The following is a 56659-nucleotide window of genomic DNA, read 5'->3' on the forward strand; positions in this document are numbered from 1 at the left end:
CGAACCCTTGGATGCTCATATTAAAGAATTGACAGGATTGACAGACCAACGTCTGGCGCAAGCACCTGATTTTTCGCAGGTTGCCAGAAAAATCTTTGACTTGGTGGAGGATGGGATTTTTGTAGCCCATAATGTTCAGTTTGATGCTAATCTTTTGGCGGAAAATTTATTTTTTGAAGGTTATGAGCTAAGAAATCCTCGTGTTGATACGGTTGAATTGGCACAAGTCTTTTTCCCTGAACTGGAAAAATATAGTTTACCGATTTTGTGTCAGGAATTAGGAATTCCTCTAAAACACGCCCACACAGCCCTTTCAGATGCCCAAGCTACTGCGGAATTACTCCTTTTTCTACGAGAAAAGATGGCTCAGCTTCCGAAAGGTCTTTTGGAACGCCTGTTGGAAATGGCTGACGCCCTCCTATATGAGTCCTACCTGGTTATTGAAGAAATTTATCGAAGTCAATCCATCCTGAGTTCTCCAGACTTGGTCCAAGTTCAAGGACTATATTTCAAGAAAACTACAGCTCCCCTGGAGTCACGAAAACTATCTCAAGATTTTTCTAAAAACATTTCTCTATTGAACCTTGAAGTGAGGGAGGAGCAAGAAAATTTTGCTAAAGAGGTTGGCTTGCTATTGAAAGATGAGCCTGTCTCACTAATTCAAGCGCCGACTGGGATTGGGAAAACTTATGGCTATCTCTTACCCGCTTTATCTCAAATGAAAGAGCGTCAAATTGTCCTTAGTGTTCCGACAAAGATTCTTCAAAATCAAATCATGGAAGAAGAAGGTAAACGTCTCAAGGAAGTGTTCCATATAGATATTTATAGTTTAAAGGGACCACACAATTATCTGAAGCTGGATGCCTTTTATCGTTCCTTGCAGGAAAATGATGAAAATCGCTTATTTAGACGTTTTAAAATGCAACTCTTGGTCTGGTTGACTGAGACAGAGACAGGAGATTTGGATGAAATTGGGCAACTCTACCGTTACCAACATTTTCTGACAGATCTTCGTCATGACGGGAATTTATCATCCAAGAGCTTATTTGTGACGGAAGATTTTTGGAAACATAGTCAAGAAAGGGCACAAACCTGCAAGCTTTTAGTGACCAATCATGCCTATCTTGTAACCAGACTTGAAGATAATCCTGAATTTGTCAGTGACCGTTTATTGATTATTGATGAAGTTCAAAAGATCTTGTTAGCTCTAGAAAATCTGCTTCAAGAGACCTACGATATCCAGTCTATTATCGATTTACTTGATAAGGCTTTACTGGAGGAGCAAAATAAGGTCCAACAACGAATACTAGAAAGCATTCGCTTTGAGTGCCTTTACTTGATCGAACAATTTCAGTCTGGAAAATCTAAGAAAAATATCTTAGATTCTCTTGCCAATCTCCACCAGTATTTTTCAGAATTAGAAGTAGAAGGCTTTGAGGAGTTAGTTCGCTATTTTACAGCTGACCGAGATTACTGGCTTGAAGCAACTGAAACGAGTCAAAAGAAAATTCAGATTTCTTCTACGAAATCAGGCCGTATTCTTCTATCTTCCTTAGTGCCTGATTCATGTCAAGTCTTGGGAGTGTCGGCCACTCTTGAGATTAGTCAAAGAGTTTCTTTGGCAGACCTGTTAGGCTATCCCGAAGCTAAATTTGTTAAGATTGAAGCTTGTAAAACACAGGATCAAGAAGTGGTCTTGGTCAAAGATTTTCCCCTGGTGACAGAAACCTCCTTAGAAGTCTATGCCCAAGAGGTAGCTGATTTGCTGATGGATGTTCAAGCTTTCCAACAACCGATTTTGGCTCTCTTTACTGCCAAAGACATGCTTCTAGCAGTATCGGATTTACTCCCTGTAAGTCATTTAGCCCAGTATAAAAATGGTGATGTTCATCAACTGAAGAAACGCTTTGAAAAAGGAGAACAACAAATCTTGCTTGGTGCAGCAAGTTTCTGGGAGGGAGTTGACTTTTCGAGTCATCCTTTTGTGATTCAAGTTGTACCGAGACTTCCTTTCCAAAATCCCCAAGAACCCTTGACGAAAAAGATCAATCAGGAACTAATTCAAGAAGGGAAAAATGCCTTTTATGATTATCAATTGCCCATGGCTATTATTCGTTTAAAACAGGCTTTGGGAAGAAGTATGAGACGTGAACACCAACGTTCCTTAACCCTCATTCTGGATAGGAGAATTGTCGGAAAACGATATGGCAAGCAAATAGTGACTTCTCTAGCAAAAGAAGCGACTGTTAAAACCGTCTCTCGATCCGAAGTTGATGAGGCTATTGATAAATTTTTAAATGAACTTTGATAAATAGTATTGTATGAAAGTATAAGGTTAGTATATATGAAACGTTCTCTCGACTCTAGAGTCGATTATAGTTTGCTATTGCCAGTATTTTTTCTACTGGTTATTGGCGTGGTGGCTATCTATATAGCTGTTAGTCATGATTATCCAAACAATATTCTGCCCATTTTAGGGCAGCAGGTCGCCTGGATTGCCTTGGGGCTTGTGATTGGTTTTGTGGTCATGCTCTTTAATACAGAATTTCTTTGGAAAGTGACCCCTTTTCTATATATGTTAGGTTTGGGACTCATGGTCTTGCCGATTGTCTTTTATAATCCAAGCCTAGTTGCATCAACGGGTGCCAAAAACTGGGTATCAATAAATGGAATTACCCTATTCCAACCGTCAGAATTTATGAAGATATCCTATATCCTCATGTTGGCCCGTGTCATTGTCCAGTTTACCAAAAAGCATAAGGAATGGAGACGCACGGTTCCGCTGGACTTTTTGTTAATTTTTTGGATGATTGTCTTTACCATTCCAGTCCTAGTTCTTTTGGCACTTCAAAGTGACTTGGGGACGGCTTTGGTTTTTGTAGCCATTTTCTCAGGAATCGTCTTACTATCAGGAGTTTCTTGGAAAATTATTATTCCAGTATTTGTGACTGCTGTAACAGGAGTTGCTGGTTTCTTAGCCATTTTTATCAGTAAGGGCGGTCGTGCTTTTCTCCATCAATTGGGGATGCCGACCTACCAAATCAATCGTATCTTGGCTTGGCTCAATCCATTTGACTTTGCCCAAACAACCACTTACCAGCAGGCTCAAGGACAAATCGCCATTGGGAGCGGTGGATTATTTGGTCAAGGTTTTAATGCTTCTAATCTGCTTATTCCAGTTCGAGAGTCGGATATGATTTTCACGGTCATTGCAGAAGATTTTGGCTTTATTGGCTCTGTCCTTGTTATTGCCCTTTATCTCATGCTGATTTACCGTATGTTGAAGATTACTCTTAAATCAAATAACCAGTTCTACACCTATATTTCTACAGGTTTGATTATGATGTTGCTCTTCCACATTTTTGAAAATATCGGCGCTGTGACGGGCTTGCTTCCTTTGACTGGGATTCCCTTGCCTTTTATTTCGCAAGGAGGATCGGCTATTATCAGTAACTTGATTGGTGTTGGCTTGCTTTTATCGATGAGTTACCAGACAAACCTAGCTGAAGAAAAGAGTGGAAAAGTCCGATTCAAGCGGAAAAAGGTTGTATTAAAACAAATCAAATAAGGAGAAAATCATGGTTAAAGTAGCCGTTATGTTAGCTCAGGGCTTTGAAGAAATTGAAGCTTTGACAGTTGTGGATGTTTTGCGTCGTGCTAATATTACTTGTGATATGGTAGGATTTGAAGAGCAAGTGACGGGTTCGCACGCAATCCAAGTAAGAGCAGATCGTGTCTTTGAGGGTGATTTATCAGACTATGACATGATTGTCCTTCCTGGAGGGATGCCTGGTTCTGCACATTTGCGCGATAATCAGGCCTTGATTCAAGAGTTGCAAAGCTTCGAACGAGAAGGGAAGAAACTGGCAGCTATTTGTGCGGCGCCAATAGCCCTCAATCAAGCAGGAGTATTGAAAAACAAGAAGTTTACTTGCTATGATGGTGTTCAAGAGCAAATCCTTGATGGTCAATATGTCAAGGAAACAGTAGTGGTAGATGGTCATTTGATAACCAGTCGAGGTCCATCAACAGCCCTTGCCTTTGCCTATGAGTTGGTGGATCAACTAGGAGGAGATGCAGAGACTTTACGAACAGGAATGCTCTATCGAGATGTCTTTGGTAAAAATCAATAAAACGGGAGTTACCCTCTCGTTTTTTTATGTGGAAAACTCAGGGAAATCATCGCTTTTTTCATAAAAAAATGCTATAATGAAGGGTATGAAATATCACGATTATATCTGGGATTTAGGTGGAACTTTACTGGATAATTACGAAACTTCAACAGCTGCATTTGTTGAAACATTGGCATTGTATGGCATCACACAAGACCATGATAGTGTCTATCAGGCTTTAAAGGTTTCTACTAATTTTGCGATTGAGACATTCGCTCCCAACTTAGAGAATTTTTTAGAAAAGTATAAGGAAAATGAAGCCAGAGAGCTAGAACATCCGATTTTATTTGATGGAGTTTCTGATTTATTGAAAGATATCTCAAATCAAGGTGGCCGTCATTTTTTGGTCTCTCACCGAAATAATCAAGTCTTGGAAATTTTAGAAAAAACCTCTATAGCAGCTTATTTTACAGAAGTGGTGACTTCTAGCTCAGGCTTTAAGAGAAAACCAGATCCTGAGTCCATGATTTATTTAAGAGAAAAATATCAGATTAGCTCTGGTCTTGTCATTGGTGATCGACCGATTGATATCGAAGCTGGGCAAGCTGCAGGACTAGCTACCCACTTGTTTACTAGTATCGTGAATTTAAGACAAGTATTAGACATGTAAGAAAAAGGAAAAAGATGACAGAAGAAATCAAAAATCTGCAGGCACAAGATTATGATGCCAGTCAAATTCAAGTTTTAGAGGGCTTAGAGGCTGTTCGTATGCGTCCAGGGATGTATATCGGGTCAACCTCAAAAGAAGGTCTTCACCATCTAGTCTGGGAAATCGTTGATAACTCAATCGATGAGGCCTTGGCAGGATTTGCCAGCCATATTCAAGTTTTTATTGAGCCAGATGATTCGATTACTGTTGTCGATGATGGGCGTGGGATCCCAGTCGATATTCAGGAAAAAACAGGCCGACCTGCTGTTGAGACAGTCTTTACGGTTCTTCATGCTGGAGGAAAGTTTGGCGGTGGCGGATATAAGGTCTCAGGTGGTCTTCACGGAGTAGGGTCATCAGTAGTTAATGCCCTTTCCACTCAATTAGATGTTCATGTCCACAAAAACGGTAAGATTCACTACCAAGAATACCGTCGTGGTCATGTTGTCGCAGACCTTGAGGTGGTTGGGGACACAGATAGAACTGGAACAACGGTTCACTTCACACCGGACCCAGAAATCTTCACTGAAACAACAACCTTTGATTTCGATAAATTAAATAAACGGATTCAAGAGTTGGCCTTTCTAAATCGCGGTCTTCAAATTTCAATTACAGATAAGCGCGAGGGGTTAGAACAAACTAAGCATTACCACTATGAAGGTGGGATTGCTAGCTACGTTGAATATATCAACGAGAACAAGGATGTAATCTTTGATACACCAATCTACACAGATGGTGAAATGGATGATATCACAGTCGAAGTAGCCATGCAGTACACAACGGGTTACCATGAAAATGTCATGAGTTTCGCCAATAATATTCATACACATGAAGGTGGAACGCATGAACAAGGTTTCCGTACAGCCTTGACACGTGTCATCAACGATTATGCTCGTAAGAATAAGTTACTGAAAGACAATGAAGATAATCTAACAGGGGAAGATGTCCGCGAAGGATTAACTGCAGTTATCTCAGTTAAACACCCAAATCCACAGTTTGAAGGACAGACCAAGACAAAATTGGGAAATAGCGAAGTGGTCAAGATTACCAATCGTCTCTTCAGCGATGCCTTTTCTGATTTCCTCATGGAAAATCCACAGATTGCCAAGAGAATTGTGGAAAAAGGAATTTTGGCCGCCAAAGCTCGTGTTGCTGCCAAGCGTGCGCGTGAAGTCACTCGTAAAAAATCTGGTTTGGAAATTTCCAACCTTCCAGGAAAACTAGCAGACTGTTCTTCTAACAATCCTGCGGAAACAGAACTCTTCATCGTCGAAGGAGACTCAGCTGGTGGATCAGCAAAATCTGGTCGTAACCGTGAATTTCAGGCAATCCTTCCGATTCGAGGTAAGATTTTGAACGTTGAAAAGGCAAGTATGGATAAGATTCTAGCTAACGAAGAAATTCGCAGTCTTTTCACAGCCATGGGAACAGGATTTGGTGCGGAATTTGATGTTTCAAAAGCCCGTTACCAAAAACTCGTTTTGATGACCGATGCCGATGTCGATGGAGCCCACATTCGTACCCTTCTTTTAACCTTGATTTATCGTTATATGAAACCAATCCTAGAAGCTGGTTATGTTTATATCGCCCAACCTCCAATCTATGGTGTCAAGGTTGGAAGCGAAATTAAAGAATATATCCAGCCAGGAGCAGACCAAGAAATTAAACTCCAAGAAGCCTTAGCCCGCCACAGTGAAGGTCGTGCCAAACCAACTATTCAGAGGTATAAAGGTCTTGGTGAAATGGACGATCATCAGTTATGGGAAACAACAATGGATCCCGAGCATCGCTTGATGGCCAGAGTTTCTGTGGATGATGCTGCAGAAGCAGATAAAATCTTTGATATGTTGATGGGGGATAGAGTAGAGCCTCGTCGTGAGTTTATCGAAGAAAATGCTGTCTATAGTACACTTGATGTCTAAAAAATCGGGAGAAGTAGTTCCCTTGGTCTAAAAAATATGATATAATCATTACGATTGTTTCAAGTAAAAAAGGAGTTTAATATGTCTGCTAGCCTAGTAATTTATTTGATAATTGCAGTTGCAGTTTTATTGGTCATTGCTTATGCTATCGCAATCTATGTAAGGAAACGCAATGAAAGTAAACTAGCAATTTTAGAAGAGAAAAAAGAAGAACTGTACAATCTTCCAGTTAATGATGAAGTTGAAGCTGTAAAAAATATGCACTTGATTGGACAAAGTCAGGTGACTTTCCGTGAATGGAATCAAAAATGGGTTGATTTATCTCTTAATTCTTTTGCCGATATCGAAAATAATCTTTTCGAGGCAGAAGGCTACAATAACTCATTCCGTTTTTTCAAAGCGAGTCATCAAATTGATCAAATCGAGAGCCAAATTACTTTGATTGAAGAAGATATTGCGGCAATTCGCAATGCTTTGGCAGATTTGGAGAAACAAGAGTCTAAAAATAGTGGACGTGTTCTTCATACTTTGGACTTGTTTGAAGAGTTGCAACACCGAGTTGCTGATCATTCTGAAGAATATGGACAAGGTTTGTCTGAAATCGAAAAGCAATTGGAAAATATCCAATCAGAGTTTTCTCAGTTTGTAACATTAAACTCGTCTGGTGACCCAGTAGAAGCTGCTGTGATTTTGGATAATGCTGAAAATCATATCTTGGCTTTAACGCATATTGTTGATCGTATACCAGCAATTGTAGCAACATTATCTAAAGACCTACCTGATCAACTGGAAGATTTAGAAGATGGCTACCGCAAGCTTTTAGATGCTAATTATCATTTTGCTGAAACGGATATTGAAGCGCGTTTCCAACTGCTTTATGAAGCTCTCAAGAAAAATCATGAGAATATTGCGAAACTAGAATTGGATAATGCAGAGTATGAAAATACTCAAATCCAAGAAGAGATTAATGCACTTTACGATATCTTTACAAGAGAAATTGCGGCACAGAAAGTGGTAGAAGGTTTAGTAGCAACCCTTCCTACTTATCTGCAACACATGAAGGAAAATAATGCTTTATTGATAGAAGATATTGAGCGTTTGAGTAAGAACTATTTACTTTCTGAGTCAGATGCAAGTCATGTTCGTCGTTTACAGGGTGAATTAGAAAACTTTGAGACTGCTATTGTTGAGGCAACTTCAAATCAAGATGAACCAACTCAAGCATATTCAATTCTTGAAGAAAATCTTGAATCTTTACAGGAAAATCTTAAAGAGATTGAAGATGAACAGATTTCAGTTAGTGAGCGTCTTGCACGAATTGAGAAAGATGATATCAATGCACGTCAAAAAGCAAATGTATATGTTAATCGTCTCCATACAATCAAGAGATATATGGAAAAACGGAACCTACCTGGTATTCCACAAAGTTTCTTGAAGTTATTCTTTACAGCAAGTAATAATACGGAAGATCTCATGGCTGAATTAGAACAAAACTTAGTCAATATAGAATCAGTTAATCGTATTCTTGAAATTGCAACGAAGGATATGGAGGAGCTTGAGGCGGAAACTTATAATATTGTACAGTATGCAACCTTGACAGAGCAACTCTTGCAATATTCTAACCGCTATCGCTCATTTGATGAACGTATCCAAGAAGCCTTCAATGAAGCTTTAGATATTTTTGAAAAAGAATTTGATTATCACGCTTCATTTGACAAGATTTCTCAAGCATTGGAAGTGGCAGAGCCTGGTGTAACCAACCGCTTTGTTACCTCATATGAGAAAACACGTGAAACGATTCGTTTTTAATAAAAGAAAAAGATTTGATTGTGTGAGAAGCAGAATCAAATCTTTTTTATTATTTGTCTATAAAATCTTGTATGATAAGATCTCAAGATAAAAAATTGGAGACGATTTAAAAAGCAAGTCAGAACCTATGTTTGGTCTATAAGGTTCAATAGCTTTCTAATCTCTCCAAAATTTTATTTGATTGGAATTGAAATCCCAATTAATTTTTCTGAGTAGAGGGTTTTGATATTGGCCTCATCAATAGAGTCCTTATCAATTTTACGTTTCAAGAAAAATTCTTGGATGGCTTCGATTTCAGTTTCTCGAATAGCACGGTGTTTATTTGAGATGAGGATTTCATAGTGAAGCGGAGCTTGGGTAAAAATAACATCTGTATTTCCAGCAGAATAGACCTCAACAAGAGTTGCATCTGTACTCTCTAGCTGGCTTTTTACAAGTTGCGAGTGTGAGTTTGTCGTATTGATAAGCTTCATAACATTTCCTCCGATTTTCTAATACTATTATAGCACTTTTTGAATAAAGTAGCTTGATTTAGTCAATCTTATGCTGTTTTTTCCAAGATTGAATGGCCCATTTGTGACTACCACGTTTGAGATTTTCAATAGCCTCGTCAATAGGGAACCAGGCAATATGATTAAAGTCTTCTAGTGGTTTTTGAACTTCCTTGAAAGATGTCGCTTCATAGAGGTAGGCAGGATTGTAGTAGTAGGTATCACGGTGACGAGAGTAGAAATATTCGTCAGCTTGTCCGTAATAGGTACCAATTTCAGCTGTGAAACCAAGCTCTTCAATCAATTCACGCTTTAGGGCTTCCTGATGATTTTCACCTGATTCAATTTCGCCACCTGGTAAGAACCAAGCACCATTAGGTGCTTGAACAAGAACAATTTGTTTTTGTTCAGCGTCAGGGATAACTGCATACACTCCATAGCGTGCAACATAGTCTGTATTCGCTTTTTTTTCTCCAAAAGTTGGGTTTGCCATTGAATTTTCCTCATTATCTAGTATCGTTATTATTATCATAATGGACAAAGGGCAAGCTGTCAAGAAATTACAGTTATTTTAGTCAAAAAGAAGCAGAAAAATTTCATTTTCTACTCCTTTTCTATAGTATTTATTTTTCTGTCTCAGAAGTTTTAACTTCTGCTTTTTTGGCAGATTTGATTTGAATCTTGCCCTTGCTGGTCATAACTGCCTTTAGGTCTTTTTCACTTGGATTTTCAAGGTAGTAGTCAGTGATTGCGTCCTCAATATAGTCTTGAATAGTACGACGAAGTGGGCGTGCTCCCATTTTTGGATCATAACCGAGGTCAACTAATTTTTCTTTGACCTTTTCAGTTACATCTAAATGAATATTGTTGCTAGAAAGACGTTTGTTAACATCTGCAAGCATGAGCTCGACAATCTGAAGGAGGTTATCTTTGCTGAGAGCCTTAAATTCGATAATGCCATCAAAACGGTTCATAAACTCTGGGCTAAAGAAGTTACCGAGTTCACCAAGAACAGAGTTGGTACGTCCTTCTCTAGCAGCCCCAAATCCAACGCTGGCTTCAGCCTTACCTGTACCTGCATTTGAAGTCATGATAATAATGGCATCCTTGAAGCTGACGGTACGTCCTTGACCATCTGTTAAACGTCCATCATCTAAGACTTGAAGGAACATATGCATGACATCTGGATGAGCTTTTTCCACTTCATCCAAGAGGATAAGAGAATATGGATTGCGACGGATTTTTTCAGTTAATTGCCCAGCCTCATCGTAGCCAACATAACCTGGAGGGGCGCCGACCAACTTAGCTACACTGTGTTTTTCCATATATTCACTCATATCAAAGCGAATCATACTGTCAGCAGAACCAAAGAGTTCGATAGCTAGTTGTTTGGAAAGTTCTGTCTTACCGACACCAGTTGGTCCGACAAAGAGGAAGCTTCCAATTGGACGGTTAGGGGTACCGAGACCGACACGATTACGGCGAATAGCCTTGGCAATCTTATCGACTGCATCATCTTGTCCAATAACATGAGACTTGAGATCTTCGGCTAGATGGATGAGTTGAGATTGTTCTTTCTCTTTTAAATCACCAACAGGGATATTTGTTTTCTGCTCGATAATGTGCTCAATGGTTTTCTCACTGATGATAGGAGTATCTTGGTCTGTGACCTTTTTCTTTTGCATTTCCTTATACTTGGCAATCTGGTCGCGGAAATAGGCGGCCTTCTCAAAATCTTCCTCCCGTGTAGCTTGAGATTTGAGATTTTCAGCCTCAATCAAGCGTTGATCAATCACTTTAGGATCGACAAAATTCAAGGTCAAGTTCATCTTAGAACCAGCTTCATCTAGGAGGTCAATGGCCTTGTCAGGTAAGAAGCGATCTTGGATGTAACGATTGGAAAGAGTTGCAGCTGCTTCAATTGCAGCATCAGTATATTGAACGTGGTGGTAGTCTTCGTATTTCTTTTGAATTCCTTTGAGGATAGTGATTGTTTCTTCCACTGTTGGTTCATCAACTTTGACAGGCTGCATACGACGCTCTAGGGCAGCATCCTTTTCAATGATACGGTATTCATTGAGAGTAGTAGCGCCGACCAGTTGCAGTTCCCCACGAGCAAGGGCTGGCTTGAGGATATTTCCTGCATCCATATTGCCATCGCCCGCAGAACCAGCACCGACAATTTCATGGATTTCATCGATAAAGAGGATAATATCCTCACGTTTGCGAATTTCTTCCATGAGTTTTTGCATGCGTTCTTCAAATTGTCCACGGATACCCGTTCCTTGAACTAGGCTAACTACATCCAGACGGATGACTTGTTTACCTTGGAGTTTATGTGGAACGTCGCCATCAACGATTTTCTGAGCTAGACCTTCGACAACGGCAGTTTTTCCGACACCTGGTTCACCGATAAGAACAGGATTATTCTTGGTTCTGCGATTGAGAATTTCGATGACACGGATAATCTCATCGTCGCGCCCAATAACGGGGTCAATGTCTCCACGACGGGCAATCTCAGTTACGTTGATACCAAATTCTTCCAGCAGGCCTTTTTCTTGGCTTGGTGGTGGAGTTTGAGCAGATCCACGATTTTGGGAACCATAACCGCCGTTTCCACCGTAACCTCCACCTGATTGGGTTGGGGGAGTCGGAGGAGTATTGTTAGAAGGTCTAAAATTGTTTAGGTCATTGAAGAAATCACCAAAGGGATCAAAGTCACGATTGTTCAGATCCGTCATACCTTTAAAGAGGCTATTGTTAGGATCTGTCTTGATAATCTTATAGCAGTTTTGACAGAGGTCAATTTGTTTTTGTTTTCCATTGAGATTGGTGTAAAGATGAATTGTTGAGTCGTTAATTTTACAGTTTTGACAAAGCATACATCTACCTCATTTCTTTCTTTATCCTGACCTGTTCAAAGGTCAAAAATAGTCAAATTTCTATACTCTCATTATAACAGGATTGGGGTGTAAAGCAAGTAAAAAGATTGAAGCTTTGAGAAGTTGTTACAATGAAAATTTTTGAGATTTTAGGGAATAAAAAAATCCTATTTGTGAGACAAAAAGGATTTTGGTTAGACATGCAGGGTGTAATCCCAGCTTGTTTTGTATTAGTAAAGGAGTTCGTAAATCTCCATTGCAATCAAGTCAATGCTGTCAAAAGTATAAGTTTCGCGAGCTTCTACATCACGAAGGGTAAAGATTGATCCGTTTTCTTCGTCGTGGCTGTATGCAACTTCTGCAACAACAACTCCTTCGCGTTCAAAATTACGTTTTAAATTTCCGCCGTCTTTTGCCATTGCTTCAAGGCGGTTGATAATTCTAACCAAATGTGATTCCATTTTGATTCTCCTTCATTTCTTATCGTTACTATTTTACCATAAAGGAGGCCAACTTGACTAGAAAAAACTAAGATTTCTCGCTAATTCTACCAGCTGAAAGTTTTTTTGAATAAATCGGATAAAAAGTTTGAATTTTAATTCAATACATGTTATAATCATACAGTATTCTATTTTAGAAAGCAGTGTGACTATGAATTTTTCTTTTTTACCTAAGTATTTGCCTTATTTTAACTATGGGGCTATTGTGACGGTTCTCATTTCTATCTGTGTTGTCTTTTTGGGAACTATTTTGGGTGTTGTCTTGGCTTTTGGGCAACGGTCAAAGTTTAAACCGCTTGTTTGGCTCGCCAACTTGTACGTTTGGATTTTCCGCGGGACACCGATGATGGTTCAGATTATGATTGCTTTTGCTCTTATGCACATCAATGCTCCGACTATTCAGGTTGGGATTTTGGGTGTTGATCTTTCTCGCTTGATTCCAGGGATTTTGATTATCTCTATGAACAGTGGCGCTTATGTTTCTGAGACTGTTCGTGCTGGGATTAATGCGGTTCCAAAAGGTCAGCTAGAAGCGGCTTATTCGTTAGGGATTCGTCCTAAAAATGCGATGCGCTATGTGATTTTGCCACAAGCAATCAAAAATATTTTGCCAGCATTGGGGAACGAATTTATCACCATTATAAAGGACAGCTCCCTCTTATCAGCTATCGGTGTTATGGAGTTGTGGAACGGGGCTACAACAGTTTCTACAACAACCTATCTACCTTTAACACCACTTTTATTTGCAGCCTTTTACTACTTGATTATGACTTCTATTTTGACAGTAGCCTTGAAAGCTTTTGAAAAACGTATGGGACAAGGAGATAAGAAATAATGACAGAAACTTTGATAAAAATTGAAAATTTACATAAATCATTTGGAAAAAATGAAGTATTGAAGGGCATCAACCTCGAGATTAAAAGAGGAGAAGTTGTCGTTATCATCGGTCCTTCGGGGAGCGGGAAATCTACCTTGCTTCGCTCTATGAATTTGTTGGAAGAAGCGACTAAAGGGAAGGTTATCTTTGAGGGAGTCGATATTACGGACAAGAAGAATGACCTGTTTGCCATGCGTGAGAAGATGGGCATGGTTTTCCAACAATTCAATCTCTTTCCTAATATGACTGTGATGGAAAATATCACCTTGTCACCTATCAAGACTAAAGGTGAGAGCAAGGCTGTTGCTGAGAAGAGAGCCCAAGAACTTTTGGAAAAAGTTGGTTTACCAGATAAGGCAACTGCTTATCCACAGAGTTTGTCAGGTGGCCAGCAACAACGGATTGCCATCGCGCGTGGTTTGGCTATGGAACCAGATGTTTTGCTTTTTGACGAGCCAACTTCAGCCCTGGATCCTGAAATGGTAGGTGAGGTGTTGGCTGTTATGCAAGACTTAGCCAAGTCAGGAATGACCATGGTTATCGTAACACATGAAATGGGATTTGCCCGTGAGGTGGCAGATCGTGTTATCTTTATGGCAGACGGTGTGGTTGTTGAAGATGGAACACCTGAACAGATTTTTGAACAAACCCAAGAACAACGGACTAAAGATTTCTTGAGTAAGGTTTTATAATCTATTTTAAAATTTCAAGACAAGATTAATGGAAAGCTCGACCCGAGCTTTTTCTTATAGTTTGAAACTATAGGATTGCCTAGGAAAGAAGTGTTAGAGGGTACTAGTAGTTTTTGGTATAATGTAAGATATTTGAAAGAAAAGAGAAGTGATATGACACAGATTATTGATGGGAAAGCTTTAGCGGCCAAATTGCAGGGGCAGTTGGCTGAAAAGACTGCAAAATTAAAGGAAGAAACAGGTCTAGTGCCTGGTTTGGTAGTGATTTTGGTTGGGGACAATCCAGCCAGCCAAGTCTACGTTCGCAACAAGGAACGTTCTGCCCTTGCGGCTGGTTTCCGTAGCGAAGTAGTGCGAGTTCCAGAGACCATTACTCAAGAGGAATTGTTAGACCTGATTGCTAAATACAATCAGGATCCAGCTTGGCATGGGATTTTGGTTCAGTTGCCATTACCAAAACACATTGATGAAGAGGCGGTTCTATTGGCTATTGACCCAGAAAAGGATGTGGATGGTTTTCATCCTCTAAATATGGGACGCCTTTGGTCTGGTCATCCAGTCATGATTCCTTCGACACCTGCAGGAATTATGGAGATGTTTCATGAATATGGGATTGACTTGGAAGGTAAAAATGCGGTCGTAATCGGTCGTTCAAATATCGTTGGAAAACCCATGGCCCAGCTTCTTTTGGCCAAGAATGCAACAGTGACCTTGACTCACTCACGCACCCATAATCTCGCTAAGGTGGCTGCTAAAGCGGATATTCTTGTGGTCGCAATTGGTCGTGCTAAATTTGTGACTCCTGACTTTGTCAAACCAGGTGCGGTAGTCATTGACGTTGGGATGAATCGTGATGAAAATAGTAAGCTCTGTGGGGATGTAGATTATGAGGCAGTTGCCCCACTTGCTAGCCATATTACGCCAGTTCCTGGAGGTGTAGGTCCTATGACCATTACCATGCTGATGGAGCAAACTTATCAAGCAGCACTTCGAACATTGGATAGAAAATAAGAGAAAAATTTTCTGAGGAAAGTGTATTTTCTATAGCTATATCTAAAATGGCAGAAATGAATATTAAATTTTAGAAATAAGTTTATAAAAGGAGGTATGCGCCTCCTTTTTGTTGTATAATAAATGCGAGAGGAAAAACGATGAGAGTGATTGAGCAAGCATTATTAGAAAAAGTCATTATTGAACGTTCTCGTACCAGTCATAAAGGAGACTATGGTCGTCTGCTGTTGCTTGGTGGGACTTATCCTTATGGTGGTGCTATCATCATGGCTGCTCTGGCAGCTGTTAAAAGTGGAGCTGGTTTGGTGACCGTTGGAACAGATAGAGAAAATATCCCAGCTTTGCACAGTCATTTACCTGAGGCTATGGCCTTTTCTCTTCAAGACCAGCAATTATTAAAAGAGCAATTGGAGAAGGCAGAAGTGGTCTTAGTGGGGCCTGGTTTACGAGACGATACTTTTGGAGAAAATCTTGTAAAACAGGTATTTGTTAGCTTAAAAAAGAATCAGATTTTGATTGTAGACGGAGGGGCCTTAACCATCCTTGCTAGAACAAGGTTGTCGTTTCCATCTAACCAGCTTATCTTAACTCCCCACCAAAAAGAATGGGAAAAGCTGTCTGGTATTGCTATTGAAAAGCAAAAGGAAGATACAACATCTAGTGCCCTGACTTCCTTTCCACAAGGAACAATTTTGGTAGAGAAAGGTCCAGCTACTCGTATTTGGCAAGTTGGCCAGTCTGATTATTACCAGTTACAGGTTGGCGGTCCCTATCAGGCGACTGGTGGTATGGGTGATACACTGGCTGGAATGATTGCAGGATTTGCAGGCCAATTTCGACAGGCCAGTCTCTACGAACGTGTGGCAGTAGCAACCCATCTTCATTCAGCCATAGCCCAAGAATTAGCTCAAGAACATTATGTGGTCTTGCCAACGGAAATTAGTAATTGTCTTCCCAAGATAATGAAAAAATATCTCAAAAAAGACTGGGATAAAATTCAATTTTAGGAGAAAACGAAGTAAATATTACCACAATAAAACGCATAATATCAAGTTTTTTTAATACCTGATACTATGCGTTTTTGACTTTAAAGCCTTTTTGGGCTGTTTCTATTTTGGAGCAATCTTTTGCTCAGTATGTTTTATAATTTCTCGTTGATAAATCGGATAAACTGATTCCACCAAACTTTTAAGAAGAAGGCTTTTTCAACTTTCTTTTCTGCTACCATTTCGAAACTAGGACGTTCTGTGGTAATGTAACCTTGATCAATCAAATCCTTGTCTTCGTAAGTCAAATGGCCAACCACTGTTCCAGCTTCAAGTGGTGCGAGGATTGCTTTAGAATCAGGTGTGAATTGAATAGATTGGGAAGATTGACCCCCAACACGTTCAATTAGATAGATATCCTCTGGGGCCACTGCAGTGACCGTATCTTCTTTTCCATCTTGTACAGGGACTTTGCTATCTTGATAGGTATCGCCTTGCTGAACGATTTTGCGAAGTGTAAATGTAGAAGAAATATAATCCATTAGGGAAGATGTAGCTGTAAAACGAGAGTAAGGATTATTATCTTGATGATCTGCATTCAAAATAACAGTGATAACCCTCATGCCTTTTTCGACAGTAGTACCAACAAAAGACTCTCCAGCCTTATCTGTTGTTCCTGTTTTCAGTCCATCAAAACCACCACGGTAAGCAGGCATACCTTCTAACATGTAGTTGGTAGAAGTGATTGTCATTCCAGCAAAAGTAGAAGAAGGTTTTTTCGTTATTTCCAAGACTTGTGGGTATTTTTTGATGAGGTTACGAGCAACGATAGCGACATCATAAGCACTGAGCTTATTTTCATCATCTTTATTAGACCCAGGGTAAATGTTATCTCCGAGAGTTTCGTTGTTCAGACCAGTTGTATTGACAACAGTGGCATCTTTGATTCCCCATTCCAAGAGTTTTGCTCGCATCATATCAACGAAGTTTTTTTCAGAGCCAGCAATTTTCTCAGCTAGGGCAATAGCGGCGCTGTTGGCACTAGATACCAGAGTTGCTTCAAGTAACTCTTCGACAGTATAATTACGGGCCTCCATAGGAACATTACTGGCTTCAGAATTTGTCGTCAATTGATAAGGATAATCAGAAATATCTACTGGGGTGGATAGTGTGATACTTCCATTTTCGAGTGCTTCATAGACCAGGTAAACGGTAAGTAGTTTTGTTATAGAAGCAATTTCGACAGGTTGAGTTGCATCTTTCTCATAGAGAATTTTACCAGTATTGGCCTCAACAGCAATCGCATGTTTAGCAGCAATATTAAAATCTTGGGCAGCAACAGTAGATGCTGATCCAATTACGGATAGACTTAAGAGAGTTAAAATGATTTTTTTCATAGTAAGTTTATTCTAACATAAAGAAAAAAATATTCCCAGTTTCATGATAGAAGAAAGAAGCTTTTTTGAAAGTATGGTAAAATAGATGAATGGAGGTAGCTCATGTTTCGTAAGAATAAATTATTTTTTTGGACTAGTGAGATTTTATTATTAACAATTATTTTTTATTTATGGAGAGAGATGGGGGCTATTATCACGCCTTTTGTAAGCGTCGCAAACACCATCATGATTCCTTTTCTTCTAGGTGGTTTTTTATATTATTTGACCAATCCTATTGTAAATTTTTTACAAAAGTATTTCAAAATTAATCGTATCATTGGTATTCTACTAACCTTGTGTGCTTTGGTTTGGGGGCTTGTCATTGGGGTAGTCTATCTCTTACCGATTTTGGTTAATCAGTTGACCAGCTTGATTGCGACTAGTCAGACTATCTATAGTCGTTTACAAGATTTGATTGTGGATTTATCTACTTATCCAGCCTTTCAAAATTTGGATATTCAAGCGACTATTCAACAATTAAATCTATCCTATGTAGATATTTTACAAAATATCCTAAATAGCGTTACCAATAGTGTTGGAAGTGTTCTATCAGCTCTCTTTAGTACCGTTTTGATTATTATTATGACTCCTGTGTTTTTGGTTTATTTTTTGTTAGATGGTAACAAATTTTTGCCGATGCTTGAGCGCACTGTTTTAAAGAGAGATAAGTTGCATATTGCAGGTCTTTTAAAGAATTTGAATGCGACAATTGCTCGCTATATTAGTGGAGTCGCAATTGATGCGATTATTATTGGCTGTTTGGCCTTTATCGGATATAGCGTAATCGGTTTGAAATACGCTTTGGTCTTTGCCATCTTTTCAGGATTAGCAAATCTTATTCCTTATGTGGGACCAAGTATTGGCTTGATTCCGATGATTATTGCAAATGTCTTTACCGATCCTCATAGAATGCTAATTGCAGTTGTTTACATGCTAATCATTCAACAAGTGGATGGAAATATCCTCTACCCTCGAATCGTTGGTGGCGTGATGAAAGTCCATCCAATAACAATTTTAGTATTACTTTTGTTATCAAGCAATATCTATGGGGTCATTGGCATGATTGTCGCAGTACCAACCTATTCTATCTTAAAAGAAATTTCTAAGTTCTTATCACGTTTGTATGAAAATCATAAAACAATGAAAGAACGAGAAAGAGAATTAGCTAAGTAAAAGTCAGGAAATTCCTGATTTTTCTTTTTCTTTAGGTAAATTATAGGAGTAGAAGTGCCATTTAGATTAGCCTATTAAGAATAATTCACAAAAACTTTGTAAAACACTTGCAATTTAGCTGAAATTTGATAAAATAGTAAGGAAAGTTAGACTGTATTGCCTACTGTCTATCTATAAAATATATTTTATTGGAGGCTTTTACTCAAATGGCAAAAGAAAAATACGATCGTAGTAAACCACACGTTAACATTGGTACTATCGGACACGTTGACCACGGTAAAACTACCCTAACTGCAGCTATCACAACTGTTTTGGCACGTCGCTTGCCTTCATCAGTTAACCAACCTAAAGACTATGCGTCTATCGATGCTGCTCCAGAAGAACGCGAACGCGGTATCACTATCAACACTGCGCACGTTGAGTACGAAACTGAAAAACGTCACTACGCTCACATCGACGCTCCAGGACACGCGGACTACGTTAAAAACATGATCACTGGTGCCGCTCAAATGGACGGTGCTATCCTTGTAGTAGCTTCAACTGACGGACCAATGCCACAAACTCGTGAGCACATCCTTCTTTCACGTCAGGTTGGTGTTAAACACCTTATCGTCTTCATGAACAAAGTTGACTTGGTTGACGACGAAGAATTGCTTGAATTGGTTGAAATGGAAATCCGTGACCTATTGTCAGAATACGACTTCCCAGGTGACGATCTTCCAGTTATCCAAGGTTCAGCTCTTAAAGCCCTTGAAGGTGACACTAAATACGAAGACATCGTTATGGAATTGATGAACACAGTTGATGAGTACATCCCAGAACCAGAACGTGACACTGACAAACCATTGCTTCTTCCAGTCGAAGACGTATTCTCAATCACTGGACGTGGTACAGTTGCTTCAGGACGTATCGACCGTGGTATCGTTAAAGTCAACGACGAAATCGAAATCGTTGGTATCAAAGAAGAAACTCAAAAAGCAGTTGTTACTGGTGTTGAAATGTTCCGTAAACAACTTGACGAAGGTCTTGCTGGAGATAACGTAGGTGTCCTTCTTCGTGGTGTTCAACGTGATGAAATCGAACGTGGACAAGTTATCGCTAAACCAGGTTCAATCAACCCACACACTAAATTTAAAGGTGAAGTCTACATCCTTACTAAAGAAGAAGGTGGACGTCACACTCCATTCTTCAACAACTACCGTCCACAATTCTACTTCCGTACTACTGACGTTACAGGTTCAATCGAACTTCCAGCAGGTACTGAAATGGTAATGCCTGGTGATAACGTGACAATCGACGTTGAGTTGATCCACCCAATCGCCGTAGAACAAGGTACTACATTCTCTATCCGTGAGGGTGGACGTACTGTTGGTTCAGGTATGGTTACAGAAATCGAAGCTTAATTCGATTTAGTTCCCAGAAGAACAATTATTTAAGTCAGACACTAAAAGAACCTTGCTTTGCAAGGTTCTTTTTTTTTATATTGAACTAAAATTGAAGAATTGTTTACATAAAAAAGCTCTATACACTAGATGTGCATAGAGCAATTGGGCTTTATTTGATATAGAGTTCTTGATTTTTTAGTATAATTTCACGGACACTTGCGAATTTCTTGAGTTTTTTAAGCTTTTCTGGATGAGTGACGAGAGTGATAACATAACCTTCCTTGCCCATACGGCCAGTACGGCCAGCACGGTGTGTGTAGGTTTCGCTATCTCTCGGGACATCAAAGTTTACGACGCATTCTAGGCTATCGATATCAATTCCACGAGCCAAAAGGTCAGTTGCAAGGAGTAGGGTTAGTTGCTTATCTTTAAACTTTTCTAAGATGACTTTTCTAAATTTGACATTAACATCACTAGCGAGGGAAACAGCCAAGATATCACGATACTGCAATTTTTCTTCTGCACTTCCAAGGTCTGATAGGCTGTTAAAGAAGACCAGACCACGGAAATCCTCAACATGAGCCAGTTTTCGTAACATATCCACTCGGTGACGTTGGTCTACCTGTATGTAGAAATGCTGGATATTGTCCAGTTTTTGATCAGAGAGATTAATAGTGCGTGTATTCGGCACAATCTTTTCTTGGTCAAACTTGGCCGTCGCACTCATGTAGATGAGTTGGTGGTCACGCGGTGCGTAGTGAGTAATTTTCTCGACAAAGTGTATCTGAGAATCATCGAGCAATTGGTCAAATTCATCCAGGATGATGGTTTCCACATTCATCATCTTGATTTTTTTCAGTTTAATGAGTTCAAAGATACGGCCAGGAGTTCCAATCAGAATTTCTGGTCCTTTTTTGAGTCGTTCAATTTGACGTTTTTGACTTGAACCTGATAGAAAGAGTTGGGCTGTCAAGCCGATAGCTTCAGCCCACGTTTTACATACATCAAAAATCTGTCCAGCAAGCTCAGTATTTGGTGCTAGAATCAAGAGTTGCTGCGCTTTTTTCTTTTGTAGTCTGAGAAGACTTGGTAGGAGGTAAGCTAGGGTCTTACCGGTTCCTGTTGGGCTCACTCCTAGAAGATTTTCTCCAGCAAGAAGGGGCTCAAATAGTTGAGTTTGAATGGGGGTGAATTCTTGGAAACCGAGTTGGTCACTTAGTTCTTGCCATTCAGTAGGTAGTTTGGTTTTCATTTTTCTGCCTCAAATCTAATGCCAGCAGTCTGGCGCATGGTGTATAGTAGCTCATGAACTGAACTTGCATCTTCCAGCCAAGTTTGGTAGAGATTCAGATCTGGTTGCTGGATCATGTGTGCAAATGCAGCGACTTCCTCAGTCATCGTATGAGGAACCTGTTGGATAGGGAGTTGGACTTGATTGCCTTGGTGATCGGTAAAAATAGCCGAGCGAACATGCTCAATCGTGTTGAGGGTCAAGGTACCATCTGTCGTATAAATCTCGCAAGGAAGATTGGAAGTGATGTTTTTCCCAGCCTTAATATGAACTTGATAGTCAGGGTAGAAGAGAATTCCGTCTCCATTTAAGTCAATACTATTGTCCAGCTGTTGAGCCTGATAGGTTGCATCTTGAGTTTTTCCAAAGAGACGAACGGCAGCGTAGAGGGGATAAATCCCTAAATCCATAAGCGCTCCACCAGCAAAACGGTCTGAGAAGACATTTGGTGTCTCCCCAGTCAATAAGTTAGACATTTTGGAAGAATACTTGGCATAGTTGAAATCTGCTCCCAAAATTTGTTTGTCTGCTAAAAAGTTTTTGATGATAGTAAAAGCTTTTTCATGGTAATTGCGAGCTGCTTCGAATATAAAACAGTGATTTTTCTCAGCTGTATGTCTCAAATCTAGCCATTCTTGTGGCTGAGTGACAGCTGGCTTTTCAAGAATGACGTGTTTACCAGCAGATAATGCAGCTTTTGCCTGAGCAAAATGCAAGGAGTTTGGACTGGCAATATAGACCACATCAAAGGAGCTCTTGAAGAAGTCCTCTACTTGATCAAAGAGTTGGATATTCTGATAGCGAGAAGCAAAGGTTGCTGCAGTTTCTAACTTTCTAGAATAGACTGCGATCAGTTGGTATTTTCCACTGGTATGGGCTGTTTCTATGAAGTGGTGGCTGATAGCACCTGTTCCGATGACACCTAATTTAAGCATAGATACTCCTTTTCCGATTTTAAATCCTTCTTTCATTATAACATAGATAGACGGGACTATCCAACAGAGGAGAAAAATTGGTAACTTCTAAAACTAACTTCCAGTTTCCCACAACCTAGCTTTTAGTATGATAAAAACGCGTGACATCAGTGGAAATCCGTCTTAGACTAACTTCCACTGGTTTTCTTTTTCTTGATATATAAGGGTTCAAAAGAGAAAAGACTCAGAAAAAAGTGCACGACAAATAGCCCTAAAACAGAGTCGTCTTAGAGTAACTTCCAGTTTTGGGAGAGAGGTGGAAGTTACTTTGAGAAGTTACGCAGGGGAAAAATTTCAAATAAGCTACTAGGACTTTCCCAAAGAAAGTGGTACAATAATGAGATGAGTAAATGAAATGGGAGGAAAAATGAGGCTATTACCTATAAGAAAAATATCACGTCAGTCTAAGAGACTAGCGCTTTTTTTGACTTTTTGTGCAGGATATGTAGATGCCTATACGTTTATTGTGCGAGGGAATACTCTTGTAGCTGGACAAACTGGGAATGTCGTCTTTCTATCAGTGGGGCTCATTCAACACAATGTTTCAGATGCTAGTGCCAAAGTAATGACCTTGCTAGCTTTTATGATGGGGGTCTTTTTATTAACTGTTTATAAGGAAAAATTGAGAATTGTGAAAAAGCCCATTCTGTCACTGATTCCTTTGGCAATCTTATCAATCATTATTGGTTTTGTGTCACAAACTGTAGATAATATCTATCTAGTACCGCCCTTGGCCTTTTGTATGGGCTTGGTGACAACTGCTTTTGGTGAGGTTTCGGGTATTGCCTACAATAATGCCTTTATGACAGGAAATATCAAACGGACCATGCTAGCTTTTGGAGATTATTTCAGAACTAAGCACACTCCTTTTTTGCGTGAAGGTTTCATATTTGTTAGCTTGCTTACTAGTTTTGTCCTTGGAGTGGCTTTTTCGGCCTATTTGACGATTTTCTATCAGGAAAAGACCATTCTTGGTGTTCCTATTATGATGAGCATTTTTTACCTCAGCATGCTTTTTGCCTCTTGGCGGAAAAAAGTACAAGAAAAAGCTTCATTTTAGGTGTTATTACTTGTAAGAAAATAGGAGATATGCTATACTTGAAGAGTTGACTATGCACAATCCTGTGCAACCGCACGAACATCGTTGCTCGTCGTATAACAAATTTAAACTTCGTCATTGTCGCCTTGCCTAACATAAGTTATGTCTTCGGCTCAATTCCTAGTTTATTCTTTGTTATACTTAGAGCTCTTCTTTTAAGTGGTTCGTCCCACGATGCTAGGCGAGTCTTCACAAAAAATTCGGGGAAACCCATAAAAATCATAGGAGGTGCATAATGAGCACATACGCAATTATCAAAACTGGCGGAAAACAAGTTAAAGTTGAAGTTGGTCAAGCAGTTTACGTTGAAAAATTGAACGTTGAAGCTGGTCAAGAAGTTACTTTTAACGAAGTTGTTCTTGTTGGTGGTGAAAACACTGTTGTCGGAACTCCACTTGTTGCTGGAGCTACTGTAGTTGGAACTGTTGAAAAACAAGGAAAACAAAAGAAAGTTGTTACTTATAAGTACAAACCTAAAAAAGGTAGCCACCGTAAACAAGGTCACCGTCAACCATATACAAAAGTTGTCATCAACGCAATTAACGCTTAATTTTAAGGAGAACACATGATACAAGCAGTCTTTGAGAGAGCCGAAGATGGCGAGCTGAGGAGTGCGGAAATTACTGGACACGCCGAGAGTGGCGAATACGGCTTTGATGTCGTGTGTGCATCGGTTTCTACGCTTGCCATTAACTTTATCAATTCTATTGAGAAATTTGCAGGCTATGAACCAATCCTAGAATTAAACGAAGATGAAGGTGGCTATCTGATGGTTGAAATTCCAAAAGATCTTCCTTCACACCAGAGAGAAATGACCCAGTTATTCTTTGAATCATTTTTCTTAGGTATGGCAAACTTATCGGAGAACTCTTCTGAGTTCGTCCAAACCAGAGTTATCACAGAAAACTAACACGGAGGAAAACATTATGTTAAAAATGACTCTTAACAACTTGCAACTTTTCGCCCACAAAAAAGGTGGAGGTTCTACATCAAACGGACGTGATTCACAAGCAAAACGTCTTGGAGCTAAAGCAGCTGACGGACAAACTGTAACAGGTGGATCAATCCTTTACCGTCAACGTGGTACACACATCTACCCAGGTGTAAACGTTGGACGTGGTGGAGACGATACTTTGTTCGCTAAAGTTGAAGGCGTAGTACGCTTTGAACGTAAAGGACGCGATAAAAAACAAGTTTCTGTTTACCCAATCGCTAAATAAAAAGGTCCAGTGAACCTTTTTATCCCGAGCCTTGAAATGTAAAGGCGAGGAAGCTAGAAGTAGCATTAAATAAGGCTTTCCGAGTTTTTGGAGAGCCTGTTTTTTTGTTTTGGTACCCACGCTGATACCCATATTTTAAAAACCAATGTAAGAAGCGAACTTGTCGGCTGCTTTATATTTTAGATACAATCATAAAATAGTGGAATGTAAACCTTTTACAGTAATAAAGTTTATGAGGGAATAAGATATTGTAAAAATTGCTAAGGTTTGATATTATAATTGTATCTGAGTAAGGAAGCAGGAATATGGAAAGGATGTGAACCTATATGAAAAAAATTATCACCATAATAGTCTGTTCAATATCTTTTCTTGTTTTATCTGCTTGTGTTAGTAAGAAAAAACTTATTCTTCCTGAACCTGAAAGTATTTCTGTAATTTCTCTGCAGAAAAAAATCTCTGAAAATGTTAAAACAATAACCAAGAGAGAAGAAATTTCAAAATTGATTAAGGAGATACAGAGACAGTCAAAATCTACCTCTTTGGAGAGTGTAAATGATCAACCGACAAATGTTAAAGATTATATCATTATCAAGTTTTATCATCAGAATGAAGAAAAGGATAGTGTAGTCTATCTATATACTAAGAAGAAAAGACAGTATATTGAGCAACCTTATGCTGGTATCTGGGAAGTAAATCCAGATATAGCCAATAGGATTGAAGAGATTTTTTCTAGTTGATTTATAGAATTCAAGAAATTTTTAGAGAGTTTTCTTGTATTATGTTTTAAACGGTAAATCAAAAAGATTTGCTGTTTTTATTTGCTTGAAATCAGATTAAGACTGAAAAAAGACATTATTCTAATTCTTGTCTTGGAATGTTAGAGTCTTTATTGATACTTGAAAATTTCCAAACTTTTTTCCTTTTTGGAAAACTTCTAAAATATGGTATAATGAAAAGATAAAGAAGTTGGGGGTAGAAGATGAACATTCAACAATTACGCTATGTTGTTGCCATTGCCAATAGTGGTACTTTCCGTGAAGCTGCTGAAAAGATGTATGTTAGTCAGCCGAGTCTGTCTATTTCTGTTCGTGATTTGGAAAAAGAGTTGGGGTTTAAGATTTTCCGTCGGACCAGCTCAGGGACTTTCTTGACTCGTCGTGGTATGGAATTCTATGAAAAAGCGCAAGAATTGGTTAAAGGATTTGATATTTTTCAAAATCAGTATGCTAATCCTGAAGAAGAAAAAGATGAATTTTCCATTGCTAGTCAGCACTATGACTTCTTGCCACCGACGATTACGGCTTTTTCAGAGCGCTATCCTGACTATAAGAACTTTCGTATTTTTGAATCAACTACTGTTCAAATCTTAGACGAAGTAGCGCAAGGGCATAGTGAGATTGGGATTATCTACCTCAATAATCAAAATAAAAAGGGGATTATGCAACGGGTTGAAAAGCTGGGTCTTGAGGTCATTGAATTGATTCCCTTCCATACCCACATTTATCTCCGTGAGGGGCATCCTTTGGCTCAGAAAGAGGAATTGGTCATGGAGGATTTAGCGGATCTACCAACGGTTCGTTTTACTCAGGAAAAGGATGAATACCTTTATTATTCAGAGAACTTTGTTGATACCAGTGCGAGCTCACAGATGTTCAATGTGACTGACCGTGCTACTTTGAATGGCATTTTGGAGCGGACGGACGCCTATGCGACAGGTTCTGGATTTTTAGATAGTGACAGTGTTAATGGCATCACAGTTATTCGTCTCAAGGATAATTTGGATAATCGCATGGTTTATGTCAAACGTGAGGAAGTGGAGCTGAGTCAAGCTGGTACTCTCTTTGTAGAAGTCATGCAAGAATATTTTAATCAGAAGAGGAAATCATGAAAAAAAGAGGAATAGTGGCAGTCATTGTACTGCTTTTGATTGCGCTGGATCAGTTGGTAAAATCCTATATCGTCCAGCAAATTCCACTGGGTGAAGTGCGTTCTTGGATTCCCAATTTCGTTAGCTTGACCTACCTGCAAAATCGAGGGGCAGCCTTTTCTATCTTACAAGATCAGCAGTTGTTATTCGCTGTCATTACTCTGGTTGTCGTGGTAGGTGCCATTTGGTATTTACATAAACACATGGAGGACTCATTTTGGATGGTCTTGGGTTTGACCTTGATTATCGCAGGTGGTCTTGGAAACTTTATTGATAGGGTGAGTCAGGGCTTTGTTGTGGATATGTTCCACTTGGACTTTATCAATTTTGCAATTTTCAATGTGGCAGATAGCTATCTGACGATTGGAGTGATTATTTTATTGATTGCAATGCTAAAAGAGGAAATAAATGGAAATTAAAATTGAAACTGGTGGCCTGCGTTTAGATAAGGCTTTGTCAGATTTGACAGAATTATCACGCAGTCTCGCGAATGAACAAATCAAATCAGGTCAGGTCTTGGTCAATGGCCAAGTCAAGAAAGCTAAATACACAGTTCAAGAGGGCGATGTCGTCACTTACCATGTGCCAGAACCAGAGGTTTTAGAGTATGTAGCTGAGGATATTCCGCTAGAAATCATCTACCAAGATGAGGATGTGGCCGTCGTTAACAAACCTCAGGGGATGGTTGTGCATCCGAGTGCTGGTCATACTAGTGGAACTATGGTAAATGCCCTTATGTACCATATTAAGGATTTGTCGGGTATCAATGGGGTTTTGCGTCCAGGAATTGTTCACCGTATTGATAAGGATACGTCAGGCCTTCTCATGATTGCTAAAAACGATGAGGCGCATCTAGCACTTGCTCAAGAACTCAAGGATAAAAAGTCTCTTCGCAAATATTGGGCGATTGTTCATGGAAATCTGCCTAATGATCGTGGTGTGATTGAAGCTCCGATTGGCCGTAGTGAAAAAGACCGTAAGAAACAGGCTGTGACTGCTAAAGGGAAGCCTGCAGTGACTCGTTTCCACGTCTTGGAACGCTTTGGTGATTATAGCTTAGTGGAGTTGCAACTGGAGACAGGGCGCACTCATCAAATCCGTGTTCACATGGCTTATATCGGCCATCCAGTCGCTGGTGATGAAGTCTATGGTCCTCGCAAGACTTTGAAAGGACATGGACAATTTCTTCATGCTAAGACTTTAGGTTTTACTCATCCGAGAACAGGTGAGACCTTGGAATTTACAGCAGATATCCCAGAGATATTTAAGGAAACATTAGAGAGATTGAGAAAGTAAGAATGAAAAAGAAATTAACTAGTTTAGCCCTTGCAAGCACTTTTTTAGCTTTGTCATGGTATGGGAATGTTCAAGCTCAAGAAAGTTCAGGAAATAAAATTCACTTTATTAATGTTCATGAAGGTGGCAGTGATGCGATTATTCTTGAAAGCAATGGACATTTTGCCATGGTGGATACAGGAGAAGATTATGATTTCCCAGATGGAAGTGATTCTCGTTATCCATGGAGACAGGGTATCAATACAACTTATAAGCATGTTCTAACAGACCGTGTCTTTCGTCGCTTGAAGGAATTGGGTGTCCAAAAACTTGATTTTATTTTGGTAACCCATACCCACAGTGACCATATTGGAAATGTTGATGAATTACTGTCTACCTATCCAGTTGACCGAGTCTATCTTAAGAAATATAGTGATAACCGTATTACTAATTCTGAACGTCTATGGGATAATCTGTATGGCTACGATAAGGTTTTACAGACTGCCGCAGAAAAAGGTGTTTCAGTTATTCAAAATATCACACAAGGGGATGCTCATTTTCAGTTTGGGGACATGGACATTCAACTATATAATTATGAAAATGAAACAGATTCCTCAGGTGAGTTAAAGAAAATTTGGGATGACAATTCCAATTCCTTGATTAGCGTGGTAAAAGTCAATGGTAAGAAAATTTACCTTGGGGGCGACTTAGATAATGTTCATGGAGCAGAAGACAAGTATGGTCCTCTCATTGGAAAAGTTGATTTGATGAAGTTTAATCATCATTTAGATACAAAAAATTCTAATACAAAAAATTTTATAAAAAATTTGTCTCCTGAGATAATTGTTCAAACTTCTTCCTCACCAATTGGTTCGTATGATAGCGGTCAAGAAATAAATAGGGAATATATTAGCTGGCTTGAATCAATGGGAATTCAACATATAAACGCAGCCAGCAAAGACTATGATGCGACAGTTTTTGATATTCGACAAGACGGATTTGTCAATATTTCAACTTCCTACAAGCATATTCCAAGTTTTCAAGCTGGTTGGCATAAGAGTGCTTATGGAAACTGGTGGTATCAAGCACCTGATTCTACAGGAGAATATGCTGTCGGTTGGAATGAAATTAAGGGTGAATGGTATTACTTTAACCAAACGGGTATCTTATTACAGAATCAATGGAAAAAATGGAACAATCGTTGGTTCTATTTGACAGACTCTGGTGTTGCTGCTAAAAATTGGAAGAAAATCGCTGGAATCTGGTATTATTTTAACAAAGAAAACCAGATGGAAACTGGTTGGATTCAAGATAAAGAGCAGTGGTATTATTTGGATGTTGATGGCTCTATGAAGACAGGTTGGCTTCAATATAAGGGGCAATGGTATTACTTTGCTCCATCAGGGGAAATGAAAACGGGTTGGGTAAAAGATAAAGAAACCTGGTACTATATGGATTCTACTGGTGTCATGAAGACAGGTGAGATAGAAGTTGCTGGTCAACATTATTATCTGGAAGATTCAGGAGCTATGAAGCAAGGCTGGCTTAAAAAGGCGAATGCTTGGTACTTCTACAAGACAGACGGTTCACGAGCTATAGGTTGGATTAAAGACAAGGATAAATGGTACTTCTTGAAAGAAAATGGTCAATTACTTGTAAATGGTAAGACACCAGAAGGCTATACTGTTGATTCAAGTGGTGCCTGGTTAGTGGCTGTTCCGGTAGAGAAATCTGCTACAACTAGAGATACAAGTAACTCAGAAATTAAAGAATCTAGTGAAGTAGTGAAAAAGGATCTTGAAAATAAAGAAACGAGTCAACATGAAAGTGTTACAAATTCTTCAACTAGTCAAGATGTGACATCCTCAACTTCACAAAGCTCTGAAACGAGTGCAAACAAATCGGAATCAGGACAGTAGTAAAAAAGAAGGTTTTAGGGCCTTCTTTTTCCTATCAACTCTTTTCTATTTCCTGCCATTCATGTTATAATGGATAAATATGAAGAATCGGAGTGAGACTATGAAATACAAACGGATTGTCTTTAAGGTAGGGACTTCTTCTCTGACAAATGAGGATGGAAGTTTATCACGTAGTAAGGTAAAGGCTATTACCCAGCAGTTGGCTATGTTGCACGAGGCTGGTCATGAATTGATTTTGGTGTCTTCAGGTGCTATTGCTGCTGGTTTTGGAGCCTTAGGATTTAAAAAGCGTCCGACTAAGATTGCTGATAAACAGGCTTCAGCAGCGGTAGGGCAGGGGCTTTTGTTGGAAGAATACACGACCAATCTTCTCTTGCGCCAAATCGTTTCTGCACAAATCTTGCTGACCCAGGATGACTTTGTGGATAAGCGCCGTTATAAAAATGCCCATCAGGCTTTGTCAGTTCTACTTAGTCGTGGCGCGATTCCTATCATCAATGAGAATGACAGTGTCGTCATTGATGAACTCAAGGTTGGGGACAATGACACTCTAAGTGCTCAGGTAGCAGCCATGGTCCAAGCAGACCTTTTGGTTCTCTTGACAGACGTCGACGGTCTTTATACTGGAAATCCTAATTCGGATCCAAGAGCCAAACGCTTGGAGCGAATCGAGACCATCAATCGTGAGATTATTGATATGGCCGGTGGAGCAGGTTCGTCTAATGGTACAGGTGGCATGTTAACTAAAATCAAAGCTGCAACTATCGCGACAGAATCGGGCGTTCCTGTTTATATCTGCTCATCCTTTAAAGTAGATGCCATGATTGAGGCATCTGAGGAGACCAAGGATGGTTCCTACTTCGTTGCTCAAGAGAAGGGACTTCGTACCCAGAAACAATGGCTGGCCTTTTATGCTCAGAGTCAAGGTTCTATTTGGGTTGATAAAGGGGCTGCAGAGGCTCTCTCTCAACATGGCAAGAGTCTCCTTTTATCTGGTGTTGTTGAAGCAGAAGGCGCCTTTTCTTACGGTGATATTGTGACAGTATTTGACAAGGAAAGTGGAAAATCACTTGGAAAAGGGCGTGTGCAATTTGGTGCATCTGCTTTGGAGGATATGTTGCGTTCTCAAAAAGCCAAGGGTGTCTTGATTCACCGTGATGACTGGATTTCCATTACTCCTGAAATCCAACTACTCTTTACAGAATTTTAGAGGTAAACTATGGTAAGTACACAAGAACAATTTGAACAGGTACAGGCTGTTAAAAAATCGATCAACACAGCTAGTGAAGAGGTGAAAAACCAAGCCTTGCTAGCCATGGCTGATCATTTATTAGCAGCTACTGAGGAAATTTTAGCAGCCAATGCCCTTGATATGGAATCTGCTAAGGGTAAAATCTCAGATGTGATGCTGGATCGTCTTTATTTGGATGCAGGACGTATAGAAGCAATGGCAACTGGTATTCGTGAAGTGGTTGCTTTACCAGATCCAATCGGTGAAGTTCTAGAAACCAATTATCTTGAAAATGGTTTGGTTATCACCAAAAAACGTGTGGCCATGGGTGTTATCGGTATTATCTATGAAAGCCGTCCAAATGTAACGTCTGATGCGGCTGCTTTGGCTCTCAAGAGTGGAAATGCGGTTGTTCTTCGTAGTGGTAAGGATGCCTATCAAACAGCTCATGCTATTGTCACAGCCTTGAAAAAGGGCTTGGAGACGACTACTATTCACCCAGATGTGATTCAACTGGTGGAAGATACTAGCCGTGAAAGTAGCTATGCCATGATGAAGGCCAAGGGTTATCTAGACCTTCTCATTCCTCGTGGGGGAGCTGGTTTGATCAATGCAGTGGTTGAAAATGCTATTGTGCCAGTTATCGAGACAGGAACTGGGATTGTCCATGTCTATGTGGATAAGGACGCAGACGAAGACAAGGCTCTCTCTATCATCAACAATGCCAAAACCAGTCGTCCTTCTGTCTGTAATGCCATGGAGGTTCTGCTGGTTCATGAAGACAAAGCAGCAAGCTTCCTTCCTCGCTTGGAGCAAGTTCTAGTTGCAGAGCGTGAGGAAGCTGGACTGGAGCCAATTCAATTCCGCTTGGATAGCAAAGCAAGTCAGTTTGTTTCAGGTCAAGCAGCTGAAGCACAAGACTTTGACACCGAGTTTTTAGACTATGTCCTAGCTGTTAAGGTTGTGAGCAGTTTAGAAGAAGCGGTTGAGCATATTGAAACCCACAGTACCCATCATTCGGATGCCATTGTGACGGAAAATGCTGAAGCTGCAGCTTACTTTACAGATCAAGTGGACTCTGCAGCTGTCTATGTCAATGCCTCAACTCGTTTCACAGATGGTGACCAATTTGGTCTGGGTTGTGAAATGGGGATTTCAACTCAGAAACTGCACGCGCGTGGTCCAATGGGCTTAAAAGAATTGACTAGCTACAAGTATGTTGTTACTGGTGACGGACAGATAAGGGAGTAAGAGATGAAGATTGGATTTATCGGTTTGGGGAATATGGGAGCTAGCTTGGCTAAGTCTGTCTTGCAGGCTAGACCGTCAGATGAGATTCTCCTTGCCAATCGTAGCCAAGCCAAGGTAGATGCTTTCATTGCAGACTTTGGTGGTCAGGCTTCCAGCAATGAAGAAATTTTCGCAGAAGCAGATGTGATTTTTCTAGGAGTTAAGCCTGCTCAGTTTTCTGAACTGCTTTCTCAATACCAGACCATTCTTGAAAAACGAGAGAGTCTTCTTTTGATCTCCATGGCAGCTGGATTGACTTTAGAAAAACTAGCAAGTCTTATCCCAAGTCAACACCGAATTATTCGTATGATGCCAAATACCCCTGCTTCTATCGGTCAAGGAGTGATTAGTTATGCCTTGTCTCCTAATTGCAGGGCTGAGGACAGTGAGCTCTTTTGTCAGTTATTAGCAAATGCTGGCCTCTTGGTTGAACTTGGGGAAGGCTTAATCGATGCAGCGACAGGTCTTGCAGGTTGTGGGCCAGCCTTTGTCTATCTCTTTATTGAGGCCTTGGCGGATGCGGGGGTTCAGACGGGATTACCACGAGAAACAGCATTGAAAATGGCAGCCCAAACTGTGGTAGGAGCTGGGCAATTGATCCTTGAAAGTCAGCAACATCCTGGAGTATTGAAAGACCAAGTCTGTAGCCCAGGCGGTTCGACTATCGCTGGTGTAGCAAGCCTAGAAGCACATGCTTTTCGAGGAACGGTCATGGATGCAGTTCATCAAGCCTACAAACGAACACAAGAACTAGGTAAATAAGAGGTGGCTTTGTCTGCCTCTTTTATGGTGGTTGAAATGAGAAGACACAAAAAGATTGTCACAAACTCCTATTTTTTTGATAGAATAGAAGTAGTAAAAAAGAAATGAGTTAGACATGTCAAAAGGATTTTTAGTCTCTCTTGAGGGACCAGAGGGAGCAGGAAAGACCAGTGTTTTAGAGGCTCTGCTCCCAATTTTAGAGGAAAAAGGGGTAGAGGTGCTGACGACCCGTGAACCAGGAGGTGTCTTGATAGGAGAGAAGATTCGGGAAGTGATTTTGGATCCAAGTCATACTCAGATGGACGCGAAGACAGAGTTGCTTCTTTATATTGCTAGTCGCAGACAGCACTTGGTGGAAAAAGTTCTTCCAGCACTTGAAACTGGCAAGTTGGTCATTATGGATCGCTTCATCGATAGTTCTCTTGCCTATCAGGGGTTTGGTCGTGGCTTGGATATTGACGCCATTGATTGGCTCAATCAGTTTGCGACAGATGGCCTTAAACCCGATTTGACACTCTATTTTGACATTGAGGTGGAAGAAGGACTGGCTCGCATTGCTGCTAATAGTAACCGCGAGGTCAATCGTCTGGACTTGGAAGGGTTGGACTTGCACAAAAAAGTTCGTCAAGGCTACCTTTCTCTTCTGGACAAAGAAGGAGACCGTATTGTCAAGATTGATGCGAGTCTTCCATTGGAGCAAGTTGTGGAAACAACCAAGGCTGTCTTGTTTGACAGAATGGGCTTGGCTAAATGAAACAAGATCAACTAAAGGCCTGGCAACCAGATCAGTTTGACCGCTTTGTCCGTATCCTAGAACAAGACCAGCTCAATCATGCCTATCTCTTTTCAGGTTTCTTTGGAAGCTTGGAAATGGCGCAGTTTTTGGCTAAGAGCCTCTTTTGTACAGATAAAGTAGGTGTTTTACCATGTGAGAAATGCCGAAATTGTAAGCTGATTGAACAGGGAGAATTTCCCGATGTCACCTTGATTAAGCCAGTCAATCAGGTCATCAAGACAGAACGTATTCGGGAATTGGTGGGCCAGTTTTCCCAAGCAGGGATTGAAAGCCAGCAGCAGTTCTTTATTATCGAGCAAGCTGAGAAAATGCATCCCAACGCAGCTAATTCTCTGCTCAAGGTCATTGAAGAACCTCAGAGTGAAGTTTACATTTTCTTTTTAACTAGTGATGAGGAAAAAATCTTGCCGACAATCCGTAGTCGGACCCAAATTTTTCACTTTAAAAAGCAAGAAGAGAAGCTCATCTTGCTTTTAGAACAAATGGGGCTGGTCAAGAAAAAAGCGACTCTTTTAGCTCAGTTTAGTCAATCGCGAGCTGAAGGAGAAAAGTTGGCTAATCAGGCAAGTTTTTGGACCTTGGTCGATGAAAGTGAACGCCTGCTGACTTGGTTAGTAGCTAAGAAAAAGAAAGTTATCTGCAAGTTGCCAAACTAGTTAGCTTGGCAGATGATAAGGAAAAACAAGATCAGGTTTTACGGATTCTTGAAGTTCTCTGTGGACAAGATATACTACAAGCAAGAGTAAGAGTGATTTTACAAGATTTGCTAGAAGCTAGAAAAATGTGGCAAGCTAATGTCAGCTTTCAAAATGCCATGGAATATCTGGTCTTGAAAGAAATGTAAACTCAAAATGAACGATAAAGAAAGGAAAGGGCTGTTTTATGGACAAAAAAGAATTATTTGACGCGCTGGATGATTTTTCCCAACAGTTATTGGTAACCTTGGCCGATGTGGAAGCCATCAAGAAAAATCTCAAGAGCCTGGTAGAGGAAAATACAGCTCTTCGCTTGGAAAATTCTAAGTTGCGAGAACGCTTGGGTGAGGTGGAAGCAGATGCTCCCGTCAAGGCCAAGCATGTTCGTGAAAGTGTCCGTCGCATTTACCGTGATGGATTTCACGTATGTAATGATTTTTATGGACAACGTCGAGAGCAGGATGAGGAATGTATGTTCTGTGACGAATTGTTATACAGGGAGTAGGCATGCAGATTCAAAAAAGTTTTAAGGGGCAGTCTCCCTACGGCAAACTGTACCTAGTGGCAACGCCGATTGGCAATTTAGATGATATGACCTTTCGAGCTATTCAGACCTTGAAAGAAGTGGACTGGATTGCGGCTGAGGACACGCGCAATACAGGACTTTTACTCAAGCATTTTGACATTTCTACTAAGCAAATCAGTTTTCATGAGCACAATGCCAAGGAAAAGATTCCTGATTTGATTGGTTTCTTGAAAGCAGGGCAAAGTATTGCTCAGGTATCCGACGCGGGACTGCCTAGTATCTCAGACCCTGGTCATGATTTGGTCAAGGCAGCGATTGAGGAGGAAATCGCAGTTGTCACTGTTCCAGGTGCCTCTGCAGGAATTTCTGCCTTGATTGCCAGTGGTTTAGCTCCACAGCCACATATCTTTTACGGTTTTTTACCGAGAAAATCAGGCCAGCAAAAGCAATTTTTCGACTCAAAAAAAGACTATCCAGAAACTCAGATTTTCTATGAATCGCCCCATCGTGTGGCAGATACGTTAGAAAATATGCTAGAAGTCTATGGTGACCGCTCGGTCGTCTTGGTTAGGGAATTGACCAAAATCTATGAAGAATACCAAAGAGGAAAGATTTCTGAATTGCTGGAAGGCATCTCTGAAACGCCACTTAAGGGAGAATGCCTTCTCATCGTTGAAGGTGCCAGTCAGGATGTGGAGGAAAAAGACGAGGAGGACTTGTTCTTAGAAATCCAAGCCCGTATCCAGCAAGGCATGAAGAAAAATCAAGCTATTAAGGAAGTATCTAAGATTTACCAGTGGAATAAGAGCCAGCTTTACGCAGCCTACCACGACTGGGAAGAAAATCAAGAAAATGACTAAACAGGGAAGTTTGCCTTCTTCCCTTTTTTTGTTATACTAGTAGAAGAAAAAATTAGAAAGATTTGTGGGAGTGAAAAAGTCTGGGGGACTTTTTCAGCCTGAGCCAAGAAACTTGAAAGCGAAGTAAGTCCTGTGGACTTTTTCAGTCTGAGCCAAGAAATTCGAAAGCTCGTAAATCCGATTGGCTTTTTCAATGTGAACCTTGTCTTCACACTCCCAAAGAGGTATTAGTGTCGTGTCTCAATCTTATATCAATGTTATCGGTGCTGGTTTGGCAGGTTCTGAAGCAGCCTACCAAATCGCAGAACGTGGTATTCCAGTTAAACTTTATGAAATGCGTGGTGTCAAGTCAACACCTCAACACAAAACAGACAATTTTGCAGAGTTAGTTTGTTCTAATTCTCTTCGTGGGGATGCTTTGACAAATGCAGTTGGTCTTCTCAAGGAAGAAATGCGTCGCTTGGGTTCTGTTATTTTGGAATCTGCTGAGGCTACACGTGTTCCCGCTGGTGGTGCCCTTGCGGTGGACCGTGATGGATTCTCCCATATGGTGACTGAGAAAGTTGCTAACCACCCCTTGATTGAAGTGGTTCGTGATGAAATTACAGAATTGCCGACAGATGTTATTACAGTTGTCGCTACTGGTCCTTTGACCAGCGATGCCTTGGCTGAAAAGATTCATGCACTTAATGACGGCGATGGTTTTTATTTCTACGACGCGGCAGCGCCTATTATCGATGTTAACACTATCGATATGAGTAAGGTCTATCTCAAGTCTCGTTATGATAAGGGAGAAGCGGCCTACCTCAATGCCCCTATGACCAAGCAAGAATTTATGGATTTCCATGAAGCCTTGGTCAATGCGGAAGAAGCTCCGCTTAATTCCTTTGAAAAAGAAAAGTATTTTGAAGGCTGTATGCCTATTGAAGTCATGGCCAAACGAGGTATTAAAACCATGCTTTATGGCCCTATGAAACCAGTGGGGCTTGAGTATCCAGACGACTACACAGGACCTCGCGATGGAGAATTTAAAACACCTTACGCGGTTGTGCAACTTCGTCAGGACAATGCGGCTGGTAGCCTCTACAATATCGTCGGTTTCCAAACCCACCTTAAATGGGGAGAGCAAAAGCGCGTTTTCCAAATGATTCCAGGTCTTGAAAATGCTGAGTTTGTTCGTTATGGTGTTATGCACCGCAATTCTTATATGGATTCACCAAATCTTCTTGAGCAAACCTATCGTTCCAAGAAACAGCCAAACCTCTTCTTTGCTGGTCAAATGACGGGTGTGGAAGGCTATGTAGAGTCAGCAGCGTCAGGCTTGGTTGCGGGAATTAACGCGGCTCGTCTTTTCAAGGGAGAAAGCCAAGCTATTTTCCCAGAGACGACGGCTATCGGAAGCTTAGCTCATTACATCACCCATGCGGACAGCAAACATTTCCAACCAATGAATGTCAATTTCGGTATTATCAAGGAGTTGGAAGGCGAGCGTATCCGTGATAAGAAGGCTCGTTATGAAAAAATTGCAGAGCGTGCCCTTAGCGACTTAGAGGAATTTTTAACTGTCTAATTTTTTTGAAAGAATTGCTCATGATACTATAAAAATCTTAGAAATTGTGATAAAATAGGTAGGATAAAAAAAGGAGAGTGAAAATGGCGAATCCCAAGTATAAACGTATTTTAATCAAGTTATCAGGTGAAGCCCTTGCCGGTGAACGTGGCGTAGGGATTGATATCCAAACAGTTCAAACAATCGCAAAAGAGATTCAAGAAGTTCATAGCTTAGGTATCGAAATTGCCCTTGTTATCGGTGGAGGAAATCTCTGGCGTGGAGAACCTGCTGCAGAAGCAGGAATGGACCGCGTTCAGGCAGATTACACAGGAATGCTTGGGACTGTTATGAATGCTCTTGTGATGGCAGATTCATTGCAACAAGTTGGTGTCGATACGCGTGTGCAAACTGCCATTGCTATGCAACAAGTGGCAGAGCCTTATGTCCGTGGACGTGCCCTTCGTCACCTTGAAAAAGGTCGTATCGTTATCTTTGGTGCCGGAATTGGTTCACCTTACTTCTCAACAGATACAACAGCGGCCCTTCGTGCAGCTGAAATCGAAGCGGATGCCATCCTCATGGCTAAAAATGGTGTCGATGGTGTTTACAATGCCGATCCTAAGAAAGACAAGACAGCTGTTAAGTTTGAAGAATTGACCCACCGTGACGTTATCAATAAAGGTCTTCGTATCATGGACTCAACAGCTTCAACCCTCTCAATGGACAACGACATTGACTTGGTTGTCTTCAATATGAATCAACCAGGCAACATCAAACGTGTCGTATTTGGTGAAAATATCGGAACAACAGTTTCAAATAATATCGAAGAAAAGGAATAAAAAAGATTATGGCTAACGCAATTATTGAAAAAGCTAAAGAGAGAATGACCCAGTCTCACCAATCACTTGCTCGTGAATTTGGTGGTATCCGTGCTGGCCGTGCCAATGCAAGCTTGCTTGACCGTGTACATGTAGAATACTATGGAGTAGAAACTCCTCTTAACCAAATCGCTTCAATTACGATTCCAGAAGCACGTGTTTTGTTGGTAACACCATTTGACAAGTCTTCATTGAAAGATATCGAACGTGCTTTGAACGCTTCTGATCTTGGTATTACACCAGCTAACGACGGTTCTGTGATTCGCTTGGTTATCCCTGCTCTTACAGAAGAAACTCGTCGTGACCTTGCTAAAGAAGTGAAGAAGGTCGGTGAGAATGCTAAAGTGGCTGTTCGCAATATCCGTCGTGATGCTATGGACGAAGCAAAGAAACAAGAAAAAGCAAAAGAAATCACTGAAGACGAATTGAAGACTCTTGAAAAAGACATTCAAAAAGTAACAGACGATGCTGTTAAACACATCGACGACATGACTGCCAACAAAGAGAAAGAACTTTTGGAAGTCTAAAAATAAACAGAAAAACTCAGTTGGCATTGCTGGCTGAGTTTTATTCGAAAGAAGGAAATATGAATACAAATCTTGCAAGTTTTATCGTTGGACTCATCATCGATGAAAATGACCGTTTTTACTTTGTGCAAAAGGATGGCCAGACCTATGCGCTTGCCAAGGAAGAAGGTCAGCATACGGTAGGAGACACGGTCAAAGGTTTCGCTTACACGGATATGAAGCAAAAACTCCGCTTGACGACACTTGAGGTCACTGCCACTCAGGATCAGTTTGGTTGGGGTCGTGTCACAGAAGTACGCAAGGACTTGGGTGTCTTTGTGGATACAGGTCTTCCTGACAAGGAAATCGTTGTGTCACTCGATATCCTCCCTGAACTCAAGGAACTCTGGCCTAAGAAGGGCGACCAACTCTACATCCGTCTTGAAGTGGACAAGAAAGACCGTATCTGGGGCCTCTTGGCTTATCAAGAAGACTTCCAACGTCTAGCTCGTCCTGCTTACAACAATATGCAGAACCAAAACTGGCCAGCCATTGTTTACCGTCTCAAGTTGTCAGGAACTTTTGTTTACCTGCCAGAGAATAACATGCTTGGTTTTATCCATCCTAGCGAGCGCTACGCAGAGCCACGTTTGGGGCAAGTTCTAGATGCGCGTGTCATTGGTTTCCGTGAAGTGGACCGTACCTTGAACCTTTCCCTTAAACCACGTTCTTTTGAGATGTTGGAAAATGATGCTCAGATGATTTTGACCTACTTGGAAAGCAATGGCGGTTTCATGACCTTAAATGATAAGTCATCTCCAGACGACATCAAGGCAACCTTTGGTATCTCTAAAGGTCAGTTCAAGAAAGCACTCGGTGGCTTGATGAAGGCTGGTAAAATCAAACAAGACCAGTTTGGGACTGAGTTGATTTAAGGAGTTATATGAGAAAATCATTTTACACTTGGCTCATGACTGAGCGCAATCCTAAAAGCAATAGTCCCAAAGCCATCTTGGCAGACCTCGCTTTTGAAGAGTCAGCATTTCCAAAACACACGGATGATTTTGATGAGGTGAGTCGCTTTTTGGAGGAGCATGCTAGTTTCTCTTTCAACCTAGGAGACTTTGATGCCATCTGGCAGGAATACTTAGAACACTAGCATGATTCACTGGGTTTGGGCTAGTAATTTCTCCATCCCTTTGCTATAATAAAAAGAAATAAAAGGATTAGAGAGGTTCTTTATTTGAAGGAACATTCAATTGACATTCAACTGAGTCATCCAGATGACCTGTTTCATCTTTTTGGTTCCAATGAGCGCCATCTTCGTTTGATGGAAGAAGAGCTTGATGTGGTGATTCATGCTCGTACGGAGATTGTGCAGGTTTTGGGAGAGGAGACTGCCTGTGAAGAGGCTCGTCAGGTTATTCAAGCCCTCATGGTCTTGGTAAATCGTGGGATGACCGTTGGTACGCCAGATGTGGTCACTGCGATTAGCATGGTCAAAAACGATGAAATCGACAAGTTTGTCGCCCTTTACGAAGAAGAAATTATCAAGGACAATACAGGGAAGACTATCCGTGTCAAAACTTTGGGTCAAAAACTTTATGTGGATAGTGTCAAACAGCATGATGTGACCTTTGGAATCGGGCCCGCAGGAACAGGGAAGACCTTTCTTGCAGTTACTTTGGCCGTGACAGCCCTTAAACGTGGGCAGGTCAAGCGAATTATCCTAACTCGTCCAGCAGTGGAAGCAGGGGAGAGTCTAGGTTTTCTTCCGGGTGATCTCAAGGAGAAGGTAGATCCTTACCTTCGACCTGTTTATGATGCCTTGTATCAGATTCTGGGAAAAGACCAAACGACTCGTCTTATGGAGCGTGAAATTATCGAGATTGCGCCCCTTGCCTATATGCGTGGACGAACCTTGGATGATGCCTTTGTCATTCTCGATGAGGCCCAAAATACAACAATCATGCAGATGAAGATGTTCTTGACGCGTTTAGGCTTTAATTCTAAGATGATTGTCAATGGAGATATCAGTCAGATTGACCTGCCACGTAATGTCAAGTCAGGTTTGATTGATGCCCAAGAGAAACTCAAGAATATCCATCAGATTGACTTTGTTCATTTTTCAGCCAAGGATGTGGTTCGCCATCCGGTTGTCGCTCAGATTATCCGAGCCTATGAACCAGTACCGGTTAAAAATGAAGAGAGTGAAGAAAGCCAAGAAGGAACAGAATAGCAAAAAAGAGCAGTTCAGGTGGAAGAAACATATGGAATCAATCTTTTTAAAACTAGCTCAGTATCCAATAGTAGAGACAGAGCGTTTATTGCTTAGACCTGTAACCTTGGATGATGCGGAAGCAATGTTTGACTATGCCTCGGACAAGGATAATACGCGCTACACTTTTCCAACCAATCAAAGCTTGGAAGAAACCAAGAATAACATTGCTCAGTTCTACTTGGCCAATCCATTAGGGTGTTGGGGAATAGAACTAAAAAGCAATGGTCAGTTTATTGGAACCATTGACTTGCACAAGATTGATCCTGTTCTTAAGAAGGCAGTTATTGGCTACATTATCAATAAAAAGTATTGGAATCAAGGATTGACGACAGAAGCCAATCGTGCTGTGATTGAGCTAGCTTTTGAGAAGATAGGGATGAATAAGTTGGTTGCCCTTCACGATAAGGACAATCCTGCATCTGGAAAGGTCATGGAGAAATCAGGCATGCGTTTTTCCCATGCAGAACCATATGCTTGTATGGACCAGCATGAAGAAGGCCGAATCGTGACAAGAGTTCATTATGTCTTGACCAAGGAAGACTATTTTGCAAATAAATAAGCAGTTGAGAAGAAATTTTCAACTGTTTTTTCTTCCTCTTACGAATAATTTAAGAGAGGAGAAAATATGGAAGCAATTATCGAGAAAATTAAAGAGTATAAAATTATTGTTATCTGTACTGTTCTAGGCTTGCTTGTCGGAGGATTTTTCCTGCTAAAGCGAGCTCCACAAACACCTGTCAAAGAAACGAATTTACAGGCAGAAGTTGAAGCTGTTTCTAAGGATTCATCGACCGAAAAGGAAGTGAAGGAAGAAAAGGAAGAACCGGTTGAACAAGATCTAATCACAGTAGATGTAAAAGGCGCTGTTAAAGCACCTGGAATTTATGATTTGCCGGTAGGTAGTCGAGTCAATGATGCTGTTCAGAAGGCTGGTGGCTTGACAGAGCAAGCAGACAGCAAGGGGCTCAATCTAGCTCAGAAAGTTAGTGATGAGGCTCTGGTTTACGTTCCATCTAAGGGAGAAGAAGTAGCTGGTCAACAGGCAGGTTCTGGAGCGCCTTCTTCAACAAGCAAGGAAAAGAAAATCAATCTCAACAAGGCCAGTCTGGAAGAACTCAAGCAGGTCAAAGGCTTGGGAGGAAAACGAGCCCAGGATATTATCGATCATCGTGAGACGAATGGCAAATTCAAGTCGGTTGATGAACTTAAGAAGGTCTCTGGCATTGGTGCTAAAACGATAGAGAAGCTAAAAGACTATGTTACAGTGGATTAAGAATTTCCCCCTTCCCCTAATTTACCTGAGTTTTCTATTGCTTTGGCTTTACTACGCTATTTTCTCATCATCCTATCTTGCTTTGTTGGGTTTCGTTTTTCTGCTAATCTGTCTTTTTTTCCAATTTCCTTGGAAATCTGCTAGCAAAGTTCTAGTGCTTTGCGGAATCTTTGCCTTCTGGTTTCTGTTTCAAAATTGGCAACAGAGTCAAGCGAGTCAAAATCTGATGGATTCTGTTGAAAGGGTACGGATTTTGCCTGACACTGTTAAGGTCAATGGTGATAGTCTATCCTTTCGTGGCAAGGCTGATGGACGCATTTTTCAAGTCTATTATAGACTCCAGTCCGAGAATGAAAAAGAGCAATTTCAAGCCTTAACAGACCTTTATGAGATAGAACTTGAAGGGAAGCTTTCGGAGCCAGAAGGGCAGAGAAATTTTGGTGGTTTTGACTACCAAGCTTATCTGAAAACTCAGGGAATTTTCCAGACTCTCAATATCAAAAGAATACAGTCCCTTAAACAGGTTAGCAGTTGGGATATAGGAGAAAATCTATCCAGTTTACGCCGTAAGGCTGTAGTTTGGATTAAGACACATTTTCCAGACCCTATGCGCAATTACATGACAGGGCTTTTGCTAGGATATCTGGACACAGATTTTGAGGAGATGAATGAGCTTTATTCCAGTCTAGGAATTATTCATCTTTTTGCCTTGTCGGGTATGCAGGTAGGATTTTTCATGGATGGATTTAAGAAACTTCTCTTACGATTGGGCTTGACCCAAGAAAAGTTGAAATGGCTGACCTATCCCTTTTCCCTTATCTATGCAGGGCTGACAGGATTTTCAGCATCGGTTATTCGCAGTCTCTTACAAAAGTTACTGGCTCAACATGGTGTTAAGGGTTTGGATAATTTTGCCTTGACGGTCCTTATCCTCTTTATCATCATGCCCAACTTTTTCTTGACAGCAGGAGGAGTCTTGTCCTGCGCTTATGCTTTTATCTTGACCATGACTAGTAAAGAAGGAGAGGGGCTCAAGGCTGTTGCTAGAGAAAGTCTAGTCATCTCCTTGGGCATATTGCCCATTCTGTCCTTCTATTTTGCGGAATTTCAACCTTGGTCCATCCTTTTGACCTTCGTCTTTTCCTTTCTATTTGACTTGGTCTTCTTACCGCTCTTGTCTATCTTATTTGCCCTTTCCTTTCTCTATCCAGTCATTCAGCTGAATTTTATTTTTGAATGGTTGGAGGGCATTATTCGCTTGGTATGGCAGGTGGCAAGCAGGCCTCTGATTTTTGGACAACCCAATGCATGGCTTTTAATCTTGTTGTTAATTTCCTTGGCTTTAATCTATGATTTGAGGAAAAACATTAAAAGGCTAGCAGTGTTGAGCTTATTGATTACAGGTCTCTTTTTCCTGACCAAGCATCCACTGGAAAATGAAATTACCATGCTGGATGTGGGGCAAGGCGAAAGTATTTTCCTAAGGGATGTAACTGGTAAGACTATTCTCATAGATGTGGGCGGTAAGGCAGAATCTGATAAGAAAATTGAAAAATGGCAAGAAAAGGCGATAACCAGCAATGCCCAGCGAACCTTGATTCCTTATCTAAAAAGTAGAGGAGTAGCCAAGATTGACCAGCTGGTTTTGACAAACACAGACAAGGAGCATGTTGGAGATTTGTTGGAGGTGACCAAGGCTTTCCATGTAGGCGAAATTTTAGTGTCCAAAGGCAGTTTGAAACAGAAGGAATTTGTTTCAGAACTACAGGCAACTCAAACCAAGGTGCGCAGTATGACAGCAGGAGAGAACTTGCCAATTTTTGGAAGTCAGTTAGAAGTCCTATCTCCAATGAAAATTGGAGATGGAGATCATGAAGATTCCCTGGTTTTGTATGGAAAACTCTTGGATAAAAACTTTCTCTTCACTGGAAATTTGGAGGAAAAAGGAGAGAAGGAATTGCTGAGGCAATATCCTGACCTAGAGGTGGATGTTTTGAAAGCTAGTCAACATGGCTCTAAAAAATCATTAAGTTCAGCCTTTCTAGAAAAACTCAAACCAGAGTTCACTCTCATTTCAGTTGGAAAGAATAATCGAACGAAACTCCCCCATCAGGAAACCTTGATACGACTGGAAACTATCAATAGCAAAGTTTACCGAACTGACCAGCAAGGAGCTATACGCTTTAAGGGGTGGAAAAATTGGAAAATCGAAACGGTTGGTTAATGAGCAGAAACTTTTCAAAAAAATAACTTTTTATCTTGACAAGGGCTAGAAAACTTGGTATCATATAAAAGTTGAGAAAAGCAGAAGTGAGAGCTTCTCGCCTTGTGACATCAAGTTGCCTGGCCCTACGGATGAAAAGTTTCTAAGAAACGCTATCATAACGTGCGGGCTTGTATTATTACGAGTCCGCTATTGTTTTTCTCTAATAAAACAAAAGAGGTGAAAACCATAGCAAAGCAAGACTTATTCATCAATGATGAGATTCGTGTACGTGAAGTTCGCTTGATTGGTCTTGAGGGAGAACAGTTAGGTATCAAACCACTCAGTGAAGCGCAAGCTTTGGCTGATAACGCTAATGTTGACCTAGTATTGATTCAACCCCAAGCCAAACCGCCTGTTGCAAAAATTATGGACTACGGTAAGTTCAAATTTGAGTACCAGAAGAAGCAAAAAGAACAACGTAAAAAACAAAGTGTTGTTACTGTGAAAGAAGTTCGTCTAAGTCCAACTATTGACAAGGGTGACTTTGATACAAAACTTCGCAATGCACGCAAATTCCTTGAAAAAGGAAATAAAGTTAAGGTATCTATTCGCTTTAAGGGTCGTATGATTACCCATAAAGAGATTGGTGCAAAAGTTTTAGCCGAGTTTGCTGAAGCAACTCAAGATATTGCCATCATCGAACAACGTGCTAAAATGGATGGACGTCAAATGTTCATGCAATTGGCGCCAGCGACTGACAAAAAATAATTGTCAGAAAGTTAAATAAAGGAGAAAAAATCATGCCAAAACAAAAAACACACCGCGCATCAGCTAAACGTTTCAAACGTACAGGTTCTGGTGGACTTAAACGTTTCCGTGCTTACACTTCTCACCGTTTCCACGGAAAAACTAAGAAACAACGTCGTCATCTTCGTAAAGCATCTATGGTGCATTCAGGAGATTACAAACGTATCAAAGCAATGCTTACTCGCTTGAAATAATAGCTTGACTGTAAGTAAAGAATTCTAGGAAATATTTGGAGGAAATAAAACATGGCACGTGTTAAAGGTGGCGTTGTATCACGCAAACGTCGTAAACGTATTCTTAAATTAGCAAAAGGTTACTATGGAGCTAAACACATCTTGTTCCGTACTGCAAAAGAACAAGTAATGAACTCTTACTACTATGCATACCGTGACCGTCGTCAGAAAAAACGTGACTTCCGCAAATTGTGGATCACTCGTATTAACGCGGCAGCTCGTATGAACGGACTTTCATACTCACAATTGATGCATGGTTTGAAATTGGCTGAGATCGAAGTTAACCGTAAAATGCTTGCTGACTTGGCTGTTAACGATGCAGCAGCTTTCACAGCTCTTGCAGATGCAGCTAAAGCAAAACTTGGTAAATAATAACAGATAAGACTGGAACAGGATTGTCCCAGTCTTTTTAAAAATGAAGGAGAAAAATATGGCTTCAAAAATGCTACACACTTGCTTGCGAGTAGAAAATCTTGAAAAATCAATTGCATTCTATCAAGATGCTTTTGGTTTTAAAGAATTGCGTCGCAGAGATTTTCCAGACCATGCCTTCACGATTGTCTATCTTGGACTTGAGGGTGACGACTATGAGTTGGAGTTGACTTATAACTACGATCATGGTCCTTATGTGGTTGGAGATGGATTTGCCCATATCGCCCTCAGTACACCCGATCTTGAAGCTCTTCATCAAGAGCACAGTGCCAAAGGCTATGAAGTGACTGAGCCAAATGGTCTACCAGGAACTGCACCTAACTATTACTTTGTCAAAGACCCTGATGGCTACAAGGTCGAAGTCATTCGTGAAAAATAATCTTGTGAAGTCAAGTAGAATCTTCGTTTTCTACTTGACTTTTTTTAGCTGAAAGAGTATACTAGTAAAAATTTAACCTTTAAGGGGAGTCCAGAGAGACTCACAAGGTGTCAGATAAAAGAATAGTACAATTTTCTAGAGGAGACTTTTTGAGTGTGCTCTCTTGTGTTGTACGATTTTAACTGAGGCCTTGCACTAGCAAGGTCTTTTCTTTGTCTGGTCCCCTTAAAATTTAAGGAGGAAAAGTCATGAATCCCACATGTAAGAAACGTTTGGGTGCAATTCGTTTGGAAACCATGAAGGTGGTAGCACAGGAGGAAATCGCACCAGCAATTTTTGAATTAGTCCTAGAAGGGGAAATGGTTGAAGCTATGCGAGCAGGCCAATTTCTACATCTGCGTGTGCCTGATGACGCCCATCTTTTGCGTCGTCCTATTTCAATTTCGTCTATTGATAAGGTTAAGAAGCAGTGTCGTCTTATTTATCGGATTGAGGGAGCTGGGACAGCTATTTTCTCAACCTTAAGTCAGGGAGATACTCTTGATGTGATGGGCCCTCAGGGAAATGGTTTTGACTTGTCTGACCTAGATGAGCAGAGTCAGGTACTCCTTGTTGGTGGGGGGATTGGTGTTCCGCCCTTGCTTGAGGTAGCCAAGGAATTGCATGCGCGTGGTGTGAAAGTAGTGATAGTTCTCGGTTTTGCTAATAAGGATGCTGTTATTTTAGAGACGGAATTGGCCCAATATGGGCTGGTCTTTGTAACGACAGATGATGGTTCTTATGGTATCAAGGGAAATGTTTCAGTTGTCATCAATGATTTAGATACTCATTTTGACGCCGTCTATTCATGTGGGGCTCCAGGAATGATGAAGTATATCAATCAAACCTTTTATGACCACCCAAGAGCCTATCTATCTCTGGAATCTCGTATGGCTTGTGGGATGGGGGCTTGCTATGCCTGCGTCCTAAAAGTGCCAGAAAGCGAGACGGTCAGCCAACGCGTCTGTGAAGATGGCCCTGTTTTCCGCACAGGAACAGTTGTATTATAAGGAGAAAATCATGACTACAAATCGTTTACAAGTTTCTCTACCAGGCTTGGATTTGAAAAATCCAATTATTCCAGCATCAGGCTGTTTTGGTTTTGGTCAAGAGTATGCCAAGTACTATGATTTAGACCTTTTAGGTTCTATTATGATCAAGGCGACAACTCTTGAACCCCGCTTTGGCAATCCAACTCCAAGGGTGGCAGAGACACCCGCTGGTATGCTTAATGCAATTGGTTTGCAAAATCCTGGTTTGGAAGTTGTTTTGGCTGAAAAGTTACCTTGGTTGGAAAGAGAATATCCAAATCTTCCTATTATCGCCAATGTAGCTGGTTTTTCAAAACAAGAGTATGCGGCTGTTTCTCATGGGATTTCCAAGGCAGCTAATGTAAAGGCTATTGAGCTCAATATTTCTTGTCCCAACGTAGATCACTGTAATCATGGACTTTTGATTGGTCAAGATCCAGATTTGGCTTATGATGTGGTGAAAGCAGCTGTGGAAGCCTCTGATGTACCAGTTTATGTCAAACTGACCCCTAGTGTGACGGATATCGTTACTGTCGCAAAAGCTGCAGAAGATGCGGGAGCAAGTGGCTTAACTATGATTAATACTCTGGTTGGAATGCGCTTTGACCTCAAAACCAGAAAACCAATCTTGGCCAATGGAACAGGTGGGATGTCTGGTCCAGCAGTCTTTCCAGTAGCCCTCAAACTCATCCGCCAAGTAGCTCAAACAACAGACCTGCCTATCATTGGAATGGGAGGAGTGGATTCGGCAGAAGCTGCCCTAGAAATGTATCTGGCTGGAGCATCGGCTATTGGAGTTGGAACAGCCAACTTTACCAATCCATATGCCTGTCCTGATATCATCGAAAATCTGCTAAAAGTCATGGACAAATACGGCATTAGCAGTCTAGAAAATCTCCGCAAGGAAGTAAAAGAGTCTCTGAGATAAACTGCAATCAATCTGTTTTTGATTTCTTATTATTTTGTAATGTTGATTATAGAGAATTTTGATATAATGAAATGAGTAAGAACAGAGGAAGAAAGTTAATGAAGAAATTGAGATTTATTTTTTTAGCCCTGCTATTTTTCTTAGCCAGACCAGAGGGTGTAATGGCTAGCGATGGTACTTGGAAAGGAAGACAATACCTGAAATCAGATGGCAGTCAAGCAGCCAATGAGTGGGTTTTTGATGCTCATTATCAATCTTGGTTTTATATAAAAGAAGATGCCAACTATGCTGAAAACGAATGGCTGAAACAAGGTGACGACTATTTTTACCTAAAATCTGGTGGTTATATGGCTAAATCAGAATGGGTAGAAGACAAGGGAGCCCTCTATTATCTTGACCAAGATGGAAAGATGAAAAGAAATACTTGGCTAGGAACTTCCTATGTTGGTGCTACAGGTGCCAAAGTAATAGAAGACTGGATCTTTGATTCTCAATACGACGCTTGGTTTTATATAAAAGCAGATGGCCAGCACGCAGAGAAAGAATGGCTCCAAATCAAGGGTAAGGACTATTATTTTAAATCTGGTGGTTATCTACTGACAAGTCAGTGGATTGAGCAGGCTTATGTGAATGCCAGTGGTGCCAAAGTACAACAAGGTTGGCTTTTTGACAAACAATATCAATCTTGGTTTTACATCAAAGAAAATGGAAAACATGCTGAGAAAGAATGGATTTTCGAAAATGGTCACTATTATTATCTAAAATCCGGTGGCTATATGGCAGTGAATGAATGGATTTGGGATAAAGAGTCATGGTTTTACCTCAAATCTGATGGTAAAATGGCTGAGAAAGAATGGCTATACGATGATAAAAGTCAAGCCTGGTACTACTTCAAATCTGGCGGCCACATGGCGAAAAATGAGACAGTAGATGGTTATCAGCTTGGAAGTGATGGTAAATGGCTTGGAGAAAAAGCTACAAGCGAAAATGCTGCTTATTATCAAGTAGTACCTGTCACAGCAAATGTTTATGATGCAGATGGTGAAAAGCTGTCTTATATATCGCAAGGTAGTGTTGTTTGGCTAGATAAGGATAGAAAAAGTGATGACAAGCGTCTGGCTATTACTATTTCTGGTTTGTCAGGCTACATGAAAACAGAAGATTTACAAGCGCTAGATGCTAGTAAGGATTTTATCCCTTATTATGAGAGTGATGGACACCGTTTTTATCACTATGTGAGCCAGTATGCTAGTATCCCAGTAGCTTCTCATCTTTCTGATATGGAAGTAGGCAAGAAATATTATTCGGCAGATGGCCTGCATTTTGATGGTTTTAACCTTGAGAATCCCTTCCTTTTCAAAGATTTAACAGAGGCTACAAACTATAGTGCTGAAGATCTGGATAAGGTATTTAGTCTGTTAAACATTGACAATAGTCTCTTGGAAAATAAGGGAGCTACCTTTAAGGAAGCCGAAGAACATTACCATATCAATGCCCTTTACCTCCTTGCCCATAGTGCCTTAGAAAGTGACTGGGGACGTAGCAATATTGCCAAAGATAAGAATAATTTCTTTGGAATTACAGCCTATGATACGACCCCGTACCTTTCTGCCAAGACATTTGATGATGTGGATAAGGGAATTTTAGGTGCAACAAAGTGGATTAAGGAAAATTATATCGATAGGGGCAGAACTTTCCTTGGAAACAAGGCGTCTGGTATGAATGTTGAATATGCCTCAGACCCTTATTGGGGTGAAAAAATTGCTAGTGTGATGATGAAAATCAATGAGAAACTAGGTGGCAAAGATTAGTCCTATAATTGGATATGATTTGAGTGAGTAGTAATACTCTTCGAAAATCTCTTCAAACCACGTCAGCGTCGCCTTACCGTATAGATGTTACTGACTTCGTCAGTTCTATCTGCAACCTCAAAACAGTGTTTTGAGCAACCTGCGGCTAGTTTCCTAGTTTGCTCTTTGATTTTCATTGAGTATAAGTTAAAAATCCTGATTTCAAGTAAAATCAGGATTTTTTCATGGATGCGATTTTTTCGGGGTCTGGTGTAACGCGGAGGGTCTTTTGTCCTGTGTAAGTGACAAAGCCGGGTTTGCCACCAGTTGGTTTGTTGAGTTTCTTGACTTCAATCATATCTACCTGCACGAGATTCGACAGGCGCCCTTGAGAGAAGTAGGCAGCTAACTCTGCTGCGTCTGTCTTGACTTCATCAGATGGGTCAAGATTTCCTGAGATGACAACATGGCTTCCAGGAATGTCCTTGGCATGGAACCAAAGTTCCTCCTTGCGGGCCATTTTAAAGGTTAGCTCCTCGTTTTGCAGGTTATTGCGTCCTACATAGATTATGGTTTTGCCATCGCTTGCTAGATACTGTTCTGGTTTTTTGCGTTTCTGGATTTTCTCCCGTTGTCTTCTGCGGATAAAACCTGTTTGAATCAATTCTTCACGGATTTCAGCGATTTCTTCTAGTCCAGCTTGGTTGAGGACGGTTTCTACACTTTCCAGATAGAGAATAGTGGCTTTGGTTTCTTCAACCAGGTCAGTCAAGTATTTGACAGCTTCTTTGAGTTTCTGATAACGTTTAAAATAGCGTTGGGCATTCTGGTTGGGAGTCAGGGCCTTATCAAGCGCAATCGTGATGGGTTGATTAGTGTAGTAATTATCTAGGATAACCTTGTCTTGGTCGTTAGGCACTTGATGAAGGAAGGTTGTTAGCAATTCTCCTTTTTGGCGAAATTCTTCAGCATTGTCTGTCGCTAGTAACTCTTTTTCTTGTTTTTTCAGCTTGTGTCGATTTTTCTGAAGCTCATTTTCAACACGACGAATGAGTTCACTGGCTTGCTGTTTGACGCGGTCGCGTTCAGCCTTGTCCTTATAGTAGGTGTCAAGCAAGTCAGAAAGACTGGTAAAAGGCTCTCCTAGACTATTTTCGAAGGGAATTGGGCTGAAGGAGGTCTCTGTTAGGTAAGGCTTGGTTTCTTGGATGAAGAAGTGACGGAAGGTAGAAAGTTTATCACGAACCAAGAGCTTTTCCAGTTCGTTTGCCGTATCTCGCCCCAAACCTTGAAAGAGGCTTTGAAGATTTTTAGCTGTTAATTCCCGGGTTTGCAAGATTTCAAAGAGTTTTTCATCCTTGATAGTAAAAGGATTGAGAGAATCGGTACTTGGGGGAGCGATATAGCTTGACCCTGGGAGTAAGGTGCGGTAGCTGTTTTGTGAAAAACCAACGTGTTTGATGACTTCGAGGATTTTATGGCTACTTTTATCCACGAGGAGAATATTACTGTGTTTGCCCATGATTTCGATAATGAGAGTTGCCTGGATATGATCCCCAATCTCGTTTTTATTGGAAACTGTAATCTCCACAATTCGGTCATTTTCGATTTGCTCAATCGACTCAATCAGGGCACCCTGCAAATACTTTCTCAAAACCATGATAAAGGTTGAAGGTTGGGCTGGATTTTCAAAAGTCGTTTGGGTCAGCTGAATGCGTCCAAAAACTGGATGGGCAGAAAGGAGCAGGCGATGGCTTTGGCGATTGCTACGGATTTGCAAGACCAACTCTTGTTCAAAAGGTTGATTGATTTTCTGGATGCGACCGTTCACTAACTCTCTTTGCAATTCCTCAACCATGTGGTGTAAAAAAAATCCGTCAAATGACATCGTTCTCTCCTTGTGATTGTATTCCATAGTATTATATCAAAAAGGTAGAATAAAATCATGGAAATGTGGTATAATAAAGCCAAGTAAAGAGAAACGAGAAGCGCATGTATATTGAAATGGTAGATGAAACTGGTCAAGTTTCAAAAGAAATGTTGCAACAAACCCAAGAAATTTTGGAATTTGCAGCCCAAAAATTAGGAAAAGAAGACAAGGAGATGGCAGTTACCTTTGTGACCAATGAACGTAGTCATGAACTCAATCTGGAGTACCGTGACACAGACCGTCCGACAGATGTTATCAGCCTTGAATATAAGCCAGAGTTGGAAATTGCCTTTGACGAAGAGGATTTACTTGAAAATCCAGAATTGGCAGAGATGATGTCTGAGTTTGATGCCTATATTGGGGAACTGTTCATCTCTATCGATAAGGCACATGAGCAGGCCGAGGAATATGGCCATAGCTTTGAGCGTGAGATGGGCTTCTTGGCAGTACACGGCTTTTTACATATCAACGGCTATGATCACTACACTCCGGAAGAAGAAGCGGAGATGTTCGGTTTACAAGAAGAAATTTTGACAGCCTATGGACTCACAAGACAATAAACGAAAATGGAAAAATCGTGACCTGATATCCAGTTTAGAATTTGCCATCACAGGAATTTTTACTGCTATCAAGGAAGAACGCAATATGCGAAAACATGCAGTAACGGCTCTTGTAGTCATTCTTGCAGGTTTTGTTTTTCAGGTGTCACGAATCGAATGGCTCTTTCTCCTATTGAGCATTTTCTTGGTAGTAGCCTTTGAAATTATCAATTCTGCTATTGAAAATGTGGTGGATTTGGCCAGTCACTATCACTTTTCTATGCTGGCTAAAAATGCCAAGGATATGGCGGCTGGCGCGGTACTAGTGGTCTCTCTTTTCGCAGCCTTAACAGGCGCATTGATTTTTCTCCCACGAATCTGGGATTTATTATTTTAAACAGTAAGAGGAAATTATGACTTTTAAATCAGGCTTTGTAGCCATTTTAGGACGTCCCAATGTTGGGAAGTCAACATTTTTAAACCACGTCATGGGGCAAAAGATTGCCATCATGAGTGACAAGGCGCAGACAACGCGCAATAAAATCATGGGAATTTACACGACTGATAAGGAGCAAATTGTCTTTATCGACACACCAGGGATTCACAAACCTAAAACAGCTCTCGGAGATTTCATGGTTGAGTCTGCCTACAGTACCCTTCGAGAAGTGGATACCGTTCTTTTCATGGTGCCTGCTGATGAAGCGCGTGGTAAGGGCGATGATATGATTATAGAGCGTCTCAAGGCTGCCAAGGTTCCTGTTATTCTGGTGGTGAACAAGATTGATAAGGTCCATCCAGACCAGCTCTTGTCTCAGATTGATGACTTCCGTAATCAAATGGACTTTAAGGAAATTGTACCAATCTCAGCCCTCCAAGGAAATAACGTCTCTCGTCTAGTGGATATTTTGAGTGAAAATCTGGACGAAGGTTTCCAATATTTCCCGTCTGATCAAATCACAGACCATCCAGAACGATTCTTGGTTTCAGAAATGGTTCGCGAGAAAGTCTTGCACCTAACTCGTGAAGAGATTCCGCATTCTGTCGCAGTAGTTGTGGATTCTATGAAACGAGACGAAGAGACAGACAAGGTTCACATCCGTGCAACCATTATGGTCGAGCGTGATAGTCAAAAAGGGATTATCATCGGTAAAGGTGGTGTTATGCTCAAGAAAATTGGGACTATGGCCCGTCGTGATATCGAACTCATGCTAGGAGACAAGGTTTTCCTAGAAACTTGGGTCAAGGTTAAGAAAAACTGGCGCGATAAAAAGCTAGATTTAGCTGACTTTGGCTATAATGAAAAGGAATATTAAGTAGAGGTGGGCTCATGCCTGCTTCTTGTTTTTACAGAAGGAGGATTTATGCCTGAATTACCTGAGGTTGAAACCGTTCGTCGTGGCTTAGAAAAATTGATTTTGGGAAAGAAGATTTCGAGTGTAGAAATTCGCTATCCCAAGATGATTAAGACAGATTTGGACGAGTTTCAAAAGGAAGTGCCTGGTCAGATTATTGAGTCAATGGGACGTCGTGGAAAATATTTGCTTTTCTATCTTACAGACAAGGTCTTGATTTCTCATCTGCGAATGGAGGGCAAGTATTTTTACTATCCAGACCAAGCACCTGAACGCAAGCATGCCCATGTTTTCTTCCAATTTGAGGATGGTGGCACGCTTGTTTATGAGGATGTACGCAAGTTTGGTACTATGGAACTCTTGTCTCCTGACCTTTTGGACGCCTACTTTATTTCTAAAAAATTAGGTCCTGAACCAAGCGAACAAGACTTTGATGTGCAGGTCTTTCAAGCTGCCCTAGCTAAGTCCAAAAAGCCTATCAAATCCCACCTCCTAGACCAGACCTTGGTAGCTGGCCTTGGCAATATCTATGTGGATGAGGTTCTATGGCGAGCTCAGGTTCATCCAGCTAGACCTTCCCAGACTTTGACTGCAGCAGAAGCGTCAGCCATTCATGACCAGATCATTGCTGTTTTGGACCAGGCTGTTGAAAAAGGTGGTTCCACCATTCGGACCTATACCAATGCCTTTGGGGAAGATGGAACCATGCAGGATTTTCATCAAGTCTATGACAAGGCTGGTCAAGAATGTTCACGTTGTGGCACCATCATTGAGAAAATCCAACTAGGTGGACGAGGAACTCACTTTTGTCCAAACTGTCAAAGGAGGGGCTGATGGGAAAAATCATTGGAATCACTGGGGGAATTGCCTCTGGTAAGTCAACTGTGACAAATTTTCTAAGAAAGCAAGATTTTCAAGTAGTGGATGCCGACGCAGTCGTCCACCAACTACAGAAACCTGGTGGTCGTCTGTTTGAGGCTCTAGTCAAGCACTTTGGGCAAGAAATCATCCTTGAAAACGGAGAACTTAATCGCCCTATCCTAGCTAGTCTTATCTTTTCAAATCCTGAAGAACGGGAATGGTCTAGGATAACTCAAGGGGAGATTATTCGTGAGGAGCTAGCTACGTTGAGAGACCAGTTGGCTCAGACAGAAGAGATTTTCTTCATGGATATTCCCCTACTTTTTGAGCAGGCCTACAGCGCTTGGTTTGATGAGACTTGGTTGGTCTATGTGGATAGAGATGTCCAAGTAGAACGTCTAATGAAAAGAGACCACTTGTCCAAAGATGAAGCTGAGTCTCGTCTGGCAGCCCAGTGGCCTTTAGAGAAAAAGAAAGATTTGGCCAGCCATGTTTTAAACAACAATGGAAATCAGGACCAGCTTCTTACTCAGGTGTTCTCCCTGCTTGAGGGAGGTAGGCAAGATGAAAGAGATTAACTGGAAGGATAATCTGCGCATTGCCTGGTTTGGTAATTTTCTGACTGGAGCCAGTATTTCTTTGGTTGTGCCTTTTATGCCCATCTTTGTGGAAAATCTAGGTGTAGGGAGTGAGCAAGTCGCTTTTTATGCAGGTTTAGCTATTTCTGTCTCTGCCATTTCTGCAGCACTTTTCTCTCCTATCTGGGGCATTCTTGCTGACAAATACGGCCGAAAACCCATGATGATTCGTGCTGGTATGGCCATGACTATTACTATGGGAGGCTTGGCCTTTGTCCCAAATATTTATTGGTTAATCTTTCTTCGTTTATTAAACGGGGTATTTGCAGGATTTGTTCCTAATGCAACGGCCTTGATAGCCAGTCAGGTTCCCAAGGAGAAATCAGGCTCTGCCTTAGGTACTTTGTCTACAGGCGTAGTTGCAGGCACTCTAACTGGTCCCTTTATCGGTGGCTTTATTGCAGAATTATTTGGCATTCGTACTGTTTTCTTACTGGTTGGTAGTTTTCTATTCTTAGCTGCTGTTTTGACTATTTGCTTTATCAAGGAAGATTTTCAACCAGTAGCCAAGGAAAAGGCCATCCCAACAAAGGAATTATTTACATCAGTTAAATATCCCTATCTTTTGGTCAATCTCTTTCTGACCAGTTTTGTCATCCAATTTTCAGCCCAATCAATCGGCCCTATCTTAGCTCTGTATGTACGCGACTTAGGCCAGACAGAGAATCTTCTTTTTGTCTCTGGTTTGATTGTATCCAGTATGGGCTTTTCCAGCATGATGAGTGCAGGAGTCATGGGTAAGCTAGGTGACAAGGTGGGCAATCATCGCCTCTTGGTTGTAGCCCAGTTTTATTCAGTCATTATCTATCTCCTCTGTGCCAATGCCTCTAGCCCCCTTCAACTAGGACTCTATCGTTTCCTCTTTGGCTTGGGGACAGGTGCCTTGATTCCTGGAGTTAATGCTCTTCTCAGTAAGATGACCCCAAAATCAGGTATTTCAAGAGTATTTGCCTTCAATCAGGTATTCTTTTATCTGGGAGGTGTTGTTGGTCCCATGGCAGGTTCTGCAGTAGCAGGAAAATTTGGCTACCATGCTGTCTTTTATGCGACAAGCCTTTGTGTTGCCTTTAGTTGTCTCTTTAACCTGCTTCAATTTCGAACATTATTAAAAGTAAAGGAAATCTAGTGCGAGTAAAAATTAATCTCAAATGCTC

General features: G+C 40.8%; 58 protein-coding genes, 2 pseudogenes and 2 other annotated features (2 of these 62 cut by a window edge). Of the genes and pseudogenes, 51 read left to right on the forward strand and 9 right to left on the reverse strand.

All coding sequences use genetic code 11. The features are described 5' to 3' along the window. From SK608_RS04080 to ezrA, 6 genes are all read left to right on the forward strand, one after another. Nucleotides 1-2308, forward strand: the 3' portion of a protein-coding gene (locus tag SK608_RS04080; protein ID WP_033676792.1) for a bifunctional DnaQ family exonuclease/ATP-dependent helicase. It extends 143 nt beyond the left edge of the window; the window shows 2308 of its 2451 coding nt (coding positions 144-2451); the start codon falls outside the window, past its left edge; the stop codon is at nt 2306-2308. Nucleotides 2309-2344: 36 nt separating this feature from the next. Further along, a complete protein-coding gene (locus SK608_RS04085; protein ID WP_033676794.1) occupies nt 2345-3568 on the forward strand; it encodes an FtsW/RodA/SpoVE family cell cycle protein in 1224 nt (407 codons plus the stop codon). A gap of 10 nt (nt 3569-3578) precedes the next feature. After that, nucleotides 3579-4133 (forward strand): DJ-1 family glyoxalase III, encoded by a 555-nt coding sequence (locus tag SK608_RS04090; protein WP_033676796.1) that lies wholly within the window; start codon nt 3579-3581, stop codon nt 4131-4133. Between the two features lie 85 nt (nt 4134-4218). Next, nucleotides 4219-4782, forward strand: a complete 564-nt coding sequence (locus SK608_RS04095; protein ID WP_031227692.1) for an HAD family hydrolase — start codon at nt 4219-4221, stop codon at nt 4780-4782. A gap of 14 nt (nt 4783-4796) precedes the next feature. Then, entirely contained in the window at nt 4797-6743 is a 1947-nt protein-coding gene (gyrB, locus tag SK608_RS04100; protein WP_023942865.1) for a DNA topoisomerase (ATP-hydrolyzing) subunit B, read from the forward strand. A gap of 81 nt (nt 6744-6824) precedes the next feature. Further along, nucleotides 6825-8552 carry a septation ring formation regulator EzrA gene (gene ezrA / locus SK608_RS04105; protein ID WP_033676799.1) on the forward strand — a complete coding sequence of 576 codons (1728 nt, stop codon included), beginning with the start codon at nt 6825-6827 and terminating at the stop codon, nt 8550-8552. Between the two features lie 173 nt (nt 8553-8725). On the opposite strand, the gene SK608_RS04110 is transcribed toward ezrA, so the two are convergent. The 4 genes from SK608_RS04110 to SK608_RS04125 form a co-directional block, all read right to left on the reverse strand. After that, nucleotides 8726-9025: a DUF1827 family protein gene (locus SK608_RS04110; RefSeq protein WP_000767197.1), complete on the reverse strand. Its 300-nt coding sequence runs from the start codon at nt 9023-9025 to the stop codon at nt 8726-8728. 58 nt (nt 9026-9083) lie between these two features. Further along, nucleotides 9084-9536 (reverse strand): NUDIX hydrolase, encoded by a 453-nt coding sequence (locus SK608_RS04115; RefSeq protein ID WP_033676801.1) that lies wholly within the window; start codon nt 9534-9536, stop codon nt 9084-9086. A 130-nt stretch (nt 9537-9666) separates the two neighbouring features. Further along, on the reverse strand, nt 9667-11925 hold the full coding sequence (locus SK608_RS04120) for an ATP-dependent Clp protease ATP-binding subunit (protein ID WP_033676804.1): 2259 nt from the start codon (nt 11923-11925) through the stop codon (nt 9667-9669). A 230-nt stretch (nt 11926-12155) separates the two neighbouring features. Beyond that, nucleotides 12156-12386 carry a DUF1797 family protein gene (locus SK608_RS04125; RefSeq protein WP_000443570.1) on the reverse strand — a complete coding sequence of 77 codons (231 nt, stop codon included), beginning with the start codon at nt 12384-12386 and terminating at the stop codon, nt 12156-12158. 190 nt (nt 12387-12576) lie between these two features. Between SK608_RS04125 and SK608_RS04130 the strand changes: the two genes are divergently transcribed. From SK608_RS04130 to SK608_RS04145, 4 genes are all read left to right on the forward strand, one after another. Then, complete coding sequence (locus SK608_RS04130; RefSeq protein WP_033676806.1) at nt 12577-13260, forward strand: amino acid ABC transporter permease; 684 nt, start codon at nt 12577-12579, stop codon at nt 13258-13260. Then, the gene (locus SK608_RS04135; RefSeq protein WP_000140955.1) at nt 13260-13994 is read left to right on the forward strand and encodes an amino acid ABC transporter ATP-binding protein; all 735 of its coding nucleotides are present in this window, start codon (nt 13260-13262) and stop codon (nt 13992-13994) included. The genes SK608_RS04130 and SK608_RS04135 overlap by 1 nt, the downstream gene beginning before the upstream one ends. Before the next feature lie 153 nt (nt 13995-14147). Next, the gene (locus SK608_RS04140) at nt 14148-15005 is read left to right on the forward strand and encodes a bifunctional methylenetetrahydrofolate dehydrogenase/methenyltetrahydrofolate cyclohydrolase (RefSeq protein WP_033676807.1); all 858 of its coding nucleotides are present in this window, start codon (nt 14148-14150) and stop codon (nt 15003-15005) included. Nucleotides 15006-15145: 140 nt separating this feature from the next. Beyond that, on the forward strand, nt 15146-16012 hold the full coding sequence (locus SK608_RS04145; RefSeq protein WP_033676809.1) for an NAD(P)H-hydrate dehydratase: 867 nt from the start codon (nt 15146-15148) through the stop codon (nt 16010-16012). Between the two features lie 134 nt (nt 16013-16146). On the opposite strand, the gene pbp3 is transcribed toward SK608_RS04145, so the two are convergent. Then, entirely contained in the window at nt 16147-17388 is a 1242-nt protein-coding gene (pbp3, locus tag SK608_RS04150; RefSeq protein WP_033676811.1) for a D-alanyl-D-alanine carboxypeptidase PBP3, read from the reverse strand. A 102-nt stretch (nt 17389-17490) separates the two neighbouring features. Between pbp3 and SK608_RS04155 the strand changes: the two genes are divergently transcribed. Together SK608_RS04155 and tuf are read left to right on the forward strand one after the other, a co-directional pair. Next, nucleotides 17491-18600: an AI-2E family transporter gene (locus SK608_RS04155; RefSeq protein ID WP_000488881.1), complete on the forward strand. Its 1110-nt coding sequence runs from the start codon at nt 17491-17493 to the stop codon at nt 18598-18600. Between the two features lie 206 nt (nt 18601-18806). Continuing rightward, a complete protein-coding gene (tuf, locus tag SK608_RS04160) occupies nt 18807-20003 on the forward strand; it encodes an elongation factor Tu (protein WP_001040726.1) in 1197 nt (398 codons plus the stop codon). A 151-nt stretch (nt 20004-20154) separates the two neighbouring features. Here the strand turns inward: tuf and SK608_RS04165 are convergent, their stop codons facing one another. Beyond that, entirely contained in the window at nt 20155-21237 is a 1083-nt protein-coding gene (locus tag SK608_RS04165; RefSeq protein WP_033676813.1) for a DEAD/DEAH box helicase, read from the reverse strand. After that, nucleotides 21234-22211: a Gfo/Idh/MocA family protein gene (locus SK608_RS04170; RefSeq protein WP_033676815.1), complete on the reverse strand. Its 978-nt coding sequence runs from the start codon at nt 22209-22211 to the stop codon at nt 21234-21236. Before SK608_RS04170 ends, SK608_RS04165 begins: the two co-directional genes overlap by 4 nt. 406 nt (nt 22212-22617) lie before the next feature. Between SK608_RS04170 and SK608_RS04175 the strand changes: the two genes are divergently transcribed. The 5 genes from SK608_RS04175 to SK608_RS04195 all read left to right on the forward strand — a co-directional run bounded on the left by SK608_RS04175 (nt 22618) and on the right by SK608_RS04195 (nt 25306). Further along, on the forward strand, nt 22618-23310 hold the full coding sequence (locus tag SK608_RS04175; protein WP_033677765.1) for a YoaK family protein: 693 nt from the start codon (nt 22618-22620) through the stop codon (nt 23308-23310). A 58-nt stretch (nt 23311-23368) separates the two neighbouring features. After that, nucleotides 23369-23548, forward strand: a sequence feature (ribosomal protein L21 leader region). 36 nt (nt 23549-23584) lie between these two features. Continuing rightward, a complete protein-coding gene (rplU, locus tag SK608_RS04180; protein WP_000109141.1) occupies nt 23585-23899 on the forward strand; it encodes a 50S ribosomal protein L21 in 315 nt (104 codons plus the stop codon). 15 nt (nt 23900-23914) lie between these two features. Then, on the forward strand, nt 23915-24259 hold the full coding sequence (locus SK608_RS04185) for a ribosomal-processing cysteine protease Prp (RefSeq protein ID WP_000613694.1): 345 nt from the start codon (nt 23915-23917) through the stop codon (nt 24257-24259). 16 nt (nt 24260-24275) lie between these two features. Further along, entirely contained in the window at nt 24276-24569 is a 294-nt protein-coding gene (gene rpmA, locus SK608_RS04190; RefSeq protein ID WP_000916509.1) for a 50S ribosomal protein L27, read from the forward strand. A gap of 326 nt (nt 24570-24895) precedes the next feature. After that, nucleotides 24896-25306 (forward strand): DUF5301 domain-containing protein, encoded by a 411-nt coding sequence (locus tag SK608_RS04195; RefSeq protein WP_033676819.1) that lies wholly within the window; start codon nt 24896-24898, stop codon nt 25304-25306. Between the two features lie 175 nt (nt 25307-25481). Here SK608_RS04195 and SK608_RS11670 read toward each other — a convergent pair. Beyond that, nucleotides 25482-25556 (reverse strand): annotated as a pseudogene (locus SK608_RS11670) (AraC family transcriptional regulator); the annotation flags it as partial. On the opposite strand from SK608_RS11670, the gene SK608_RS04200 reads away from it, so the two are divergent. The 27 genes and pseudogenes from SK608_RS04200 (at nt 25549) to SK608_RS04330 (ending at nt 50206) form a co-directional block, all read left to right on the forward strand. Further along, nucleotides 25549-26457 (forward strand): LysR family transcriptional regulator, encoded by a 909-nt coding sequence (locus tag SK608_RS04200; RefSeq protein WP_001025694.1) that lies wholly within the window; start codon nt 25549-25551, stop codon nt 26455-26457. The pseudogene SK608_RS11670 and the gene SK608_RS04200 overlap by 8 nt on opposite strands. Further along, on the forward strand, nt 26454-26915 hold the full coding sequence (lspA, locus tag SK608_RS04205) for a signal peptidase II (protein WP_033676821.1): 462 nt from the start codon (nt 26454-26456) through the stop codon (nt 26913-26915). Before SK608_RS04200 ends, lspA begins: the two co-directional genes overlap by 4 nt. Beyond that, the gene (locus SK608_RS04210; RefSeq protein WP_033676823.1) at nt 26905-27792 is read left to right on the forward strand and encodes an RluA family pseudouridine synthase; all 888 of its coding nucleotides are present in this window, start codon (nt 26905-26907) and stop codon (nt 27790-27792) included. The genes lspA and SK608_RS04210 overlap by 11 nt, the downstream gene beginning before the upstream one ends. 2 nt (nt 27793-27794) lie before the next feature. Further along, complete coding sequence (cbpE, locus tag SK608_RS04215; protein ID WP_033676826.1) at nt 27795-29690, forward strand: phosphorylcholine esterase CbpE; 1896 nt, start codon at nt 27795-27797, stop codon at nt 29688-29690. A gap of 100 nt (nt 29691-29790) precedes the next feature. Next, a complete protein-coding gene (gene proB, locus SK608_RS04220) occupies nt 29791-30900 on the forward strand; it encodes a glutamate 5-kinase (protein WP_033676828.1) in 1110 nt (369 codons plus the stop codon). Between the two features lie 9 nt (nt 30901-30909). Then, nucleotides 30910-32172 carry a glutamate-5-semialdehyde dehydrogenase gene (locus SK608_RS04225; protein WP_033676829.1) on the forward strand — a complete coding sequence of 421 codons (1263 nt, stop codon included), beginning with the start codon at nt 30910-30912 and terminating at the stop codon, nt 32170-32172. 3 nt (nt 32173-32175) lie between these two features. Further along, a complete protein-coding gene (proC, locus tag SK608_RS04230; protein WP_033676831.1) occupies nt 32176-32973 on the forward strand; it encodes a pyrroline-5-carboxylate reductase in 798 nt (265 codons plus the stop codon). Nucleotides 32974-33088: 115 nt separating this feature from the next. Next, a complete protein-coding gene (tmk, locus tag SK608_RS04235) occupies nt 33089-33727 on the forward strand; it encodes a dTMP kinase (protein ID WP_033676833.1) in 639 nt (212 codons plus the stop codon). Beyond that, nucleotides 33724-34613 (forward strand): annotated as a pseudogene (locus SK608_RS04240) (DNA polymerase III subunit delta'). The gene tmk and the pseudogene SK608_RS04240 overlap by 4 nt, the downstream one beginning before the upstream one ends. 38 nt (nt 34614-34651) lie before the next feature. Continuing rightward, the gene (gene yabA, locus SK608_RS04245; RefSeq protein WP_000358228.1) at nt 34652-34969 is read left to right on the forward strand and encodes a DNA replication initiation control protein YabA; all 318 of its coding nucleotides are present in this window, start codon (nt 34652-34654) and stop codon (nt 34967-34969) included. 2 nt (nt 34970-34971) lie between these two features. Then, nucleotides 34972-35850, forward strand: a complete 879-nt coding sequence (gene rsmI / locus SK608_RS04250; protein WP_033676836.1) for a 16S rRNA (cytidine(1402)-2'-O)-methyltransferase — start codon at nt 34972-34974, stop codon at nt 35848-35850. A 235-nt stretch (nt 35851-36085) separates the two neighbouring features. Beyond that, nucleotides 36086-37420, forward strand: coding sequence for a methylenetetrahydrofolate--tRNA-(uracil(54)-C(5))-methyltransferase (FADH(2)-oxidizing) TrmFO (gene trmFO, locus SK608_RS04255; protein ID WP_033676838.1), 1335 nt, complete (start codon nt 36086-36088; stop codon nt 37418-37420). An 83-nt stretch (nt 37421-37503) separates the two neighbouring features. Further along, complete coding sequence (gene pyrH, locus SK608_RS04260) at nt 37504-38241, forward strand: UMP kinase (protein ID WP_000002996.1); 738 nt, start codon at nt 37504-37506, stop codon at nt 38239-38241. Between the two features lie 8 nt (nt 38242-38249). Continuing rightward, the gene (gene frr / locus SK608_RS04265; protein WP_001262225.1) at nt 38250-38807 is read left to right on the forward strand and encodes a ribosome recycling factor; all 558 of its coding nucleotides are present in this window, start codon (nt 38250-38252) and stop codon (nt 38805-38807) included. A gap of 59 nt (nt 38808-38866) precedes the next feature. Further along, a complete protein-coding gene (cvfB, locus tag SK608_RS04270; protein ID WP_001095445.1) occupies nt 38867-39721 on the forward strand; it encodes an RNA-binding virulence regulatory protein CvfB in 855 nt (284 codons plus the stop codon). A gap of 8 nt (nt 39722-39729) precedes the next feature. Then, a complete protein-coding gene (locus tag SK608_RS04275; protein ID WP_001232084.1) occupies nt 39730-39945 on the forward strand; it encodes a YozE family protein in 216 nt (71 codons plus the stop codon). 84 nt (nt 39946-40029) lie between these two features. Continuing rightward, nucleotides 40030-41025 carry a PhoH family protein gene (locus SK608_RS04280; RefSeq protein WP_033676840.1) on the forward strand — a complete coding sequence of 332 codons (996 nt, stop codon included), beginning with the start codon at nt 40030-40032 and terminating at the stop codon, nt 41023-41025. A 31-nt stretch (nt 41026-41056) separates the two neighbouring features. After that, nucleotides 41057-41626: a GNAT family N-acetyltransferase gene (locus tag SK608_RS04285; protein ID WP_033676842.1), complete on the forward strand. Its 570-nt coding sequence runs from the start codon at nt 41057-41059 to the stop codon at nt 41624-41626. A gap of 66 nt (nt 41627-41692) precedes the next feature. Further along, nucleotides 41693-42340 carry a helix-hairpin-helix domain-containing protein gene (locus SK608_RS04290; protein ID WP_033676846.1) on the forward strand — a complete coding sequence of 216 codons (648 nt, stop codon included), beginning with the start codon at nt 41693-41695 and terminating at the stop codon, nt 42338-42340. Then, nucleotides 42324-44564: a DNA internalization-related competence protein ComEC/Rec2 gene (locus tag SK608_RS04295; RefSeq protein ID WP_033676848.1), complete on the forward strand. Its 2241-nt coding sequence runs from the start codon at nt 42324-42326 to the stop codon at nt 44562-44564. The genes SK608_RS04290 and SK608_RS04295 overlap by 17 nt, the downstream gene beginning before the upstream one ends. A gap of 72 nt (nt 44565-44636) precedes the next feature. After that, nucleotides 44637-44768, forward strand: a sequence feature (ribosomal protein L20 leader region). A 15-nt stretch (nt 44769-44783) separates the two neighbouring features. Next, nucleotides 44784-45314 carry a translation initiation factor IF-3 gene (gene infC / locus SK608_RS04300; protein WP_000848180.1) on the forward strand — a complete coding sequence of 177 codons (531 nt, stop codon included), beginning with the start codon at nt 44784-44786 and terminating at the stop codon, nt 45312-45314. A 32-nt stretch (nt 45315-45346) separates the two neighbouring features. Then, complete coding sequence (rpmI, locus tag SK608_RS04305) at nt 45347-45547, forward strand: 50S ribosomal protein L35 (protein ID WP_001125943.1); 201 nt, start codon at nt 45347-45349, stop codon at nt 45545-45547. Between the two features lie 51 nt (nt 45548-45598). Next, nucleotides 45599-45958, forward strand: coding sequence for a 50S ribosomal protein L20 (gene rplT / locus SK608_RS04310; RefSeq protein WP_000124834.1), 360 nt, complete (start codon nt 45599-45601; stop codon nt 45956-45958). Nucleotides 45959-46016: 58 nt separating this feature from the next. Further along, complete coding sequence (gene gloA, locus SK608_RS04315) at nt 46017-46397, forward strand: lactoylglutathione lyase (protein ID WP_000157153.1); 381 nt, start codon at nt 46017-46019, stop codon at nt 46395-46397. A 248-nt stretch (nt 46398-46645) separates the two neighbouring features. Continuing rightward, nucleotides 46646-47446, forward strand: coding sequence for a dihydroorotate dehydrogenase electron transfer subunit (locus SK608_RS04320; RefSeq protein ID WP_033676851.1), 801 nt, complete (start codon nt 46646-46648; stop codon nt 47444-47446). Next, nucleotides 47409-48395: a dihydroorotate dehydrogenase gene (locus tag SK608_RS04325; RefSeq protein ID WP_200872042.1), complete on the forward strand. Its 987-nt coding sequence runs from the start codon at nt 47409-47411 to the stop codon at nt 48393-48395. Before SK608_RS04320 ends, SK608_RS04325 begins: the two co-directional genes overlap by 38 nt. Before the next feature lie 98 nt (nt 48396-48493). Further along, nucleotides 48494-50206, forward strand: a complete 1713-nt coding sequence (locus SK608_RS04330) for a glucosaminidase domain-containing protein (protein ID WP_033676856.1) — start codon at nt 48494-48496, stop codon at nt 50204-50206. 211 nt (nt 50207-50417) lie between these two features. On the opposite strand, the gene pavA is transcribed toward SK608_RS04330, so the two are convergent. Beyond that, entirely contained in the window at nt 50418-52073 is a 1656-nt protein-coding gene (pavA, locus tag SK608_RS04340; protein WP_033676858.1) for an Rqc2 family fibronectin-binding protein PavA, read from the reverse strand. Nucleotides 52074-52177: 104 nt separating this feature from the next. Here pavA and ybeY point away from each other — a divergent pair, with 104 nt between their 5' ends. The 7 genes in view from ybeY to rpmG are tightly spaced (at most 48 nt apart) and all read left to right on the forward strand, a layout consistent with a single transcriptional unit that may run on beyond the window. After that, on the forward strand, nt 52178-52675 hold the full coding sequence (ybeY, locus tag SK608_RS04345; RefSeq protein ID WP_000275156.1) for an rRNA maturation RNase YbeY: 498 nt from the start codon (nt 52178-52180) through the stop codon (nt 52673-52675). Further along, the gene (locus SK608_RS04350; RefSeq protein WP_000378157.1) at nt 52656-53051 is read left to right on the forward strand and encodes a diacylglycerol kinase family protein; all 396 of its coding nucleotides are present in this window, start codon (nt 52656-52658) and stop codon (nt 53049-53051) included. Before ybeY ends, SK608_RS04350 begins: the two co-directional genes overlap by 20 nt. A 16-nt stretch (nt 53052-53067) precedes the next feature. Continuing rightward, complete coding sequence (gene era / locus SK608_RS04355) at nt 53068-53967, forward strand: GTPase Era (RefSeq protein WP_033676860.1); 900 nt, start codon at nt 53068-53070, stop codon at nt 53965-53967. Nucleotides 53968-54015: 48 nt separating this feature from the next. Continuing rightward, nucleotides 54016-54840, forward strand: a complete 825-nt coding sequence (mutM, locus tag SK608_RS04360; RefSeq protein WP_033676863.1) for a DNA-formamidopyrimidine glycosylase — start codon at nt 54016-54018, stop codon at nt 54838-54840. Next, nucleotides 54840-55445, forward strand: a complete 606-nt coding sequence (gene coaE / locus SK608_RS04365) for a dephospho-CoA kinase (protein WP_033676865.1) — start codon at nt 54840-54842, stop codon at nt 55443-55445. Before mutM ends, coaE begins: the two co-directional genes overlap by 1 nt. After that, complete coding sequence (locus SK608_RS04370; RefSeq protein ID WP_033676867.1) at nt 55432-56631, forward strand: multidrug efflux MFS transporter PmrA; 1200 nt, start codon at nt 55432-55434, stop codon at nt 56629-56631. The genes coaE and SK608_RS04370 overlap by 14 nt, the downstream gene beginning before the upstream one ends. Further along, a protein-coding gene (rpmG, locus tag SK608_RS04375; protein ID WP_001809104.1) for a 50S ribosomal protein L33 crosses the window boundary here: on the forward strand, nt 56631-56659 show its 5' portion. Its footprint extends 121 nt past the window's final position; only the first 29 of its 150 coding nucleotides appear in the window; it begins with the start codon at nt 56631-56633; the stop codon falls past the right edge of the window. Before SK608_RS04370 ends, rpmG begins: the two co-directional genes overlap by 1 nt.

Origin of the sequence: Streptococcus mitis subsp. hohhotensis, from assembly GCF_000722775.1 — a bacterium.
GTDB classification, from domain to species: domain Bacteria; phylum Bacillota; class Bacilli; order Lactobacillales; family Streptococcaceae; genus Streptococcus; species Streptococcus carlssonii.

Excerpts from the sequence above, each read along its gene's own strand:
- SK608_RS04330 (WP_033676856.1), top strand. The coding sequence starts at position 48,494 with ATGAAGAAATTGAGATTTATTTTTTTAGCCCTGCTATTTTTCTTAGCC.
- yabA (WP_000358228.1), top strand. The coding sequence starts at position 34,652 with ATGGACAAAAAAGAATTATTTGACGCGCTGGATGATTTTTCCCAACAG.
- SK608_RS04350 (WP_000378157.1), top strand. The coding sequence starts at position 52,656 with ATGGACTCACAAGACAATAAACGAAAATGGAAAAATCGTGACCTGATA.
- SK608_RS04295 (WP_033676848.1), top strand. The coding sequence starts at position 42,324 with ATGTTACAGTGGATTAAGAATTTCCCCCTTCCCCTAATTTACCTGAGT.
- SK608_RS04210 (WP_033676823.1), top strand. The coding sequence starts at position 26,905 with ATGGAAATTAAAATTGAAACTGGTGGCCTGCGTTTAGATAAGGCTTTG.
- lspA (WP_033676821.1), top strand. The coding sequence starts at position 26,454 with ATGAAAAAAAGAGGAATAGTGGCAGTCATTGTACTGCTTTTGATTGCG.
- cvfB (WP_001095445.1), top strand. The coding sequence starts at position 38,867 with ATGAATACAAATCTTGCAAGTTTTATCGTTGGACTCATCATCGATGAA.
- coaE (WP_033676865.1), top strand. The coding sequence starts at position 54,840 with ATGGGAAAAATCATTGGAATCACTGGGGGAATTGCCTCTGGTAAGTCA.
- SK608_RS04195 (WP_033676819.1), top strand. The coding sequence starts at position 24,896 with ATGAAAAAAATTATCACCATAATAGTCTGTTCAATATCTTTTCTTGTT.
- SK608_RS04325 (WP_200872042.1), top strand. The coding sequence starts at position 47,409 with ATGGCCCTGTTTTCCGCACAGGAACAGTTGTATTATAAGGAGAAAATC.
- SK608_RS04285 (WP_033676842.1), top strand. The coding sequence starts at position 41,057 with ATGGAATCAATCTTTTTAAAACTAGCTCAGTATCCAATAGTAGAGACA.
- SK608_RS04090 (WP_033676796.1), top strand. The coding sequence starts at position 3,579 with ATGGTTAAAGTAGCCGTTATGTTAGCTCAGGGCTTTGAAGAAATTGAA.
- ezrA (WP_033676799.1), top strand. The coding sequence starts at position 6,825 with ATGTCTGCTAGCCTAGTAATTTATTTGATAATTGCAGTTGCAGTTTTA.
- SK608_RS04155 (WP_000488881.1), top strand. The coding sequence starts at position 17,491 with ATGTTTCGTAAGAATAAATTATTTTTTTGGACTAGTGAGATTTTATTA.
- SK608_RS04370 (WP_033676867.1), top strand. The coding sequence starts at position 55,432 with ATGAAAGAGATTAACTGGAAGGATAATCTGCGCATTGCCTGGTTTGGT.
- SK608_RS04135 (WP_000140955.1), top strand. The coding sequence starts at position 13,260 with ATGACAGAAACTTTGATAAAAATTGAAAATTTACATAAATCATTTGGA.
- SK608_RS04200 (WP_001025694.1), top strand. The coding sequence starts at position 25,549 with ATGAACATTCAACAATTACGCTATGTTGTTGCCATTGCCAATAGTGGT.
- rpmA (WP_000916509.1), top strand. The coding sequence starts at position 24,276 with ATGTTAAAAATGACTCTTAACAACTTGCAACTTTTCGCCCACAAAAAA.
- SK608_RS04085 (WP_033676794.1), top strand. The coding sequence starts at position 2,345 with ATGAAACGTTCTCTCGACTCTAGAGTCGATTATAGTTTGCTATTGCCA.
- SK608_RS04185 (WP_000613694.1), top strand. The coding sequence starts at position 23,915 with ATGATACAAGCAGTCTTTGAGAGAGCCGAAGATGGCGAGCTGAGGAGT.
- SK608_RS04140 (WP_033676807.1), top strand. The coding sequence starts at position 14,148 with ATGACACAGATTATTGATGGGAAAGCTTTAGCGGCCAAATTGCAGGGG.
- ybeY (WP_000275156.1), top strand. The coding sequence starts at position 52,178 with ATGTATATTGAAATGGTAGATGAAACTGGTCAAGTTTCAAAAGAAATG.
- tuf (WP_001040726.1), top strand. The coding sequence starts at position 18,807 with ATGGCAAAAGAAAAATACGATCGTAGTAAACCACACGTTAACATTGGT.
- gyrB (WP_023942865.1), top strand. The coding sequence starts at position 4,797 with ATGACAGAAGAAATCAAAAATCTGCAGGCACAAGATTATGATGCCAGT.
- pbp3 (WP_033676811.1), bottom strand. The coding sequence starts at position 17,388 with ATGAAAAAAATCATTTTAACTCTCTTAAGTCTATCCGTAATTGGATCA.
- rsmI (WP_033676836.1), top strand. The coding sequence starts at position 34,972 with ATGCAGATTCAAAAAAGTTTTAAGGGGCAGTCTCCCTACGGCAAACTG.
- pyrH (WP_000002996.1), top strand. The coding sequence starts at position 37,504 with ATGGCGAATCCCAAGTATAAACGTATTTTAATCAAGTTATCAGGTGAA.
- tmk (WP_033676833.1), top strand. The coding sequence starts at position 33,089 with ATGTCAAAAGGATTTTTAGTCTCTCTTGAGGGACCAGAGGGAGCAGGA.
- SK608_RS04320 (WP_033676851.1), top strand. The coding sequence starts at position 46,646 with ATGAATCCCACATGTAAGAAACGTTTGGGTGCAATTCGTTTGGAAACC.
- cbpE (WP_033676826.1), top strand. The coding sequence starts at position 27,795 with ATGAAAAAGAAATTAACTAGTTTAGCCCTTGCAAGCACTTTTTTAGCT.
- SK608_RS04165 (WP_033676813.1), bottom strand. The coding sequence starts at position 21,237 with ATGAAAACCAAACTACCTACTGAATGGCAAGAACTAAGTGACCAACTC.
- SK608_RS04175 (WP_033677765.1), top strand. The coding sequence starts at position 22,618 with ATGAGGCTATTACCTATAAGAAAAATATCACGTCAGTCTAAGAGACTA.
- SK608_RS04095 (WP_031227692.1), top strand. The coding sequence starts at position 4,219 with ATGAAATATCACGATTATATCTGGGATTTAGGTGGAACTTTACTGGAT.
- proC (WP_033676831.1), top strand. The coding sequence starts at position 32,176 with ATGAAGATTGGATTTATCGGTTTGGGGAATATGGGAGCTAGCTTGGCT.
- SK608_RS04170 (WP_033676815.1), bottom strand. The coding sequence starts at position 22,211 with ATGCTTAAATTAGGTGTCATCGGAACAGGTGCTATCAGCCACCACTTC.
- pavA (WP_033676858.1), bottom strand. The coding sequence starts at position 52,073 with ATGTCATTTGACGGATTTTTTTTACACCACATGGTTGAGGAATTGCAA.
- SK608_RS04275 (WP_001232084.1), top strand. The coding sequence starts at position 39,730 with ATGAGAAAATCATTTTACACTTGGCTCATGACTGAGCGCAATCCTAAA.
- mutM (WP_033676863.1), top strand. The coding sequence starts at position 54,016 with ATGCCTGAATTACCTGAGGTTGAAACCGTTCGTCGTGGCTTAGAAAAA.
- SK608_RS04110 (WP_000767197.1), bottom strand. The coding sequence starts at position 9,025 with ATGAAGCTTATCAATACGACAAACTCACACTCGCAACTTGTAAAAAGC.
- SK608_RS04290 (WP_033676846.1), top strand. The coding sequence starts at position 41,693 with ATGGAAGCAATTATCGAGAAAATTAAAGAGTATAAAATTATTGTTATC.
- rpmI (WP_001125943.1), top strand. The coding sequence starts at position 45,347 with ATGCCAAAACAAAAAACACACCGCGCATCAGCTAAACGTTTCAAACGT.
- SK608_RS04120 (WP_033676804.1), bottom strand. The coding sequence starts at position 11,925 with ATGCTTTGTCAAAACTGTAAAATTAACGACTCAACAATTCATCTTTAC.
- SK608_RS04145 (WP_033676809.1), top strand. The coding sequence starts at position 15,146 with ATGAGAGTGATTGAGCAAGCATTATTAGAAAAAGTCATTATTGAACGT.
- rplU (WP_000109141.1), top strand. The coding sequence starts at position 23,585 with ATGAGCACATACGCAATTATCAAAACTGGCGGAAAACAAGTTAAAGTT.
- era (WP_033676860.1), top strand. The coding sequence starts at position 53,068 with ATGACTTTTAAATCAGGCTTTGTAGCCATTTTAGGACGTCCCAATGTT.
- rplT (WP_000124834.1), top strand. The coding sequence starts at position 45,599 with ATGGCACGTGTTAAAGGTGGCGTTGTATCACGCAAACGTCGTAAACGT.
- SK608_RS04130 (WP_033676806.1), top strand. The coding sequence starts at position 12,577 with ATGAATTTTTCTTTTTTACCTAAGTATTTGCCTTATTTTAACTATGGG.
- proB (WP_033676828.1), top strand. The coding sequence starts at position 29,791 with ATGAAATACAAACGGATTGTCTTTAAGGTAGGGACTTCTTCTCTGACA.
- SK608_RS04125 (WP_000443570.1), bottom strand. The coding sequence starts at position 12,386 with ATGGAATCACATTTGGTTAGAATTATCAACCGCCTTGAAGCAATGGCA.
- frr (WP_001262225.1), top strand. The coding sequence starts at position 38,250 with ATGGCTAACGCAATTATTGAAAAAGCTAAAGAGAGAATGACCCAGTCT.
- SK608_RS04225 (WP_033676829.1), top strand. The coding sequence starts at position 30,910 with ATGGTAAGTACACAAGAACAATTTGAACAGGTACAGGCTGTTAAAAAA.
- gloA (WP_000157153.1), top strand. The coding sequence starts at position 46,017 with ATGGCTTCAAAAATGCTACACACTTGCTTGCGAGTAGAAAATCTTGAA.
- SK608_RS04115 (WP_033676801.1), bottom strand. The coding sequence starts at position 9,536 with ATGGCAAACCCAACTTTTGGAGAAAAAAAAGCGAATACAGACTATGTT.